The sequence below is a fragment of the Paenibacillus aestuarii genome (assembly GCF_027789125.1).
In the GTDB taxonomy this organism is placed as follows: Bacteria; Bacillota; Bacilli; order Paenibacillales; family NBRC-103111; genus Paenibacillus_E; species Paenibacillus_E aestuarii.
On the sequence record NZ_JAQFVF010000045.1, the window covers coordinates 1 to 57,671 of the forward strand.

The following is a 57,671-nucleotide window of genomic DNA, read 5'->3' on the forward strand; positions in this document are numbered from 1 at the left end:
AGAGCAAGTTCGAGTTCGTCCTTTTTTCGCTTCAAGGTGCGCCTAGCAAAGCTTGCTAGTATTTCAGGATCATCTTCGCCATCTGCAATGGCACGGAGCATATCGCGAGAAGAGAGACCCATAATATCCGAGACAACAGAACCAAGTTTAATGTTAGCTCCTTCGAGTACCTTTTGAATGCGATTGTGCTGTCTGGATCTTTCTTCAATGATACTACGGCGATACCGGACTAGTTCTCGAAGTTCGCGTTGAGTCCGATTTGGAATGAAACTTGCTTTAAGTAGCCCATGGCGGAGAAGCTTGGCTATCCATTCCGAATCTTTGACGTCTGTTTTACGACCAGGTAATGCCTTCATATGTTGAGCATTAACCACTAGAAATTCAATACCTTCAGCTTCAAGCAAGTTGACGATTGGCTTCCAAAATACGCCTGTACTTTCCATTGCAACGTGAGAACAATCATGCTGTTTAATCCAGTCAATGAGTTGTAATAGATGTACCGTTTTCGTAGAAAACGTTTGAATCTCCTTTCCTTTAGACGTTAAAATACATGCTGTAATGTTATCTTTGTGAATATCCATCCCGCATGCACGTTCAATGACAACTTCCACTTAGAAACATTCCTCTCTACGGCTAATTCGGATAAGAGGCTGGTGCAACAACCAGAGTAGGATTAATCTCCCATGAGTGCTTCCCGAAAGGGAGCGACAATCTGTGATGCACCGTGATCGTTGGAGTCAGACTAACGGTTGGGCTCTAAGGCACCATAGCGCATCGACCTTCCTCTCCCAGCCATAGTAGAAGTATTGACGAATTGATTAACCCATTTTCATCATCTGTGGTGCAGCGCTTGTGCTGCATGTATGGCTAACGGGCAGATTTGCTGAACAGATGTGCAGTTTAATTGAAGGGTTTGAATTACTTTTTACGAATAAAGATGTAAAACGATTTAAGTGGAAATGGCTGTCGGTCGACAAGGACATTTTCTCATTAAGTGTCGCTTAAATAGTGGTTTTTTTCGGGACAAGGCGCCAACAGTGGGCAGAGGGGATAATAGAAGTATCGGCAATGCTTCAAATAATTCCATCCTTATTTGCTTTTGTCACGATTCGGTTTAATGTTCATCTATCGATTTATCAAGGGTTGCTAGATGTTCCTGGCATTGAAGAAGTAATTTAATTAGCAGCTAAAAGGAAATTAAAAGGCTTGGAAAAGCGGTCTCCTTAAAAGGATTTCACTATGATGCAACTCCTAGGATTTGAGCGCGCTCCAAGCACCATGAGAGGGATCTGCCGCGTCCAGTAAGACTTCGGATTTCAGTTGTAATCTCCAACTCAGTCAAGTTTTGGACTTTTTAGACGTTGGATGCATGGCCATAAATCGAAGGGAAACCCTAGAATAAGGTCATCAAACACGTCACGATATTCAGGAAAAACTTGATCCAGAAAAGACTGAAATTGTAGTTTTGCTTGGTTTACAAATGGATACTGATCAGGTAAAATGAATTTATTCATCAAATACGTAATTACGTAATTTCGTAAATTAAAAACATAAGGTGTGAAGGCGCGTTGAGCTGAGATTACGGTGCGGAGTTTGATGCCTTAAGGGGCAGTTGACGGAGCTGGAACCCGGCGGAGCATCCGGACGCTGCCCTAGACGGGCAAGCCGGCGCATTCAGCGCTTCCAAAGAAGCGGCGTCTACCAATCGGCTTAGAGTAAAAATATTCGTAACTGAAAAATTTTCATATAGAAAGGGGATGTTGGAAAAATGGATCGATATGATTCACTTGCGTTCATGCCGGGGCCGCGCAGCAGTTCATCAAAACACAGCAAAGGCATACCAATGAGTACGATGTACGCACCCGAACGAACATCCACTCGCGGGCATACCGTTCAACTCAATAACATGGAGATGCACTATGAGGAGTACGGAATCGGAAAGCCCCTGGTGCTCTTGCATGGGTTCGGCGGTTGTGCACAGAACTGGTATCCATTTACCGCCCAGTTCTCAGAACGCCATCGACTGATCGTCGTGGATTTGCGAGGCCATGGTTACTCTACCAATCCCGAAAACAAGTTCAGCCATCGGGAAGCGGCCAGTGACGTGTTCCTGTTGCTTGACAAGCTAGGGGTGGATCAATTCTCAGCTATGGGGATGAGTTCTGGCGGGATGACACTCCTTCACATGGCAACGAGCCAACCCAAGCGCATCGACTCGATGGTACTAATTAGTGCAACTTCCCATTTCCCCGATCAGGCAAGGGCCATAATGCGCCGAGCTTCGTTTGCCACCATGCCCCAACAAGTGCAAGAAATGTATCGAGAGTGCGCAAAACGCGGTGACGCACAGATTCGAGAACTCATTTCGCAGTTCAACGCCCTGGGCGACAACTACGACGATATGAATTTCACTGCACAAGGTTTATCAACTATTACAGCCCGCACACTCGTTATACATGGTGATCGCGACCGTTTTTTTTTCGTTGAAATTCCTTTGAACATCTACCGTTCTATACCGGATGCCGCTTTATGGATTATTCCTGGCGGCGATCACGTTCCTATTTATGATCCCACGGTTCCATTTACCTCAACAGCCCTTCGATTTCTTGATGGGCCAAACTAAACGCCAGATCCCACATCCGACTGACCCTACTCCAGGAATGAGCGTAGAGCCGATTAACGATGGCGGGGCCGGGAGTTTATACGGTTCAAGACCTGGTCGATTGGCCCTTGCCCCTGTAGGCGTCGGTACGGGCAAGCAAATCGGAACCGATACTTCGGAGACGCTACCACATTGCCGGTTTCTGCCGGGAAAAGGTGTTAGGCGCGAGAGCCGATTGGTCCAAGTTGCTGCGCATGATCGCAGACCTTCAACCAGACCCTACTTATATTCAGCTTTTTGACGGTAAATCGAAAGGGAGGTGGGGCGGGCGCTCCTGAAGTACCGCTGCACGGGAGAAACGTGCGGGGGTGTCGGCGCTTCTATGAAGCGCGGTGAATAAAAATTACCGAGAAAGCGAAGTAAAGCGTCCAGACACCGGATCCATGTAGGCAAATTTGTGTCATTAGACATGCGCAGCGTAATTTTACCATTGAAATTTTCAAAACAGTGATTTCAATGAATGAAAACAAAAAATGCTTCAACAGCTAAAAACCCAGTAAACCCGTCGTCAAATTAATGGCGATGGGTTTTCGATGGGAATGGGATAAAGTTCTTGTCATTTATTGTCGAGTGACAAGAATATAGTCCGATTAATCCAGATGTGCTGAATAGATGTGCAGTTTAATTGAAGGGTTTGAATTTCTTTTTGCGAATAAAGATGTAAAACGATTTAAGGGGAAATGGCTATTGACAATAAAAATAGTATTATCAGAGCCGAGTTATACAGATTCTTGTTTGGCAAATGGCAATCCGATTCAGCTAACGAGTCACGATAGTGCAATAAACTCACGGCAACACACGCCCATTGCATGCTCCCCTTTCGCTATACAGGCGAATTATAAATAACCTTCAATATACGGGAAGCATACAATTGACGATTAAGCCAGTGAACCTACAAGAACGTATTCAAACAGACCGATCCAATTTCGCGTACGCGGATCTTGAACAGTTCCGTGCCAGTTGTACGACGGATTAGTTCCTGGTATTCCGATACCGCCACATGTGGCAGAACAGCGAGAATGACGCCGGCGAAACCTCCGCCGTGTACTCTGCAAGCACCGTCGCCCAACCGGTCGATGAAACGTTCAGTGATGGCGAGTGTAAGCGCAATCCCCTGTTCACGTGACACTGACTCTTGGTAGATGTTCTGCAGCCATTTCCACGAGGAATTACCTGAAGCGGTAATATACTTTAACACGTTTTGCCACTCGCCCGCTTTAATTGCTTCTACTTGCCGCTCGACACGGTCATTCTCATCCAGGTAATGGAGAGCCCGCAGCACCGCACGATCTCCGGTAGTTTCGCGGAGTTCCGTGAGCCGGCCGTAGATCATCTCAGCCGTCAAATCGCGGCATACCTCTACACCGAACGCTTGTGCCACTGCCCGCATCTCGTTCGGAATCGATGCATAATCCTTCGTCAGGTCAGCGTGGTTACCGCCGGTGCTGACAATGACAAGGCTGTAACCAGCTGTTTCAAAGGTACCCGCAATACGTTCGATCTGAGGCTCTGCCGGTTCCTTAAAGTCGATTGTGATCATACCGCCGTGCGAACAGGCCATCTGGTCTAGCATTCCTGATGGCTTGTTCCAATAAAGATTTTCGGCATACTTGCCAATGCGCGACATCATGACCGCATCCATCTCTCCGTTGTTATAAAAAGTACTTAGAATCTGGCAGATCAGAATTTCGAAAGATGCAGAGGAACTGAGTCCTGACGCCGGAAGGACGTTACTGCTAACGTTAGCATTGAATCCGCCGATTCGGTACCCGTGCTGCTGGAAACCGTGTGCAATACCGCGGATCAAAGCAGCCGTTCCGCCCTCGCCTGATTGAGGTTCTAGATCATCTAGATTGATGACTGACATGCCTGGATACCCTTCGGAAATTACGGAAATAACCCCGGTGTCCACGGCTGCTGCAGCCCCAATCGTATCTAGCTGAATACTAGCCGCCAGCACCTTTCCATTGTTATGGTCCGTGTGATTGCCGCCTATCTCGGTTCGACCCGGAGCACTGAAATACTTCAGTGACTCAGTATTTCCATATTGCGCGCTGTATCCTTCCTTACATCTCCGGTACCTTTCGATCTGTCGCTCTCGTTCTTCGTTGCCGTACATCCGGTCCAGTAGCTGTTGTGCTTGAGCCGAATTAAAATGCTGCTCGAATTGATCGTTCATCTTGAATATTCCTCCTGGCTCTAATTGTTTGAGTAGTAGTTATCATGTCCATTGTACCGAAAGGCAGCGCTTACAGATAGCATTTTTATGAAAGAAATCGTGCGCCACCACTAGGGAGGAATATTGATATTGATCAAGCCCTGCTCTCGTCCTCGAGATTGGTTTTGTAATTGGAACTATTTTAAAAAAAATATCTATTTTGTTAATAGGGGAGGACGTTGAAGTGGCTCCAAAACATATCGTTTCTGCGGCGACAATTGTAGTTAATGAGCGTAACGAAATATTATTAATAAAAGGACCTAAAAGAGGATGGGAAATGCCAGGAGGGCAGGTTGAAGAAGGTGAATCTTTGAAAGATGCGGCGATAAGGGAAACAAAGGAAGAGAGCGGTATAGATATAGAAGTCACGAAGTTTTGTGGTATTTTTCAAAATGTAGATGCTTGTATTTGTAACACTTTATTTTTAGGCAGACCAGTCGGAGGAGAATTAACAACAACCTCTGAGTCTTTAGAAGTAGGATATTTCCCGATCGAAACAGCATTAGATATGGTAAATTGGGGGAACTTCAAGCAAAGAATTGAGCTATGCTTGAATGAAGAACTTCATCCTTTTTATATTGAATTTTCCATTCCGCTTAAGGATTGTTAGGACGCCATAAGGCTTATTCGTCGGACAGCGTTAACCTAGCTGGGAACTATAGCTCAACAATTCTTTACGGCAGCCGACCTCAAATCGGTTGCCGTTTTTCGTTAAAGTAATTGGCAGGTTTCTTACAATAATCACCATTACAATTAACTAGATTGACCGAAGAGTACGTGAAGGAGATTGCCGGTTTTTCTTTTTACTTCATTCGATTATAATTAATTTAATTATTATTCCAAATAGAATTAGGAGTTTCTCATGGGACTGGGAGAACGGATTGGTAGAGGAAACACTGCTGATATTTATGTATTAGGATCGGATCAGGTCCTTAAAGTATTTCACGACCCGAAACTGCTGGACCTGGAGCGGGAGATCAGCTCTGTTATTGAAGAGTTGGTTGTAGATGTCCCAACATTTTATGGTACCGTTGAAACTGTCGGTCTTACAGGACTTGCTTATGAGAAGGTCTTGGGGCCTTCCATGCTGGAGATTCTGATGAGTAAACCGGAACATACTGCAGAATACGGTCGTCAGCTGGCTGAGCTTCACGCCAAGTTGCACAGAATCAAGGCAACCGGACGTTTGCAATCCATTAAAAGCCGACTGGCTTATATGATCAGTGGCATTCGTCACGGCGGCTTGGAGCCGTTTCGAGAGGCGATCATAAGCCATCTGTCAGAGCTTCCCGGGGGTGATCAACTTTGCCATGGCGACTTCCATCCTGGCAATGTGCTGTTAAGTCAGCGGGGTCCTGTAGTCATCGACTGGATGACCGCAGTATGTGGTCCAGCACAAGCCGATGCAGCGAGGACAATCTTGATACTTCGTCATGCGGTCTTACCGGCAGAGCTTCCCGAGGTTGTTATCCAAACGTTTGCTCAGCTTCGAACCGTATTGCTGCAAACGTACGAGGAAACATATCTAGATCTGACCGGCTACAGCCGGGAGGAGCTAGCTAGGTGGGAGCTTCCGCTAATGGCGGCGCGCATAGGTGAGAGCGTTCCGGAGGAGGAGCAACGCACTCTGCTCGCTATAATACAGCGGCAGCTCAGCTAGGTTACAATCACATTGAAAGTTAAATTAACGGGCACTATAGCTCAAAATTATGTAGGATTCGTTAAGTTATATAAGAGATAGGGATTTTCTTTTCGGTAGAACGTGATTTTATGGTAGATGCCCTAAAAACAATTGTTATTTCAGAATTACGTGAAAAAGGATTTAAAGGTACTTTTCCACGCTTTCGACGAATTTCAGATAAATAAATTGATATATTAACATTTCAATTCGATAAATATGGAGGGGGGGGTCAGATTAGAAATAGCAGTTCGTTCATTTGAAGGCAATTGAGGAAGGGGCAAATCAATCCAATTATTGATTTATGTCAAGATCTCTGGGAGCAAAGTCCGGTTGAATTAATTCAATCTTGCTTAGAGATGGATGGAGGGCCAATTAGTATTGAGTAGCTTCGGAATGGTGAATTATTAAATAGGGATTTTTCGAAAACAATCTATAATTTAAATAGCTTTAAGCTCAATACAGAGTTAAAAGAGATCGAAAACAATGGAATTTTAATCATAGCTAATGAGTTAATACACTTATAGTATGTTTTAATGACTAAGCTAACGGTGAACGTTAGTTTAATAAAGACAGCGGCAGTCTAAGACTTTATTTTTCAAGTCTAAGTCCGCCGCTGTTCCCATTTATAAAGTCAGTCTAATACTTATTTTTCGAAGTCTGGCGTGCTTTTATATCCGTTTTCAACGATGTCTAATTCTCCTGTTTCCGGGTCGATCACAAGTCCATGTACTGGAATATCTTTGGGAATCAGTGGGTGGTTTCGGATCACCTCGACGCTTTGGCGAACGCTTTCCGCAACCGAATCAAATCCGCGTAGCCAATCCTTGATTTTAATACCAGCATAATCAAGTGTTTCGATCGTTTGCACGGAAATACCCCGCTCGATCATCTTCTTGGTAGTAGCAGTTGCGTTTACGTGGGTCATGCCGCAGTCGTGGTGTCCAACAACGCAAACCTCATGGGCGTTCAGATCATATATGGCAACAATGATGCTTCTCATAATGCTGCCGAAGGGATGGGAAACTACCGCACCGGCTGTTTTTAAAATCTTTGCATCCCCATTCCGCAGATTCATCGCTTTTGGCAGCAACTCCGTTAGCCTGGTGTCCATGCAGGAGACAACGACAACTTTCTTGTTGGGAAGCTTTGATGTTTGATATCTCACATATTCCTTGTTTTCAACGAACCTTCTGTTATGATCAATCGTTTCATCTAAGAACATATAATCCACTCCTTTGCAACTATATAGTATAAACTATTTATAGGATGGCAGTAAAGAAGCAAAACGCAAGGTTAAGGCGATACATACGATATACAATTAATTGGTTCAGATGTATTCGAGAGGGTGACTCAGATCGGGCTTGTACCGATTATTTAGTTCGAAAGAAGATAAAAAGAACAGAAATTATTCATTATTCAGAACAAGTTTTAGATACATTTCGATGTAAGTGGAACGTTATCTTATAGAAGGAAATAAAAGCTCCTCATCGAACGGATAAAATTTTGTAACGTGACACGATAGCGCGGCGACGGAACCTATCCATCGCTTGTATAGTTTAACTCCGCTTCGCGCAACAAACGAGAAGTTGTCTACATTAGCAAAACTTGCTAAAATGTACGCCAACATCACGAATTACCAAATTACCTATTAAATCATTTCCGACTATGAATGGTTCATTTGCACCATCTGATGAGGAACTAAATAGGGATGAGGAGCTCGAGGAAAGACTAACTGATTATAGTGTTGCATCTAATGCAATTTATATGGCCTTTGCATGGTCAGTAGCTGAAGAGGCGCACGAACATGTTCGCAAGTTAGCAATTAAGCATGACGTTGGTTTTTTCAATGTCAGTAGTGATAATAGTGAAATTATTCTTCCAGATGGTTTAAAGATTGAGTAACAATCTTGAAATTACGGGGACGCTTGTTGAGCGTCATGATTTGCGGCGGCTCATTTTCGTTTGTTGAACTAAAAGGCAGTTTACTTTACTAAAAAATACTTATAGGATTTCTTGCAATTTTCTTCGTTTATGGAAATCTAAAAAGTAAATAGTGCCCATAATAGAGAGAAGGAGTGAAGATAGTGCAGAACTATTTTATTGTCCAGCCAGAGGACCCCAATTCCCAGGATGCTAAAAGTCTTATGGAGTTATTATCAGACACCCTAAAGTCCATAACTGGTGATAGCGGGAAAAAATCCTTTAACGTGACAGATATTACTGTTCCTCGTTCGTTATTTGTTATTGCACGCAATCAACAAGGGGAACCTATTGGTTGTGGAGCGATTCGTCCAATTGACACGAGTATAGCAGAATTAAAGAGAATGTATGCCAAATCGAAATCTAATGGGGTGGGCTCTGCTATTCTGTCCTATCTAGAGGAACAATCTCTGAACTTCGGATATTCTCAAATATGGCTAGAAACACGTTTAGTAAATCAAAAAGCAGTTTCGTTTTATAAGAATAAGGGCTATATTCGTATCGACAATTATGGTAAATATTTAAACCGAGAAGAGTGTATTTGTCTAGGTAAGTTATTAAACTAAGGAGAACGTTAGTTCTATGAGCCATCTGCTTTAAATAATTTGTCAGAAGCACTTCAAAACTAATTTGTAATTCAGTCAATTGGGTCATTAAAACCAGTTCAGAACTATATTTGAAATTGTTTTTTTATGAAAGGCCAGCAAACCCTTGAGTTTGCTGGCTTTTTTGCAGTAAAAAACCAATTTGTCACCAAACACCCGGAATCTGAGTACGCCGGTGCATTATTTCGCTTTGAAGAGTACTTTTTGCAATCTGATGTGTACCCAAATGGATAAAGAGGCATGTTAGGAGCAGTTACCAAAAATTATTAAAAAGTAAGAAAACCCACTTCCTTTGGAGCGGGTTTTTAGACCTTTTAGAATATTCCCAAATCTACCATCACATTATGAAGAATGAAGATTGTATCACAAATGAAGTTCTTCAATCCGTCGAGAAACATTGTAAAGAAGCTGCAACTACGTAGCAGCAAAAGTAATCTAGTATTAAGGCTGTATGTTTGATTGTTTTAAAACATAGTTGACTGATGGGGATAGTTGTATTATTCTGATGTCACGAGGAATATATTGCCATTTTACTTCAATGTGTAACTTTCATCTTTGGCTATACCGCAAGTGAGGCTATGAAGATGCGAAAATAAGGAGTGGATATGCAAATGTCTAATGTCGTTAGAACGAACCAGCTTCCGACGGGTGTGCAGCTTCCCAAACAAAGCAAGTGGGCAAGTTTGATTAGCAAAGAAGACTGGTGGACAGTGTGGATTGGGTTATTCGTAGTGGTCTTTGCAGTAGTGCTATGGGCGGCAGGTGGTTCGCTGAAAACATTCTCGCCATCCTTTAAAACTTGGTCGAATTGGACCGCCTTGTGGGCCACATTAGGCGATAACGCACTAAAGATAATTGATCTCTATGTGCTTTTACTGGTTCTATTCACCGTAGCAGCGGTAGTACTGAAAACGAGAGTCGGTCATTTTATTGGAGGATTCACCGCGTTATTTTTGCTGAGCTTGATTATCAACTTGTTTAGCTCGTGGACAATTGCAAGCAAGTACGGAATTGAGGCGCCTCTGGTGGCACTGGCCATTGGTCTGATTGTGGGGAACGTCATTCAGATTCCAGTTTGGATCGATTCGGCTTTACGTACAGAGTTATATGTGAAAGTTGGGATCATTTTATTGGGCGCGACATTGCCTTTTACGTTAATTGCCAAAGCGGGTCCTGTTGCTTTTCTGCAGGCGTCGATCATTGCAGTGATTACTTTTCTCGTTATTTTCGGCGTAGCTAAAGCGTTTGGTCTGGATAATCGTTTTGCTGCGACCCTCGGCACCGGCGGCTCCGTTTGCGGTGTTTCCGCTTCTATTGCCATTGGCAGTTCAATTCAAACCAAAAAGGAACATGTTTCTGTCACCATTTCCTTGGTTGTTATTTATGCCGTTGTCTTCATTTTTCTCCTAACCGCTCTAATTAAGGCTTTCGGTATCGAGCCCGGACCTGCCGGTGCTTGGATCGGCACGTCGGAATTTGCTGACGCGGCGGGGATCACGGCGGCCAGTTCTTTTGGAGACCACGCATTGAATACATTTACGCTTGTGAAGGTAGTAGGCCGCGATATGTTTATCGGCTTGTGGTGCTTTATTTTAGCATTTATTTCGATTACTTTTTGGGAGAAGCGTAGTGAAGGACCGAAAGCGGGAGCGAAACAAATTATCACAAGATTCCCTAAGTTTGTCCTCGGTTTCTTCGTTGCTTCTATTCTCCTTACCATCATTATTTCTAACGTATCCGCTGCTTCACAGACGGTTATTAACTCCGATGTTATTGCGCCGATCAAAGCCATTCGCACCTGGGCCTTTACGTTTACATTCCTATCCATCGGCTTAACGACGCGCTTTCGCGAGTTGACCAAGGTTGGCTGGAGGCCAGTTGTCGCATTTGGTGCCGGGGCCATAGTCAACGTTATCCTAGGATATCTATTGTCTGTCGTTATCTTTAAAAGCTTCTGGTCGGGGTTATAAGCGATGAGTCCCGGGAATAAGACGCTCAATGATACTTGCGTGCAGCGAGTAAAAGTGGTTTTCTCCAACCCGTTCATCAGGCATGAGCCTGCGAAGCGAATGAAACCGTTTTTACTGTGGAATAGATGGAAATTAAAGTTGGCGGATAAAGCTGATGAGATGAATGACAGGGCATCAAACAGGGAGAACGTTCTTGCCGCGATTGAATCCTTAAGATTGGCGCACCGTGAGTGGGACCACTATCTCATCGGAGATCGTCTGGTGTTGGAGACAACAATGTTGGAATTTGACAGAGTTGCCCGCTTATTAGAGGAGAATGGACTTCGCCAATGTGATTATGAGCTTCTCGTCGAGTATGAGCGAAAATGGGGAATGCTCTAAGCTCTATGTGTAAAAACAGATCGATTCGAAATAGATATCGGTCTGTTTTTCTTTATTAGTCATATTCGGATTCGTCGATTGGGTTGCTGGTGCCGCCCCTAAAGGCAAAAGAGAAGTGGAAAGATAGTCAAAGAAGGCAGCCGTGCCAGGGGAGTGATCGACTACATTTATTCAACCATTATAAATTTCATTCTCTGTGGTGCAGCAAAGGATGCATGGATGGCTAAGTTTTGTAAAGACAATAAATAATGACTTATTTGGGATGAGGTGATGGTATGAGGGTTTATATTTTGACCCATAAAATAAGTGTATAGTTAAAAAGGATGAAAGAAGGCTAAGTGATCGGAAGTTCTCTCTTATGAAAAATAAACTAGCATTGCAACGTAAAGGCACTCTTCAATATTTTGCTGAATGCGCGAAGGCTGCGGAAAACCTTCGGAGGATGTCCCCTCACATCATTTTTGTCGCAGGATGCGAATTTGAAAAATTACGATTCTTGCCTACGCTCAAAAAAACTAAGCAGTCATTGAAATTATTGATACTGGGGTCGAAATGAATGAAAAGCAGCTTTTACTATTAGGGAATCCATTATATTCGACGAAAACGAAAGGAACAGGTCTCGGACTAATGGTTAATTACCGAATCATTGAGACTTTGGGGGACAATTCACGTTAAGAGCAAAGTCGGGATAGGTACTAAATTCAGCGTCCTCATTTCAACGGTAGCAGGGAGTGATGAAGAATTGAAGAAAAGCTATATCAATGCACTTGGAGGAGCATCAACTTCTCTTATTATTTAGCAGAAGTAGTTCAATATTTAGCTTAGCTAAGTCTCTACTGCCACCGTTTTGACTTCTGTAAGTAGCCTCTGAATCTATCTACTATAATTTTACAAAAGAAACCGCATCCTCAATCTCTGTTTTCCAATTACAGAAAAAGGGAATAAGAAAGTTTAGAAGAATATTTTACAAATGGTATAAAATGCTTGGTTTGAGATTCAGTGGTCCACGAAAGGAATGTAGAGATTGAGAAGAACATTAGTTATAAGTGATATTCATGGTTGTTATGACGAGTTTAATAACTTATTGGCATTGGTAGATTATAAAAAGAACGAGGACTTACTGTTACTTCTTGGTGATTACGTAGATAGGGGAGCACGAAGTAAAGATGTTGTTGAGAAAGTTCTGCAACTGGTTCAGGGAGGAAATGTTATTGCGATTCGAGGAAACCATGACCAGCGATTCATTGACGTTATGACTAGCGAAGATGAAACCGTTAAAATGAAATTTTTCCAACATGGTGGACTTACGACATTAGAAAGCTATTGTGGTATATCTCTAATGGGTATGTCAGATGAAGAAAAATTACATTATGGAAAAGAATACATAAACAAGAACTTCAAGCATCATATATCTTTTTTGAATAACCTTCCATTTTACTACGAAGATAAAGAGCATATTTATGTCCATGCAGGTTTGAATCCATCCTTTGAAAATTGGCAAGAACAATCAGAATATGATTTTATGTACATCAAAGAACATTTCCTCATAAACCCTACTGTAGTTGATAAGATCGTGCTATTTGGACATACCAAAGTCATAGAGTTACATGACAAGTCCGATATATGGTTTGGTGGGGATAAAATTGGTATTGATGGCGGTTGTGCTTATGGGCATCAGTTGAATTGCCTGGAAATAAGGGAAGGCAACTATAAAACTTACTTCGCATTAGCTAACAATGCTAAATGAATAAAAAAGAAGGTTCTGATCATTCAGCTAACGGAACACGTTAGCTGAATAAAGATTCGAATGCAGGCGGCCAGACTGATCGCTTGCCTTTTTTACGTTGCGGGCAGGGAGATTAGCAGATATTGTGTTAAAGTGTGGATATTGAACGAATAAATTCCTAGAAGAGGAAGTCTTCTTGTGAAACTAAACCATCTCAATCTAACGGTTATTGATGTTAAAGCTGCAGTTGATTTCTTGGAATTTGATGGGGAATGAAATGACCCAGCGCGTTCTGGGAACGGTTCAGCCTGTCGGCCAGGGGCTTGAGATTGTTATGTAATTTATAAATAACGGGAATAACCGCCTATTGACGGTTATTCCCGTTATTTATAAATTGAGTATTACGGATCGAGTTAAGATATGGATAGCTATGTATTCTTAATCACTTCAGTTTCTGGTTGATCTACTGACAGGGGAGCTGACTTATAACTCTGGCTTGCAGCGGAGATGCGTTACGCTAACTGGCAGGTTAACGTGGTGATCACCTTGAATTATTTAATTGCACATGTAGATAAGAAAAAGGAAGATTCAATGAATATAGAAAACGAAGTTCAAATGCTAATAGAAAATCGATTGCTTCGTACTGAACAAGAGATTGTTCGATTTGAAAAATGCAGTAGCAGCGATCTTGAAAGAAAACCAAGTTGAACATATTAAAATGGATGAAAATATTGCATAAAAGAATCATAAATCATACGTCTTCGTGTGAGCACTATTTCTATGTGATTTCTCGTCCAAATCAAGCTAATAAAGAAATTGTTCTTCAACAATTAAATGAGCTTTTAGAAAATTGGAATTTGAAGGGGAGAAGCTTATGATATTTAATGCAACAAGCTATTGGTATCCAACGGACAATAATCCATTTTCAGAAGATGGAGAATATGGAGATGCTTGGTCCTGTTTTATCTATGACAAAACAATAGATAATTACTCAATTAATTATCCAAGTACAAAAGTCTATGTGCTGAGAGTATCCCCTGATGCCGATGTGAACCACAGACGATTATTCAATTTTTTGAACTATGAACTTTCCTACGGACGAAATGTCATATTAAAATTATGCGACGGTATGGATGGACAGAAACTGATTGAAGCATTTTACGATCAGCAAAGTGAACAGAATCTAATAACGGCAGAACATAGATATTTGGTTCATAGCACCACTTTGGAGGCTTGGGAACACATACAGAAGCAAGGAGCTTTGTTGTCACCCAATATATTGAAGCAGAATGGCGTTACTGTATATGAAATTGGAATAAAGCCAATGTTGGAACCCAGAGATTATTCGGACTATATAATGCTGGATGTTTTAGACGGATGCGGTGAACTTGTAGTAAATTCACGCAATTTGGGACAGGTTTGTACAGACCCGAATGTTTCTTACACTCCGGGAGTCAGATTATATTTCAGCGTTGAAAAGTTACTTGACGCCGGGTTAGGCATAAGCGACGGAGTGCATCTGTTGAAAGTAAAAGACTCTCTTCCATTGGAAAAACTTCTTGTTGATGTGATTTCAGCGGACATGTTTCCTGACATAAATATTTGGACGCCAACGACATTTACGCAAAAAGCCAATGAGCTATTTTTATCAAGGATGGAAAGTTCCGAAGGTTCTCCAAATATATAAATTCCAGTAGAGTGCGTTAAAATGTTCTACTGGGCAGTGGTTGGCCTAAAACGGTTGAGACTCCGTTCATTAGGCGCTTACTCTTGTTAAGCTTTGCCAGCTCCTTCCTCTATTCATCTCCACTTAATAGCCCTTATGCTTTGCTAAATATTCATTTTAACTTGAAATTCGCGTTCCTTTTGCTTTTCCCAAGAAAGTTTCGACGGAAGTCATGCGAACAACAACGACAAGACTAAAAAAATGAACAAAACGTGTAAGGAGTAACCCCTTATGTGTGCGAGAATCGTGAACCAAAAAAATGACATCCAAAAGATAAGACCCCTCAAAGCAGTTCAATTAGAAATGATTGATTTATTTTATGAAGAGCACATTCGGATCTTGTCTTCTTAACATATGATGACAAGAATAGGGACTCCATTAAAAGGGATGTGCGAGATCATGAAAACTCAACAACGCATCACAAGAAAGCACGGCCGTGTGAAAGTAGGACAGAAAGCATCGTCGCCTACGATCGCCGCTCAAGCAACGGCTAGCCTAGGATCACCAGTACTCGTAGTACTCAAGGACGGTTCTGTCTATTATGGCGTTATGAAAGAAGTGCAGGTTAATCAAGTTATTCTTCAAGGATTTAAAGGCGACAAGAAGGTTCCACGGAATAAAGTTAGATCTAAAGCTCATATATCAAGTTTTGGTGGTTTAGGTAACATGCTTGGGCTTCTTGGTGGCGGAGGACTTGGAGGATTGTTTGGAGGGACTTCCATAGGCGGATTACTGGGTGGTTTTGGTCAAGGTGCTGCCAAAAATGCAGGCGGGTCAGGCGGTTTGTTTGGCAACATAGGCAGCTTTATGAAACTTGGAATGGGTGCCATTTCATTTATCATGCCTTTATTTAAAGGTTTTTCGATATAATTTTTTATATTTGGATTTTTTTATATCGTATTAGACTACAGTCGCTAATGATTTTATTTGTTACGGCCAACTACTTTATATTCCTAGTTTAGAGGTTTATTTTACAGACTAAAAATCCTATTCCATATTACTTCTTTAAAGACACAAAGGGTTATATGTTGCCAGAAACTGAACTCCTAAAGGAAGCACCTTATATCCCTGCCCATCGGAAAACAAGAAACGTTAGTGTCGTTGGCCGAACAAGCAGGGCTGGATCGCCAACAAACGGTAGATATGCTCGCTAGCAAACGTTTCGGGGATGCAGTTCGAGAAGATCAGTTGGCAGCCGTTAGATTAGGAGTGCGAGGTGTTCCTTACTTTCTGGTTGACGGGCGGCACGCTATTTCAGGAGCCCAGCCTGTTAGCGCGATTACTCAAGCGCTTCTGGCTGCTCGGAGAGAAAATAAAGATTCTCAAGATGATGTAGATGGGAGTATGTGCAGCGTCGGTATCTGTTAAGGTAGACATATCTCTGTCAGTTAGATCCAACACAAAATCCGTGGTCACATACAATATCAAGTTATAGACAGTTTAATAACGTTAAGCCGCTAAAACGTGCACCTGGTTACTCAATCCGATGCGCGTTTTTTTGTATTTTGGCTTGAATGCGGCGTATAAAACCAAACAACTTCTTGTATGTATCGTAGTTATTCTTGTCTTTCCGACATCATATAAGAAGTCTTCTTGTTGATGTCGGGTGACAAGAACTTTATCTCATTCCCGACGTGGGGCAGGGAAGAGGTGAGGTCATTAGTAATCTGGTCTTATTCGTTAACTAACGGGCAGGCTAACGGAATGGGACTGCAGTAGAAATAAAGGACAAAAAATTTGCTTGATTAACGACACTCGACACCAGTGGTATCCTGCAGGAGAACAGTAATACGTCATCTGACCTAGTTATTGTCTGAGTCACTCGGCGTTTCCGAATTTGTTGCGCGGTTCACCTAAGATGAATTGTTCGCACAAAATAATAGCGTCCAAGCAGCAGCCTCATCACGATCTATGTACAATGCACACGCTGTCCCCGAACCTGCTTCGATTTGATGATGGAACGGGATATCGTTTACACGATCACCTGTAATAAATAGAGAAAGATACTATGCCGAATACGAAAAAAAGAAGTCGACCATTTCGTTGATCGACCTCTTTTTATTCTATTGCGCGGTCAAAATTTGTGGACCTTCAGCCGTGATGGCGATCGTATGCTCGTATTGGGCGGCAAGCTTGTTGTCCGTCGTCCGTGCGGTCCAGCCGTCCGGATCGATAGTCATGAAATAGGTGCCTTCGGTGATCATGGGCTCAATCGTGAACACCATACCTTCCTTGATACGGAGGCCTTTTCCGGGCTTGCCAACATGCACATAGGTCGGCTCCTCGTGCAGGTCGCGGCCGATGCCATGGGCGAGAAGGTCGCGCACGACGCCGAAAGCGTGTGATTCCGCATGCTGCTGAATCGCGCTCGTCACGTCGCCGAGCCGATTGCCGGGCCGCGCCTGCTCGATGCCCAGGTCAAGACATTCCTTCGTGACGCGCATCAACTTCTCGGCCGTCGGCGAGATCTGCCCAACTGCATAGCTCCAAGCCGAATCGCCGAGCCAGCCGTCGAGCTCCGCGACCGTGTCGATCGTCACGATATCGCCTTCCTCAAGTGGCTTATTGCTAGGGAAGCCATGCGCGATCACTTCGTTGACGGAGGCACAGGTCGCATATGGATAGCCCTTGTAGCCTTTCTGGTATGGCTTTGCGCCGTACTTCAACATAATGTCCTCGAATATACGCTCAATCTCGTAGGTGGTAATACCCGGTTTGATAAGCGGGGCGATTGTACGATGGCATTCAGCCACCACTTGGCATGCTTTGCGGATAGCCTCAATTTCATGCTTGCTTTTTAAAATGACCATGTTCGTATCAGGACTCCTTCGTAATAGCTTGCATAGCGAGTCGGGCGATTCGATCGACGTCCAGGTCGGAAATGCCCGCATAATAGTGCAGCCCACAGCAACCGACCAGCACGGCAAGCATATGGTCGACGCTGTCGTCTTCGCACTGAGCGATCAATTGGAGTGGAACATACAGCCGTTCCATAAATTTTCTTTTGGCGTGGTGTCGATCCCTTTCAGGTAAGCCTGCATAATGTTCCGCCGCCATTTTGTAGACGAGATATGCGCGGGCGTCCGACTGCCATAGCTGGAGCAGCGCTTTACAATATGTCAATAACTGCCAGTCATCCGGGGGGCTGCCGCTGATGTTCGCCCATTTTACGCTAACTTGCTCGCATCGCTCGAAGCCGCTTCTTAACACATCTTCTATTAATAAATGCCGGTTGGGGTAATAATGGTATACTGTGCCGTAGCCAAGCCCTGCCTCGCGGGCGACGTCGCGAATATCAAAGCTGCCGCCCGTGCGAAAGTAGGAGCGAGCGGCGACATCCAGGATCTGTTCTCTGCGCTGCATACGTATGAGCTCATTTTGTTCTTTGGTACGGGGGCACATGGGCGCTGAAACCTCCTTAATAAAGACCTGCAAATATGTCGATATAAAGATGATAACGCATAGGGAGGAGAAACGCAAAAGATTGTTGGTATTCGATGTGCTCCTATTTAATATTTTTTAATTTAACAGGCATATTAACGTGTAATCGTGTGAAAAATGATGAAAAAGTGAGAATACAAGAGCAAGTGCAATCTGAGTTTGTATAGGAGGTTAAAAATGATAGAACAAATTGCGGTTGTGGCAAACGCTGCTTATCCGTTGGAAGGAATCTTGACGTTACCAGGTTCTCATACTGAAAAATTCCCGGCAGTTGTATTTGTACACGGTTCCGGTGCCCTAGATAAAGATGAAACCGTAGGTGCAAACAAGCTTTTTCGAGACCTTGCGGATGGACTTGCAATTCAAGGGATTGCATCGCTTCGGTATGATAAACGAACCTTCGCTCATGGCAAGCAAATGGTTCAAGAACTCGGCGGTAAACTTTCCGTCAAAGAAGAGATCATAGAGGACGCGATTGCGGCTGTCGAAATGCTAAAAAAAGATCCCCGTATGGAAACAAATCGCATTTTCATAATTGGGCACAGCTTGGGTGGGACGCTTGCTCCCAGAATCGATGCCGAAGGCTGAGACGTGGCAGGATTAATAATCTTAGCCGGCACCTCTCGAACGCTTGAAGAAGTCATCCTAAACAAAAATGAAGATTCGATAAAGCAGCTTGAAGCATCTCAGCAAGAGATAGCCCTAAAGCATGTACAAGAACTTCAATACAAGTTTGATGGCATATCCGGCATGACGGTTGATATGGCGCAGCAGACCATTTTGTTTGGTTCTGTTTACGCTTGGTATTTTAAAGAAATGAATCAACATCCCATTAAGGATTATGTATCGCGAAGCAAAAAACCGATTTTCGCCTTACAGGGTGATAAAGATGTACAGGTTTCCATCGAAAAAGATTTCAATCGATACCGTGAAATATTAAAAGACCACCCCGATGTTACATTTAAGCTCTATCCTGGTTTGAACCATATGTTTATGAAAGCAGTGTTTGGTACGTTGAAAGACATTTGGGATGAATATAATATTCCACAATCCGTGGACAGGAATGTTTTAGACGATATTGCAAAATGGATATTATCGAAATAAGCTAAATCAAGTTTGAGTGATTACACCTCCATGCATTGTATACGACGGGGAATTATAGTTGAATACGACGCGGCGGCCGAATAAATATCGGTAGCCGCTTTATTTTATTTTTTACTTATATTTCTTAGCATATTTTTGATAACGCAACGATGCAGAATGAAACGGACTAGCGTAATTTCGAACGCTAGTCCGTTTCTGTTTGTTCATTATTCTCCTTTTTGAGCTGCTTGCTTCTCGACATGGGATTTTGACTACATATATATTTATTCTTGGAATGAAGCAACTAAACACTTCACTGAAAGCAATTGAGAACTTGATGTCATAAATAGACATCCTCTAAAATTTATTCGAGTTACAATAAGTGGACAATGGAGGTCCCAAGCAGAAGGGGTTCTTTATTCTTTCAACTTTCAACAAAATATCAGTTTATCGTGATTCTTCAACCTTTTTGCATATCAACGCAAGCATTCTTTCATTTCATGAAACTAACAGATGTTATATTATTTTGTAATACAGCTAATACGGAAGGAACGGGTTTTTATGCTATCTCAATTCCTATAAGGGATTTAAATTGGTTGATGTTCATCCATGAATAGTAAGTCCCATCACACAATGCAAACGTGTGCATGAATTTGAATACATAGAATATCAAATGCACCCTACTAAATGTAAGTAAAGCCTAATTCAGACTAACTTCACCAAATTAGAAGGGGGCCAAGAAGCTATATGTTTGATTCTTTATTCGCAAAAGTTTACTTTGCGATTTCAGGATTTAAAAAAAATGTTAAGAATCTTTCTGGGAATGATGGCATCCTAGAGAACGAAGCTGTAGCGATGACCAGAATTAATACTGATGACTTTGTGCTGTTCCTCCGAGTGGTTTCTTCTTTTTTTCAAGAAGGTCTTAGTGAAGAAGATATTCAAGCAGCCGTTGATTCTATCCGTGGATTTAATATCAATGAATTCTCAAAGATGACTTATACTTTGTATCATAACGATGAGCTTGTTGGTCTGACTATGGTTACAGTTATTGAGCAATCAAATCATCTTGCTCTATATTTTTTGACAGAAGAGAAGGTAGCGAATCTGCTACAAGAAGCAATAGCGATGTTTCAACTACCTGGAAATGAGATGCTACAATAGCGACATAAACGATCGGAGGATATTACTGTTAGGTACAGAGCAGTCTGCGTCGGCCTCGGTCATTCGATCGCGTTACTAAAACTTGTGATAATGTGAAGAATCTGAAAGGGACTAGAGGGATATGGAAGGCCCAAGTAACTCCGCGACGATCTTGGAATGCAGCGTCTTATGGACTGGGTAAGTGGCGTTTTGTAGGTGAGCGACTGTTTTTATGCATGGGTGGACAGGTATCCAATCGCTGTTACCTAAACAGGAGTATATTGTAAAGCAATGTATCTCTGTTGGCAGAAGGAGGTAGACGTTCGTGACATCCCAAATTCGGATAGAGGACGTTCGTAAAATGGTCGGTAAACAAATTATGGCACTGAAAAGAGACGGAACAAGCGTGTCAGGCAAATTGGTCAGAATTAGCGGAAACACATTGATTGTATCTCCACAAAAAGGTAAAAAAGTTCAGGTTAAAGCGATCATTCCATTGGTATTGTTTGATCTCTTAGCCATCGGCACTGAACCTTTTGCATTCGGTGGTTTTGGCGGGTTTCCGTTTGACGGCGGCTTTGGCGGCTTCGGTGGTCCAGGATTCTGGTGGTAAAATGAAGAGCTGCACCGAAGGATATATTTCGGCGCAGCCCTTTTTTTAACTTTATTATTATCTGTCAGGTGACAAGAACATTATCCCATTCCCGACGGGGGCATAGAAGAGGGTAGGTCATTTGTCATCTGGAATTATTCGTTAAACTCCCTCGGAATGATTCAGTTTCCTCACTCAAGCTCATGAATTCGCAGGATTTCACCCTATAGTAAGTGTGAAATAAGCAGCGAAGGAAGAGCTGGTAGCTGGGAGAGATCGAAAAGGGCATTAGCAAACAAAGGTGGGGGGGGCCTCACCCATAATGTTCCATATGCGCACGTCTCCACGTCGCCTTAGCGATTCTCGCTCCCATGTCTCAACGGGTCTAAGCCCTTTCATTCCTTCGTCACATCTAAACTAAGGGGTGGAGGTCGGTCTTTCTAACGGAACGGGTCTGAGCCCTTTTGCGTAACGCCTCCCGATACCCCGTGCTTCTTTTCATCCTGCGAATTCTTGAGCCGGTGAGGTATGTCTGTTTTTTTAAGCTGCTTGTGGGAAAACTCGAGATGAATCGTAGTTTTCGTTGCTTTTAGCTAAACCCACTAGCAGACGTGCCACCTTACCACATAATTTCATGATCGATTTCATCTTCTTTAGCTTCTTTTCCTCAACATTGCTGCGGTGTAAAGCCCGAACATCCGGATTCGTCATAATCATGCACATTGTCATGAGGTAGAGGAAATGACGCAGACGTGGACGGCCCCGCTTGCTAAGGACCATTGTTCCTCGCCACTTCCCAGAACTCGCTTCAGCTAGGTTTAACCCGGCATGCCGAAGCAGAGCGTTTCCATGCGTATACCCACTTAGATCACCAGCCTCACCAAGTATTCCAGCTAGACTTGTGGCATTGATGCCTCGTATTTCAAGTAGTTTTTGAGCATAAGGAATACGTTCAAGAATGAGATTCACCTCTTGCTCAATCTGTTTAAGCTGACTCTGCGCCAGGTCATATTCTTGGAGCAATTGCCCAAGGTGAAGCTTGTAAGCATGTAGTGCTTGGGTGGTGCCAACACTGGATTTTGCTAGTGAAATGAGCAAATTGGCGCGCTTAACGCCAGCATGACGCTTCACATATTGCTTCCAACCGCCTAGAACCTGCTCCGTGTTTAAACGACTGATATCTCTCGGTAAAGGGAAGAGTCTGAGTGTTGCGATTGCACTGGTACAGGTAAGGATTTTAAAGACCTGACGCAGCTCAGGGAAAACAATGTCTACCCAGCGATGAATCTGATTCACTGCACTGTTGAGACGTTTTGTGACGGTTTCACGGTTAGCCATGAGAATACGTAGTTCCTCGTATGCTTCTGAGTGAAAACGAACAGGGGAGTAGTACCCGTTTTTGATCATCTCTGCAATGACAAGCGCGTCCTTACGATCGCTTTTAGACGGTGTATTATCCCGGTTTTCTTTATTCTTTTTAACGAGATGAGGATTAACTAGAACGGCTTCAATGTCTTGCTCGACAAGCCAACGTGCAAGGCTAAACCAGTAGTGACCGGTTGGTTCCATGCCAACCATAACGTGGCTTAGTTTGTAGGATTTGAGAAGATCCTTGATCCAGCGCTCGAATAGCTTGAACCCCTCAAGATGATTACCGAATTCGAGGGGTGTTCCCAGAGCAATCCCTCGAAAGCTGACGGCGCGGGCGACATGGACTTCCTGGGCGATGTCTACGCCAACGACCAGATGATGAACGGAAATGTTTTCTATGAGTTGATTTTGTTTGTCTTGTGCCTTAAACTTCATGATAGAGCGACCTCCTAGATGGGCTTTTTGAGGCTTTTGACCTCGTGCGTAACCCCATCGTACTGAGGCGCTCGTTTTTGTTCAAACACCAAATTTTTCGTTTTACAGGAATTCTAACGGGAGTTTATTTGAGGAAAGGTTAGCAAATCATAATCCGGCGTGAAGAGAGCCAGAAGTTCGCGGATTACTTGGTAACAAAGTATCCTTGGGAATAGAGGATTGCCTTACCGAGGGAGTTTAATTACCGCTTCTTAAGGGAGGCGGTTTTCTTTTGTTCGAAAATCAAACTTTACAATAACAGAGCTGTCGGAAAAAACGTAAGCATTCGCCATCCGGAATGGCGGTTGCTAGGCTATCGGATTACCGCCAATAGCCTAATGCCTTCTGTACTTTGACGAGGGATTAAATTTTTAATTTATGCTAATAAAGCGTTAGCTCTCTTTATAAACACTGGGATCGAAAGAGCGATAAAGCCGTTTGCCCAGCTTTTCTGAGCGGGCGATAATGGAAATGGTTCGGGTAGTGTTAAAATCAATGATAGGCACGGCTGTTAAGGATACAACCGACAGATTCTCGGTAACTATTTTAGGAAGTATTGTAATGCCTGCCCCTGCCGCAACATACCCCAGAATAAAATCGCCAAAGGATACCTCGGTAGAAACCTTTGGTTCAATACCTAACATAAGGAGCCTTTGCGTAATGCATTGACGAACGTCACACGACTCTGGATAGAAAACAAATGATTCATCTTTTATATCGGCTACGGTGACACATTGTTGTTCGCCGAGAGGATGGGATTTGGGAAGGATAGCTAAGTAGGACTCGGAAAACAAATCCTTACTCCAGAGGTGAGGGTCCGCAGACCTTTTGTCAATCAGTGCTGCGTCAAGCTTTCCGGCCTTCAGCCAAGACAAGAGCTCCGTAGAAGTATTGCATACCATTACATCCGTATTGACCTCCAGAGTCGGTATTTTTCTCCGAAGAAAGTAAGTGGCAATACTCGGCAGGGCTCCAAGCCAAATTTTTTGGGTCGTTTTAAAATCCTGTAGCTCTTTATAAATCAGTTCCAAATCCATAAGTACTGGTTGAATGCGTTCCAATAGCATAGCCCCAGCTTTAGTCAATTCAACCCCCTGAGTCGAGCGATAAAACAAAGTAACCCCATACGTCTCTTCAAGTTTTCGAATTTGTTTGCTGACCGCCGGTTGGGAAAGATTCAACCATTCACTTGTTTTTGAAAGACTCTTGTTTTGCGCGGTCAGTACAAAGCTTTTAAGCCATTGAATATCCAAAGTATCACACCCATATTAAAACTTTTTGTTATATCCATCTACCATAATGGAAATTCCATACTTATTCAAGTAGTGATAAATTGTTGATGTGACTTTATAACTTATAGTAAGGAGAGGGCTATTTATGAAAGTAAGCATTATAGGAACCGGACGTATGGGTAAGGCTTTGATTGAGGCCACAGCACCTCATATCCAAAATGTAATATGGGGATCGCGTTCTATTGAGAAGGTCCAGGGCTTGATTAAGGACTTGAGATCTGAGGCTTTACCTGGATCTTATGATCAGGCACTTGCCGCTGATGTAATTTTTCACACGCTTTGGTTTCGTGATCTACTGCCATGGGCAAAACATAATGAAGAAGCATTGAAAGGTAAAATACTTGTGGATATTTGCAATCCGTTCACTTCGGATTTTTCCGATTTCACTACAGGATGGGGAGCTTCTGCCGCAGAGGAAATTCAACAAGCTTTACCGGATACCAAGGTCGTGGGAGCTTTTAAAAATACATTTTGGATGGTATTTGATCGTCCCGTCCATCAAGGCATCAAAAGCGATGTATTTGTTACTTCAGATGATGAAGGGGCTAAGGAGATTGTCATGAAGCTTCTGCAATCTCTTCCATTTCGAATTTTGGATGCCGGAATGCTTAAAAACAACCGAACCATTGAACGTATGACTCTATTTTCAAGAGAGCTATCTCAACGCTACGGCCACTATCCCTATGTATCCTGGGGGCTATGGGGGAGCGATTATAAATAACTATATAATTATGTAAAGATACCTTATTTTAATAGCATCGCAATTTGTACCTTAATTCATATGTTGGAGAAGGACGAGCAGAAGAACCGTATCCTAAATTACGGCAAGTTCAGAACGATGCGGTACCTAAAGGGGGCTTTTGCTAAGGATAAGCAAAAGCCCCCTCTACCGTTTTTTGCGGAAGAATCCAGTTCAAAAAATGTTTCTGAACAGTCGGATCAAGCTCAATCTGTAGAAGGGAGGAGAGAAGCGGGGGTGGTGGGTCTTTACAAGACGCTTAAGACTCTGTTTTAGTACTTTTCGCCAGCTTCGTAATCGACTCAATGTCATGATCGGTTAATTGATTAAAAAAATATTTGCGAATTGCCATAGAAACAATCGGGCGGGCTTCATCCAATGCCAATTTTCCAGCGGAAGTGATGATGACTTGAACACCGCGATCTGAATCTAACGGTTTCCTCGTTACAGCCGCGTTTTTCCATTCTCGTTAGATGATGTGATAATCGACTCTTATCCCAGTCCATTGAGTCGGGTAATTCCTGTTGACGAAGGTTCCCGTTCCCCAAAAGACATAACCGATCTAATACTCCATCAACGGGACGCAAGACTTTCGGAGCAAACACTTAAGGCGCCGGTTCCATATCTAGAACTGATGCAACAGACTATGGATAAGGATACGGCTGATTTACGAAGGAGCAATTATTACAGTAAACAGAAGCGATTCGTCCATTCATTAGGTTTCATAGAAACCCTATACTGAAATGGTTAATGTAAGCGCTACAACAACCTCGAAATTAGTATTAGGGGGGAGTGGAATTTGAAGAACTGAACTAAACTTAGCAGTATCGCACTCTCATGGTTATTTGGTATCTGATCTTCGCCGTTCGAGTTATCATGAAAATCAAAAATTATGATATAGGAGGCAATTTGTGTCCAAAAACATGATCAATAAATTCCTTCTGAGGTTGATGATCTTTATTTTTGTGTTAGCATTGGGACTGCCGGTCGGAAATCGGATTGACGCAGATACAGCCGGCGTATACGAGGCCGAGGCGGTAGGAAATACGCTCTCCGGCAACGCCGTAGTTAGCGGTTGTGGAGCGTGCTCGGGTGGGCAAAAGGTAGGAGGTCTTTACCAAGGAGCTTCTTTGCAGTTTAACCATGTTACTGTTCAAACAAGCGGAATTTATAAGGTAACGGTGTACTATACTTCCGGTGACCCTCGTTCGGCAAATATCAGCGTCAACGGCGGGGAAAAGAACTACTACAATTTTCCGGCAACCACCGATTGGAATACAGTCGGAAGCTACGACGTGACATTAAATTTGAACGCTGGCAGCAATACGATTTTGATCGACGATAACAATTGGTACGCGCCGGATATCGACCGAATAGTCATAGGTGAACTACAGAATAATACGTCAAATGGCGTCTACGAAGCTGAAGCAGCAGGAAACACGCTCCTCGGCAACGCCTCTGTAAGCGAGTGTGGAGCATGTTCGGACGGGCATAAGGTAGGAGGACTTTATCAAGGCTCTTCTTTGCAGTTAAACCATGTTACCGTTCAAACAAGCGGAAGTTATAAAGTAACGGTGTACTATATTTCCGGGGATCCTCGTTCGGCTAATATTAGCGTCAACGGCGGGGGGAAGAACTACGTCAATTTTCCGGCAACCGTCGATTGGAATACGGTCGGGAGCTACGACGTGACATTGAATTTGAACGCCGGCAGCAATACGATTTTGATCGACGACAACAACTGGTACGCGCCGGATATCGACCGAATTGTCGTAGGAGGACTACAGAATATTCCGTCAAATGGCGTCTACGAAGCCGAAACAGCAGGAAACACGCTCCTCGGCAACGCCTCCGTAACCGGTTGTGGAGCGTGTTCGGGGGGGCAAAAGGTAGGAGCCCTTTACCAAGGCTCTTCTTTGCAGTTTAACCATGTTACTGTTCAAACGAGCGGAAGTTATAAGGTAACGGTGTACTATATTTCCGGAGATCCTCGCTCGGCTAATATCAGTGTCAATGGCGTGGCAAAGAACTACGTCAATTTTCCGGCAACTCCCGATTGGAATACAGTTGGAAGCTACGACGTGATAGTGGATTTGAACGCTGGCAGCAATACGATTTTGATCGACGATAGCAACTGGTACGCGCCCGATATCGACCGAATTGTCGTGCAGGCTATAAACGGTACTATAGACCCTGGAGCTGATGAAGGAGCAATCGGAATTCCTCTTAGTCCTGTCAACTATAAGACAATAACCGTTACCCCGTACACTTCAGGTATGAAGGTATCTAACGGGCAATACACCGTCACCTATCATTCGGGGACCGGGTTTGCCGATTATCAATGGAATAATGGCCAGCAGTTCATGGGCGCATATGGAAAAATCAAGATGAACGGTGAGGAATTGAAAACGATTGATTATCCTTCCCATTCGGTGTCTTTGGAGCAGATAGTTCCCCTTAATGATCATTTCGGTACGGGAATCGAAGTTGTCTTCACGCATACGGAGGAAGGTAAACCGACACTTCGTCAGGTTTATGATTTCTACGAAGGCAAGTCTTACTTCCTCGCTCGGCTTGATGCGGTCAGCGGGCAGCCATTCAGCACCAATTATATGGCGCCGGTCGCTGTTAATCGGGCTGGCGGCGTGACGACTGGCCAAACTGCCGACAACCGTATCTTGAATGTTCCTTTTGATAACGACATGTGGATTCGCTATGCAGCTAAGACTTTAAACCAAACCGATACCAGTTATGAAGTCACGGCGATCTATGACAATGCATCACGTCAGGGGCTGATTATCGGGTCTGTCACGCATGACAACTGGAAAACGGGCATTGATTGGAGCGGCTTGTTTAATCAGCTCAATCAGTTGACCATATATGGAGGAGCATCCTCCAATATTACCCACGATTCCCAGCCGCATGGCAGCCTGACTGGAACTCAGGTTTCTTCTCCGACCATCTTAATCGGCGGTTTTGCGGATTATCGCGAAGGCTTGGAAGCGTATGGGCGCGCAAATGCCGTTATTACGCCAACAAGAAGTTTGGACAGCGCATTGCCGCAAGGCGTGCCAGTTGGTTGGAATAGCTGGGGAGGCATCGGATATACATTAACCTACCAGAACATCGTAGATACTTCGAACTATTTTAAAACTCATCTGCCGACCTTTAATCATAATGGTGCCGTCTATATCAACACGGATGCTCACGGGGCTCAATTGACAGAGGAACAATTGGAGCAGGCAGTTTCTGTCATTCATGCCAACGGCCAGCAAGCAGGCGTTTACTGGGCACCGTTCACTTACTGGGGAGAAGATTTGAATCAGCCGGTAGAAGGAACAAATGACCAGTATAAATACAAAGATATCGTGCTTAAGGATAATTCCGGTAATCCGCTGCCTAAACTAGACGGTGCCTTTGCGATCGATCCGACACACCCCGGCGCGAAGCAGATGTTCGCTTATTATGTGAACCGCTTCAAACAAATCGGTTATTCTTATGTGAAACTGGATTTTCTTTCGCATGGAGCATTGGAAGGCACGCATGCGGATCCGAACGTTACAACGGGTATTCAAGCTTATAATGTAGGTATGCGATATATCAGTGATGTATTGGATGGCAAGCTATTCGTAAGCGAGTCGATTGCACCCCTCTTTCCGGCTCAATACGCGAATAGCAGACGCATTGCTACCGATACATTCGGTTCGATTCACGATTCCGAATACGAGCTTAACGCGTTAACTTACGGTTGGTGGCAAAATGCGACGATTTACAATTTTACGGACCCGGATCATGTCGCGCTCACTCATGCTGGCTCCTTAACGGAAGCGCGCAGTCGCTTGAATTCGGCGGTCATTTCCGGTACGGTACTTTTGGATGGGGACGATGTCAATAACCCGGTTGCGCAAGATTACATGGCGCAATTGTATTCGAATCCCAAAGTCATTGAGCTCGCCACAAAAGGAAAGGCGTTTAGACCGGTGGAAGGAAATACAGGGGCAAATGCGACGGATACGTTCGTGAAGCAGGACGGCAACGATTATTATTTGGCTGTCTTTAATTATAGCGGCAACTCTTCCACTGCGAAGACGATAGATCTTGCCCGTGCCGGACTGCCCGCCGAAACTGCTTACAGCGTCGAAGATTTGTGGACGGGGCAAGTTTCCGCCACAAGCGGAACGTTTCAGCTCGCGCTTCAGCCGGCCGAATCCAAACTATTCAAGCTCACGCAGGAGGTCCCGCTGATGACTACGGCTGTAGTTGCACCGTCACAGCCTGATGGACTGAACGGATGGTACATCAATCCGGTTACGGTAAGCCTGAGCGCTACTGACAATCTGTCGGGTGTAGCTAAGACGGAGTACAGCCTTGACGGAGGCAAAGAATGGAAAAATTATACAGGGGCAATAATCTTTAACCAAGATAACAAGTATATGATGAGCTATCGGTCGACTGATAAAGCCGGCAATGTGGAAGCGCCCCAAACCCTCAGCTTCAATCTGGATATGATTGCGCCTGCAATCACAATCAACGGATTAGTGGGTGGTACTTACAGCGATTCGGTAGATATGACACCAACCATTTTGTTGAGCGACGACTTGTCAGGGATTGACAGCAGCAAGAGTACGGTTACGTTGGATACGTATGGGGTGGAGCAAGACAAACCAATCCCCCTCTATACGTTGCCGCTTGGATCGCATTCGTTCATCGTAACAGCGAGCGATCAGGCTGGGAATGTGGGCAATAAAACGATAACTTTCCAAACCACAACAGATGTTGAGTCCCTACAAACATTAGTTTCCCGGTTTACGAATGCTGGATGGATCGATAATGCAGGTATCTCCAACAGTTTAAAAAGCAAATTGACTGCTAACAATTTAGTTGAATTCGTGAATGAATTGAAAGCACAAAGCGGAAAACATATTTCAACTCAAGCCGCTTATTACTTGCTTCGGGATGTCCAATATTTATTATCACAAAAGTGAGCTAGGATCTCCGTTCATGAAATAACCTCCAGAACCGGCAACTACGGTTTGGAGGTTATTTTCAACCTCACTGGGAGCACGATAGCACAAACGGGAAAAATCCAGCGGTCACCCGTAATCCTGCCAAGCCAAATTTTCAAAAAAGAGCGCCAGGCCAATGCCTGACGCTCTTGCTTTTTGCCAAACCCTATTGTTTACCGCGCTACCAAGCTATCCTCACCGGATTTCTTGATCTGTTTGCTTCGCAGCTGACCGCAAGCCGCATCGCTATTCGTCCCATGCTCCGGGCGGACGCTGACAGAGATGCTCTGCTTTTTCAACGTACCATAAAAGGCGTGTATCGTCTCGGTTTTGCATGGGAAGACGAAAGCTTAAGCCATTCTGTCCAATTATTATAACCAGAAGGGCAGAGCATATTGGGTTGCACTTGATGAGAGCGGAAAGGTTCTTGGCGGCTGCGGGATCGCTGAATACGGCTTGACTGAGGAACATATATGCGAGTTGCAGAAGATGTACTTGCTTAAGGAAGCAAGAGGGACAGGAGTCGCGGTTGAGAGTTGGTAAAAACCGCACTACAGTTTGCAAAGCAGGTACTTCAATTCAATTTAGTGGAGACAAGGGCTGGCTTTGAGACCGCTATTTTTACAGAAGACGAACAGGACCTCACAGCAAATGACATTAGGTCCGAGTTCCTAAAATTTACAGTCAGTTGGTCTTCTTCAATATTTTTTCCACCAATTTCATATTCATGAAAAAAGATACTTATGGTACTATGTTTTAAGAAAAATGCCAAAACTTTGGAAGGACTAAATCGTAATTCCAAAGTGCGGGGGAGCTTTATGACGTAGCCGCGTCTTGGGGTGAATCGCATTGACGAGGGGATGTATCCTCATTCCTAACCCGACAACTAACCTCGCAGGCTTATTAAAAGGAGGAGTAGCATGAAACAACATCTTAAGAAAACGATCTTCGCTCTAGTAACAGGGCTTGCTATCACTAGCCTTGGAACCCCTGCATTTGCCTCTACTTATCAGGCAAAACCCCAAGATACTTTATGGAAAATTGCAATAGCTAACAAAATTCCTTTAGCTTTGGTTCTAAAAGCAAATCCAAATATTAATCCGTTGAATCTGCGACCAGGGGATCTTGTGAATCTACCAGATCTGCGCTACACCGTAATGGATGGAGATACATTCTGGATCATATCCAAGAAGTTGCAGCTTCCTTTAGATCAGCTTTTGGCAGCCAATCCTAAAGTCGATCCAAAGAATTTATACGCTGGTTTAGTCTTGACGCTGCCTTCAGCATTAACAGGGAAGAGTGTTCGTGTATCTTCCACCTCTGCATCCTCTAACTCCATTTTGATTGAAGGACAAGCTCAACCATTTAAAAAGAAGATTTCGGTGAAGGCCACCGCGTACTCCAGTCATCCCTCTGAAAATGGTTGGGGACCTATTGATTACTATGGAAATCCTCTTAAATTGGGAACTATAGCTGTAGATCCATCTATCATTCCAATGGGATCCAAGGTTTTGATTACCGGCTATGATGACATTGACAAGGATTTGCCTAGTGACGGTTTGATTGCTTACGCAACCGATCAAGGAAGCGCAATAAAAGGGAATCGTATTGATATTTTCCTTCCTGGAAGTGTAGAAAAGGTATCGCGTTTCGGCTTTCAAGACGTTAATGTATATATCCTGGAACAATAAAATGAAATAAATGGTATTCGGGGGCTATACCTGCATGATTTCGGTGGAATGCTCGGTGACGAATGATTTCTACATAGAATTGTTTTTCATTTCTTTGATCTTTTATGGGATAAGACGTATTCCGTAGCCATAGGATGTATCATTATATTTGCTCCATGGATGTTCACATAAGTAAGGCAAGAAAGGCAAAGTCAAAAGTTCAGATGAGAAAAAATGAAAGTAAACGGGTACGGTATGGATGATAAGAGATGTCCAATGACACAAAAGTACCTACATAAACCGATGCTAAAAGCTTGAGAAATCAAGCTTATAATTTTTTATGTAGGGAAATTTGTGTCATAGAAAAATACACAATTCCCCTACATTGTAGTCTTGTGACACAAAACCACCTAAATTATAGACTTTCGTCGTATTAATGTGTTTGATTAATGAACGAACCATGACCGGATCATTCATCGCAGCAGCTTTATATCAAGCTCCAAGTAATGGGCGGCTAGCACAGGAGAATCAGTACTTGATCTTTCCCGCATGGTTTAATTTAACATCTACCCTAATGTTTAGGGAACTAGGAGTTAGTCTAAAGTCCCCTCGATTATGCCATTTTTTCCACTCCTGGTTATTCTTTTGGTATAGGGTGTGCTCTAACTGCATCAAATCCAATCCATTTTTAAGCCCTTCTTCGTAGGTATCTTTAATTTCTTTCTGAACTTCCTCGGCGACCCTTAGCTCCAGAAGTGCTTCGGGTATCGGTTGTAAAACTTCACTGATATATCCTGAAATTTTTATGTCCATATTAAAAGCAACATGTTCCTGTCCCGACTGAGCAATAATTGTTATTTTCGGCTTTTCCAAGGACACGGATGCTTGAGGCTTACCTTCAGAACGGATCAGAAGTGGACTTCGATTGGTCTTAGGCTCAACCCACCTAAGTCCTTGAACACTTTTCCATCCGAACCATTTTTGGAAATTTCCATTCTGAAATACAAAGATACCGTCAATCTTCAGCAAAGGCTGTTGCTGTTTGTTACTTCTCCAAGTATGATTGGAGATTGACAACGAAGGTAATAATGCTGAATTTCCAGGTTCCCGTGTCTCCGAAATAAACTCTCTCAATGTCAAAGGTGCGATGAGAGATTGTTGTTTGTATACTTCAAGAGGTTGATTCAGCACGGACATCAATGGAGAAAGGCTAAAAAAAGGGGTGATCTCAAACAATTCATCGATGCGTTGTTTAGTTCCAAACACCCAAGGTGTGTAACGGAACTCATAATAGCGATTCAGGAGTTCCCTAACATCCTTCATACCTGATTTCATGATGCCTTCACCTATTACTACGGTGTTAAGCTGGCCATATGCAGTTCGCATTTGCGAGGTTTTATACAGATCATTGAATGCTCCAATCAGAGTCTCCCCTGTACCTACCCCCACCCAAACCGGCATTGGTTGTGTCGGTTTGCTTGCTTCTGATTTCGCTACAGAGGAAAAGTCAAGCATTTGTACGTACGCGCGGTATTGGTTATTTTCAAGATCAAACCCAATCGAGGTGACATAGTTGATTTCCTGTATATCTTTAATATCCCAGCACCCGGATAGCAACGGCACTAGCAGCCAAATAATAGCGATTTTCCCTATGCTGCGCATTAGGATTCCTCCTGTTGCCGGGTACTGTCTTTGGTCTGCAAAATTTCCGCTCGCCGGGTTTTCATGTACCAGGGCTTACGAATCAGCGCCATGACAGCATCCTTCCAGCGTATCGGGGATAAAGGTGCAAGGTACGGTACCCCAAAGGATTTGAGCGAAGAGAGATATACGACAATGGCGATGACCGATAGATTAAATCCGAAAATACCGAGTGTAGACCCGCATAGCATGACAAAGAGTCGGATGATACTGACAGTACCCACCAGGGACTGATTGACCAAAGTAAAACTGGAGACGGCAGTGATAGCTGCAATAACGAGAAAGGTAGTGGACGCAAGACCGGCCCGAATAGCCGCATCACCGACGACAATACCTCCGACAACGGCAACCGTCTGCCCAACTGCTTTTGGCAGACGCTCACCGGCTTCCCTGAACAATTCAAACAGAGCTATCATTAAGAATCCTTCCAAAGGCGCAGGCATAGGCAGTCCAATACGTGAAAGAGAGATTGTGGCCACGAAGGGATAAGGAAGTTGCTCCAAGTTGAAAGAGGCAAGTGCTACCCAGAAACCGGGAAGCAGTAAAGAGATCACAAGACCGGCGAAGCGAAACAGCAGTCCGAACGAGCTCATATAGAATGGAATATAGAAGTCTTCTGGCGTCTTCAGCAGCAGCGTTAAGTTCGCCGGCCCGATGACGGCAGTTGGTGCCCCCTCAACGATCACGATAAACCTGCCTCTTGCAAGACAGTCCACTACAAAATCGGGACGAGTGGTATAATGCAGCAGTGGAAATAGCGAGCGAGAAGAATCCGAAAGTATTTCTTCCAATTGACTACTGCTGAACAGCAAATCCATATTAATATGCTGCAACCGTGATCTGACTTCGTCTACGATCTCGGTTTTCGTAATATCCTCAACATAGAGAAGAGCAACCTTACTGCGGCTTCGTTTCCCTATGGTAAACTGTTCATAGCATAAAGAGTTGCTGCGCAGCCGTTTTCGAACCAATGCTACATTGGTACTAAGTTCTTCTACAAACGCGTCTTTAGGGCCTTTAATAGATATCTCGGTATTCGATTCTTCGGGCTGACGTTGAGGGGGGGATGCGGTATCGGCTGTGTATATGACATTCAAGTGTTCAAAGTATAGAACGAGTTCGCCAGAAAACACACGATCAATGATTTCTTCTTTTTGATGAATGCGGTCTAATTTGAGTTTTTTATCCAGATCCATACTGAAATTATTATTAATTAAGTCCGTCAAACGAGGAATCAAATATTCGTTCATCGGTTTTGTGTCCGTTAGCCCTTCGCAATAAAAAAGCAATACGCTTTGCAAATGCTCCATGTCACCCAACTCGTATGTTTCCATTTTGATGTCCGCTGATTTTCTAAATAGATGACAAATCTCTTCCGCCGTCCATTCCTTATTTTCAGAAGACGGAGTGAAAGATTCCGATACAACTCGGACATTTTCTTCTTTTGTAATAAATCTCCGAAACCAATTAGATTTCATTCCTATCCACCTTCTTATTGGAGAATAACACCAATAAAAATAAAGTAACCACTACTGAAATGGCACCCCACAGGGATGCGGGCAAGTAGAACCCCTTTAAGAACGCGGTATACTGCATATCACTGATGGGTAATCCTACAATGGTTACGATAACGATGCTGAGAAGCAATAATAATACAACAGAATTCTTCTTTTGCTTGGTAATTGTCATCAGTTCGATGAGTAAATACATCGATATAGCTATACGGACAAAGGCTCCTGATAGCCATTGATAAATAGATAAAAAGTCCACATGGCGAATGTACTTCCCAATCGTGACAAGCCGCCATTCTTCATATGCAGGGTATCGTAATTCACCAGCCTCAAAGGGTCCAAATTCGGCGATTGCTCCCGTTACGGGTCCCAATATCAATAGGACTAAAAAGCAAGCAAGCAAATAAAGCTTCCAGAGAGGGATTTTCGTTTTGATCTGGTGCTGGAAGAGTAGAATGATCATCAGTTCGACCACCCCTCCGCCAACATACAAACTCCCATTGATCATTGGTCCTATTCCATTTTCAAAAACAGGTGTTAATAAGGAGTAATTTTTTTTGGGAAGATTAGAGCTCATGACAAAGTCTCCAAAAATGATGACAAAAGGTAACAAAATACCTGATGCAATCGCAATGGTCTGTACTCCGTATTGTGCAGCAAAACAGGAGAGCAGCACCAAGGAAATGGAAAGGGCCCAGTGAGGAGTGCGAGGCAAATAAGAAGAATGTGCCCAGCTTGTCGTGTCCTTTAACGTCATCACTATAATCAAGAAGAGGTATATAATGAAAAAACATCGATATGCTCCACAGATCACTTTTCCATAATGTTGTGTCAACCAAGGAAAAAGATGCTGTTGGTGTGTTTTCCGCATAATGAAGTATAAAAGGGTTGTCCACACTAAGTAGGGCAGTATTGAAAACAATACACTTACCCAAGCATCCCGCTTTGCCTCATGGAGAAGGGGGGGGATGACCATTACGTGATTCATTAATCCTACGGCCAATATGATGACCGAAAACGCAGCATGGATGCCGATGAGATCATTACCTAATTTGTTCTGCACTAATATCCCCCAATTATCCAAACCTCTTCAGGGAATTATTCCCAGGTACCAATGGGTTTAATCAAAAAGGTATTAAAAAACGCTCGGCTTACATTTAGTATTGGAGAACTTTAAAACTCGAGTGTTAGTGGCGTTTTTGTCTCATCCAGAAAGACGATTTAGAAAATTGTAAATTAAAGTAACCGGCATGTATTTGAAATGGGGACGATTATAAATGTTCAAAGACTGTTCACTAATCTGGAGGTTTCTATAGAGGAAGGAGAGCATACCCTATCGTTTGCATTTTTTATGGGTAAGTGGAAACAAAGCCGGCTAATATTGGGAACTTTGTGTCAAATATGTAGGCAGATTTGTGTCATAGAAAAATGCACAAATTTCCCTACATTTTAGTCATGTGACACAAATCTCCCAACATTCTAGACACCGCCCTCTAGACAGGTTGAAGACGCGATCAATTTTCAGCAAGCAGGCGTTAAACTAACTGGCAGTTTAACGTGGAAAAATGAAGAGGCTCCATGTCATTGGGAGCCCCTTAAGGCTGGTTGAATTAACAGGCAGGATTATAGAGCTGCAAGTCGTACTATTAATTTAGGATCATTACACAAAAGGGGCTGATTGAAATAAACATCAATCGATTAGATCATCTGGTTTTGACTGTCACAAATATTGATAAGACATGTGATTTTTATTCCCGAGTTTTAGGAATGAAGGTTATTACCTTTGGAGAGGGGAGAAAGGCACTGCATTTTGGACAACAGAAGATAAACCTGCATGAAGTAGGCAAAGAATTTGAACCAAAAGCAAAATCGCCTATGTCTGGAACCGCTGATTTATGTTTTTTAACGGATATTCAAATGCCCGATGTGATACATCATTTAGGTGATTGTAAAGTAATTATTGAAGATGGTCCTGTAATAAGAACAGGAGCATTAGGATCGATAACATCTGTTTATGTAAGAGATCCGGATGGGAATCTGATAGAGATTTCTAATTATAACTAAACTAACGGGACGCGATAGCGCAGCGATGAAACTAAACCCATCGCTTGTTTTAGTTTCTATAGTATTTTCGCTCAACTTCATCACCGATAAGGTTGATTGCGTCGAAAGAAATGAGGGGATTACAATAAAGCATGCCATTTCGATAGGAGTGATATTGGTTATCACTTTCTGCGGGCTCGCAGCGTGCTCCGGCAAGACAGAGAAGTCAAAGGCGCCGAGTGCACAGCACATCAGTTCGATAACCGAGGGCGGTGCGGCGGCCGTACCAGGGTTTGCCCCGGCTACACTTGCGCCGACTCCGGGTGGGCCTGCACAAGCATCTGATAGGGCGGCTCGTGCTACACTACCGGATGCAGCAACGTCGGTGGATGCAGCAACGTCAGCGGATGCTACCGTAAAAACGGCGCTCATGCACAAATATGAGCAAGCCGTGCCGCGTTCCTGGGGAGAATCGGTGCCAGGCGTCAAGCGGCGGCTCGCCACGGTTGATCGTGTTGTTGCACTGACGTTCGACGCTTGTGGCGGTCCCGGAGGCAGTGGATACGATAAGGTGCTGATCGATTACTTGACGGAGGAGAAGATCCCTGCCACTCTATTCATCAACAGCCGCTGGATCGACGCTAACCCGGATATTTTTCAGTCGTTGGCGGCAAATCCGCTGTTTGAAATCGAGAATCATGGCAAACAACACAAGCCGCTCTCAGTAAACGGCAAGTCGGCCTACGGAGTTAAGGGTACGGGATCCGTGGGCGAGGTCGTGGACGAAGCGCTATACAACAAACGAATGATCGAGGAGCTGACCGGCCGAAAAACGAAGCTGTTTCGCAGCGGTACTGCTTTCTATGATGACGTGGCCGTTCGGGTGTTGGGCGACCTAGAGCTGCAACCCGTCGGTTTCGATGTGCTCGGCGATGCCGGAGCAACTTTCTCGGCCAAGCAGATCGAGCAGGCGCTCAGCCGGGTGAAGCCCGGCTCCATCGTGATCTTCCACATGAACCAACCGACCAAGGAAACCGCCGCCGGCATCAAGCTTGCCGTCCCAGAGCTCCGGCAAAAGGGGTACTCGTTCGTGAAATTGGAGGACTACTCCTTGGAATAGTCCTCGGTGCGCGGTCGGACACACTTCCAGCAAATCAGCATTGCTCCTCTGGTATTCATGTTTAAAAACTTTTGCGGGATGGCATAATTCAATAAATTACTACGCAGGGTTGCGCTAGCGGACACGATAGTGAAAAAGCAATGGGCAGACCGCAACGGTAGACAGCTGTCCATTGTTTCATAGAAGTGACTTTTATAGGTTATAACTATGAATATAATTCGTATTATATATTTGTGCAATAGTGTTTCCTGCCATATGATATATCATAAATACCTAATGAGGGGGAGTGATCAGATGTCATTTTATAACTTTATTGCAAACTCCATTGACGGTAAGTTTGCTGATCTATCTATTTACAGAGGGAAAGTGCTCCTTATTGTTAATACTGCTAGTAGATGTAGTTATTCTCGTCAATTTGCTGATCTACAAAAGCTTTACGAAAAGTACCGTAAGCAAGGGTTGGAAATACTAGCTTTTCCTTGTAACCAATTTAATGAGAAAGAGCCGGGGAATAATTCGGAAGTGTCGGCATACTGTAAGAGCAACTTTAGGTTGACGTTCCCGTTATTTGAGAAGGTAGAGGTCAGGGGTCAAAATGCTCATCCATTATTCAAATTTTTAACTGAACAAGCACCCTTTCGAGGTTTCGACACTCAAACTGCCAATGGCCAATGGATGCAGAATTTTCTGCAAGAAAAGTATCCTGATATATACGCTGGTGACGGAATTAAGTGGAATTTCACTAAGTTTTTGATCGATCGAAATGGGCACGTTCAAGCAAGATATGAAACAACGACGGAGCCAATAGATTTAGAAGAAGTAATTGAATCATTGCTATAAAAGCAACCAGTCACTGAACTAACGGGAGACGTTAGTTGAAAGATGTATATAACTTAGACTCGCGGCCCGTTGCTGTGGGTCTCTTTTTTTATTCATTTAATGAGCAGGAATGTTCTATAAATGGTTTAATTCTTATAAGATGATAATTTTTCTCTAAAGAGTGAGGATTTAATGAAAAAATCGAAATTAGAATTCAACATGCGTTTGAGGGACGGTTATCCAGGACCTATATATTTTGCAGATTTTATTATAGACGGACAATCCTTATACGATATGTATGCTAAGGAATTTGACTTTGTATCTTGCTTAGGGTGGGGAAGTGAGGAATTTCAGCAAGAACAAATTTCAAGGTTATTACTATTGAGTAAGCCAGATTTTTCAAATGGAAAGAATTCAATATATATTTGCCCTGCATGTGCTGATTTGGGATGTGGGTCCGTATCTTTATTTATAGAGAAGACCAAAGAAATAATAACTGGATGTTTAATGTGGTTTACTTGCTGCTTCTATTCTGGTTATCCCTTGTGCCGTTCACGACTGCCTGGATGAGTGAAAGTCATTTTGCAGCAACACCAACAGCGCTGTACGGTATTGTTTTACTTCTCGCGGCGCTCTCATACTGGCTGCTTCAGCGCTTATGAACCAGTATTCCAGCGATTCCTCATTTGTTCTGACGATGGGCAGAGACTTGAAGGGAAAATGATCTCCCTTGTTCTACTTGCTCGCGGTCTTGACCGCTTATGAGAGTCCTTGGATATCCGGCTTCTTTTTCGTACTTGTTGCCTTGATCTGGTTTTTACCGGATAAGCGAATCGAGCATATTTTAAGAGGCCATTAATGTTCCGTTTTCGTTCTATGACAATATAACAAAAAAATGGAAACGCTTTCGTATTATCGATATACACTCAGATGAGGTGATTGTTCCGTGCTGGCGCTGAAACTGAAGCATTCCCGCGTTTTTCGAAGTTTTTTGATTTCCTATGTGCTCATTTTGTTAATTCCGATGCTGACCGGCTACATTTCATATCTGGTTTCTTCGAACATCATTAAAACGAGCTCTCTGGAGGCCAGCGCAATGCTGCTGAGTCAAAGCAAGGACATTTTGGACCGCAGAATGGAAGAGGTCGAAAACATCACCAGACAGCTGTCGATGGATCAGGATCTGAATTATGTCATGAACGAGCGGGTGGACGGCGATCATTTCAATGTGTATGCCATATGGAAATCATGGCGGAACACGGCGGCATACAGCTTGACGAACAATTTTTTGGAAGACTTCTATATTTACTTGAATAACTATAATGTCATTTTTACACCGTCGGGCGTATATGTGCGGCCTGAGGACTATTACGACTTATTTCATTATGAGGGCATGAATCGAGACCAGTGGAAGCAGGAAATTTTGGGCAAGCTGCACCGTAGAGAAGTACTGCCATCACAACCGTTCAACAACAACGGTAAAAAGACGAACGTCATCACCTACCTGCAATCTTTGCCTTTCGAAAGCTTTCAGCATTCGCTCGGAACGGCTGTCATTTTGATCGATGAGAACGAAATCGCCAAAATGCTGGAGCATACCCTGACGCAATATAGCGGCTGGGCTTATATCAGCGATAAGGAGGGGCGAACGATCGCCCGTGTCGGCATCGAGGATGCGCAAATCAAGGCGCTGCATGTCCCGGACCCCATCGATGGCCGCACGACGCATACGTTGGTCGATGACAAGACGCTGCTCATTTCCTCGAAGTCGACTTTTAACGGCTGGAAGTATGTGATCGGCTTGCCCAAGAGCAATGTGATGAAGCAATCGGTGTTCATCGCTCAAGTGACATGGACGATTACGATTACTACACTGCTTTTTGGGATTGTCGCGGCTTTATTACTTGCTTATAAAAACAGTGCGCCCATCAACCGGATTGTAACGATTTTTCGGGAGCAGACTGGACAGGCCGGCTACAAGGCCAAGAACGAGTACGACTTTTTGCAAGGGAACATCTCTACGCTGCTTGCCAGTCAGAAATCGCTGGAGGACGAGCTGAAGCAGCAACAGCCGCTGTTGGAGGATGCTTTTTTGAAGCGACTGCTCAGGGGGGAGTTCGAGTCCTTGCAAGAAATTCGCACGCTGCTCGATTCCATGCCAAATATGAAAGTAAAAGATGCATCCGGCTATGTGGCAATCCTTCGGATTAACGGCTACAGCGGTCTGGTCAGCCAGGAAATTATTCATGAGCTGAATGCGGCGCGCTTGCTGATGAAAAAATTTCTTCAAGAGCTGGGCAGCGTGCTGCAAATCAATGTGACCGATATGGATTCGGAAAAAATGGCGATTCTGATCACGTACGATGAGGCGGACGCTTCCGTGGCGGCCGAAGAGATCGCTGCCGTGTTCGACCGGCTTCGCGAGCATGTGAGAGAGGAATACCGCATGCACATTACTATTGCGATCGGTAACGGCTTCCATGCGCTGTCAGACAGCAGCCGATCCTTCGAAGAGGCGAGACAGGCTCTGGATTATTCGGTGCTATTAGATGAAGCTCAAACCTGCTGGTACCGCTGCATCATCAAGGAATCGAGCTCGTATTATTACCCGATCGATCTCGAATTGCGGATGATGAATGCCGTCAAAATCGGCGAGCTTCCGGAGGTGCGCCGCATATTCGATGGGCTGCTGGAGCAAAACTTCGCCGAGCGGCAGCTGTCTGCGGACATGGTGATGCAGTTGTTCGGCGAGCTGAAGGGGACCTTTCACAAGCTGCTGCAGCATAATCCTTTTACCGATCAAGCGTTAGCGGAGGGCCTCAAGCCCCGTGTGGAGCAACTGCAGCTTTCGATGAGCCTGGAGCGCTTCCGCAAAGAAATTTTGGGTTTGCTGGAAGCGTTCTGCAGCAGGGTGCTTAGGAAGAAAGAGGACAGTACGGGCGAAATGATTCATAAAATCGTGAGCTTCCTGGAGCAGCATTATTCGGATGCCGATTTGAATCTGTACCGGGTGTCCGTTGCTGTGGAGCTCCCCGAGAAGTACATTTCTCAGCTGTTTAAGGAGCAGACCGGCGAGAATGTATCGGACTATTTGGAGAAAATCCGCATCAAGCAAGCGACGGACCTGCTGTTCAACAGCGAGCATACGATTGATGAAATCTCGCAGCTTGTCGGCTATAACAGTGCGCATGCGTTTCGCCGCGCTTTTAAACGAGTGTCGGGCGTATCGCCCAGCAGCTACCGGAAAACGGTGAATTAACCGCGCTTAATGCCGGCTTGGCGGGGCGGTGCAGGACAGTGAACGGGGGGAGGGGCGAAGAAGCAGCGCCGGTACGGTACCCTTTTGTCAGAAATGTACCTTTACATCAGCGAGGAAAAGTGATTTATTTGGCTTGATTTGGATTTGGGACTTACTGTGATGAGAAAAGGAGCTGTCAAGCATGCAACTTCGTTACCCACGCTACGCACGCAACTGGACGGAAGCGCTACCAATCGGAAACGGCCGATTGGGCGCCATGGTGTTCGGCGACCCGCAGGCCGAGCATTTGCAGCTAAATGAGGATACCCTTTGGTCGGGCACGGGGCCGCGGGATTGGAACAACCCGCAAGCAAAATCCGCGCTAACCGAAGTGCGCCGGCTGATCGCCGAAGGCCGGTATGAGGAAGCCGACCTCAAAAGCAAGGAGATGCTCGGCCCTTATAATCAATCCTACATGCCGCTGGGCGATCTGCGCCTGAAGTTCCGCCACGGAGGCGTGGTCAAGGATTACGAACGAAGCCTGGATTTGAAGGAGGCCGTTGCCAGAGTCCGGTACAGGATCGGCAATGTCGCATACACCCGCGAGATGTTCGCGTCTTTTCCCGATCAGCTGATCGTGATCCGGTTAGAGGCTAGCGCACCGGGGGCTCTAAGCTTCAGTGCTTCTCTGGACAGCCTTCATCCGTGCCGGACGAGCGCAGCGGCGGACCGTTTGACCCTGCGAGGCGTTTGTCCGGAGCACGTCGACCCGAATTATTACGCTACCGATCATCCTGTCGTGTACGGCGAACCGGAATCGACCGAGGCGATGCGGTTCGAAGGCCGTCTAAGCGTGCAAGCTGAGAACGGGACTGTCCGGATTGATCAGGACGGACTTCATGTGAGAGGCGCGCATGTGGTGACTCTTCTGTTCACCGCGGCAACGGGCTTTCAAGGCTTTGACAGGCCGCCTGCCGCTTCGGTGGAAAGCATAGCGGCCGTCAACGAGGCGCGCATCCAGGCGTCCATGGCTAAAACCTATGAACAATTGAAGCAGGCCCACCTTCAGGATTATAAGCCGTTATTCGAGCGCGTGGAGCTTCATCTCGGCCATTCCGAAGCGAAGGAGCTGCTGCCGACCGATGCTAGAATCGCTCAAGACGGAGCGAAGGATCCGGGGCTTGTGGAGCTGTTGTTCCAGTATGGCCGATATTTGATGATTGCCAGCTCACGTCCAGGGACGCAGCCCGCCAATTTGCAGGGCATCTGGAACCGGGAGGTGCGGCCGCCGTGGAGCAGCAATTGGACGATGAACATTAATGCACAGATGAATTATTGGCCGGCAGAGACATGCCAGCTGTCCGAATGCCACGAACCGCTGATTGACTATATTCACAATCTTGCCGTCAATGGCCGGAAGACCGCCGAAATCAACTACGGCTGCCGGGGATGGACGGCGCATCACAACGGCGATATCTGGTGTCAAACCGCGCCTGTCGGGGATTACGGACATGGCGATCCGGTGTGGGCGATGTGGCCGATGTCGGCCGCATGGCTGTGCCAGCACGCATGGGAGCGCTACGCGTTCAGCAAGGATGAACGTTATTTGCGTGAGCGGGCGTATCCGGTAATGAAGGAAGCAGCGCTCTTTTATCTGGATTGGCTGCATCCCGACGGGGACGGGCGCCTGATCACATCGCCTTCCACTTCACCGGAACATAAGTTCGTTATGGCAAGCGGTCAAAAGGCTGCGGTCAGCGCGGCCTCGACGATGGATCTGTCGTTGATCTGGGAGCTGTTCACGAGCTGCGTCGAAGCCGCAGATATCCTTGAAGAAGACGTGCCGCTTCGGGCCGAGCTGGCCTCGGCGCTCGAGCGGTTAAAGCCGCTGCAAATCGGCAAGCGGGGCCAGCTGCAGGAATGGTCGGAGGATTGGGACGACGAGGACGTTCATCACCGTCATGTTTCGCACCTGTTCGGCGTCTTCCCCGGACGGCAATTGACGAAGAAGGCTGCGCCTCAGCTGTTCGAGGCTGCCCGGCAATCGCTGGAGCAGCGCGGAGACGGAGGGACGGGCTGGAGTTTGGCTTGGAAGATCGGGCTGTGGGCCCGATTCCAGGACGGCAATCGGGCGCTACGGCTCATCTCCAACCTGCTTCAGTTGGTGGAGGATGACGGAACGAACTATCATCGCGGCGGTGTGTACGCCAACCTGTTCGATGCACACCCGCCGTTCCAAATCGACGGCAATTTCGGCTTCACCGCAGGTGTGGCGGAGATGCTGCTGCAATCGCATGCTGACGGGATCAGCTTGCTTCCTGCATTGCCGGATGCTTGGCCGTCAGGCTCGGTGCGGGGGCTGAGGGCCCGCGGCGCGTTCGGCGTCAGCCTGACTTGGGAGCATCAGCGCGTACAGGCGGCGGAGGTGGACTCGCGAGCGGGTGGAAGCTGCCGCGTTCGCGCAGCGGAAACATTGCTCTCGATCGAATCGGAAGGGCGCAGCGTTCCCTTCGAATCGGCTGAGGACGGTGAGGTCACCTTTGAGACGAAAGCGGGCCAGACGTACCAGCTGCGCTATCGGTAATGGATGAAAGGCCAGGCGGCGGAGTCTATTCGGCTCCGCCGCTTTTTTTCAGCCGTGTACCTGCCTGTATCAAATGTACCTTGCACATTTACGGCAACTGTACGCCCCTTAGCGAGGTGTACCTTTACGAAATAAGCGGAAATGTGGTCTTGTAGAGATATGGAAAGCGCTATCAAAATGGGAGGGATGGATCTGGATACAGCAACCGTCAGGGAGACACGCGCTCCTGCTGAAGCCGTTAGGAAGAGATCGAAATTGTGGTCGGAGGCCAGCAAAAGCATCCGCAAGCATTGGCAGTTTTACCTGCTCATCATACCTGCCGTGCTTTACTTTATTGTTTTCAAATATATCCCAATGCTGAATGCTGTAATCGCTTTCAAGGACTACAGCGTCGTCAAAGGGATCTGGGGAAGCCCGTGGGCCGGCCTCAAGCACTTTCGTCTATTTTTCAACAATCCGCAATTTTGGGTGCTGATGAAAAATACGCTGTTCCTCAGCCTGTATCAGATCGCCATCGGATTTCCAATTCCGATCCTGCTTGCTTTGGCGCTGAACGAAATACGCAACGGCATTTTCAAAAGAGCGGTTCAGCTCGTCACGTATGCCCCTTATTTCATCTCGACGGTCGTCATGGTTTCGATGATTATGCTGCTGCTTTCTCCGAGACTCGGCGTTGTCAATATCTTGCTGCAAAGCTTAGGGCTGGACTCGATCAACTTCCTTGGCGTGCCCAGCATGTTCCGAAACGTCTATGTATGGTCGGACGTCTGGCAGGGAGCCGGCTACTCGGCCGTCATCTACTTGGCTGCGCTGGCCGGTGTGGACCCGTCGCTTTACGAGGCGGCCAAAATGGATGGAGCTTCCCGCTTTCAAAAAATCGTTCACATCGATATCCCCGGCATTATGCCGACGGCTGTCATCATATTAATCTTGAGCGTAGGGAACATCATGTCCATCGGCTTCGAGAAAATTTATTTGCTGCAAAATCCGCTGAACCTGGAAACGTCTGAAATTATAGCCACCTATGTATACAAGATCGGTTTGTTGAACGCCAACTTCAGCTTCGCCACCGCAGTCGGATTGTTCAATTCCATCATCAACCTGATTCTGCTGCTGCTTGTGAACACGCTCGCAAAAAAAGTTTCCAAGACAAGTCTGTGGTAAAGGAAAGGAGGAGTCGCTATGTCCGGATATGGACGACGCACCATCCGTGAAACGAACGGAGACCGGCTGTTCCTGGCGGCGGTATACACGTTTTTGCTTATCGCGCTGGTCGTCGTGCTTTACCCGCTGGTCTTCATCGTCAGTTCGTCCTTAAGCAGTCCGCTCGCCGTTTCGGCCGGGAAGGTCTGGCTGTGGCCGGTGGATTTGACGCTCGACGGGTATAGGGTGGTCCTAAGCAATCCACAAGTGATCAAGGGCTATGGGAACTCGCTGCTGTATGCCTTCCTAGGCACGCTGATCAGTGTGACGCTAACAGTTGTTCTGGCCTATCCGCTGTCGAGAAGAACGTTCTTCGGCCGCAATGTGCTGATGATTTTCATTACGTTCACAATGCTGTTCTCCGGCGGTCTGATCCCTACGTATTTAGTTGTAAAGCAGCTGGGCATGCTGGATACCCGCTGGGCGCTGCTCATCCCGCAGGCGATCTGGGTATGGCAGATCATTATTGCCAGAACGTTCTTTCAATCGTCCATTCCTGAAGAGCTGGCGGAAGCGAGCGAGATGGACGGCTGCACCGATCTGCGCTTCCTGTGGAGCGTCGTACTGCCGCTCTCCAAGCCGATTATTGCTGTGCTGTGCCTCATGTATGCGATCGGCCAATGGAACGCTTATTTCGATGCGCTCATCTATTTGAAGTCGCAAAGCTTGTATCCGCTGCAATTGATTTTGCGCAGCATTCTGATTCTGAATTCGGCGGCCTCGGGCAATATCGATGCGGCGGAGCAGCTAAGAAGGCAGCAGTTTGCCGATTTGACCAAATACTCGCTCATCGTTGTGGCCAGCCTGCCTGTCCTTGTCATTTATCCGTTCGTGCAGCGGTATTTCGTGAAAGGGATGCTGATCGGCTCCGTCAAAGGATGACAAATCGAAACGATAAGGGAGGTGATGCGGGCAATCACCATCGTTAGGAATCGCCGGTTCCGAACGTTAATCTAGCAGGGTTACCTTTTAACAATGTGAAAATGAAAGGGAGAGGGCGCTTATGAAAAAATCAGTTTCGTTCATATTATCAATGCTGCTTATGCTCAGCCTCGTTCTAGCGGCTTGTTCATCCCAAACGGCCGGTGATAACAACGGGGCACCAGCACCAACTGCGGATGCCAAGGCTTCAGCAGACGGGGCCGGAGGCGGAGGCGCGCCGGTAACGATCAAAATTTTTGCCCAACAGGATGCGAACACGGACTTGGCGACGAACAGCTTCTCCAAGATGGCGGAACAGAAATTCAATATTAAGTTCGAATGGCAGACGGTTCCGTTCGACGGAGCAGCCGAAAAAAGGCAAATTTCTCTAGCCAGCGGAGATTACCCGGACCTGTATATGCTGATTCCTTGGGTTGACAACTTCTCGCAGACGGACATCCTTCGCTACTCGCAGCAGGGCGTCATTCTTCCGCTAGATGATCTGATCAATCAATATGCGCCTAACGTGAAGGCGGCTCTGGACAAGTATCCTTATTTCAAAGCGATGAACACCGCGCCGGACGGCAAAATTTACGGATTGACGCAATTAATCGAATGCTACCACTGCTCCTTTCCGAACAAAATGTGGATCAATTCCAGCTGGCTGAAAAAGCTGAACCTGCAGATGCCTACAACGCTGGATCAGTATAAACAAGTATTGGAGGCCTTCAAAACGAAGGATCCGAACGGCAACGGCAAGGCGGACGAAGTGCCGCTCAGCGGTTCGATTGAAGATTACGGCGTGCACATTATCCCGTATTTCATGAACGGCTTCATTTACGACGACGACAAAACCTATCTTTTGCTGAACAACGGCAAAGTGGATGTTGCGGCCAATAAAGCCGAATGGAAGCAAGGCCTGCAGTTCGTGAAATCGATGTATGACGAAGGGCTTATCGACAAAGGCGCATTCACGCAAAATGCCACCGCACTCAAAAAGATCGGTGACAATGCCGATGCGCAAATTTTAGGCTCCAGCGCCGCCATGCATCCATACATCTTCGTCACAGGAGGGTCGGATAACTCCAAAACGTACGATCCTGTTCCTCCCCTTACCGGTCCGAACGCAGGCTACGCGACATACAACTACCCGAGCGATCCGGGAGCGACCTTCGTACTGACGAACAAAGCGAGCAAGGAAGCGCAGATCGCCGCCATCAAATTAGTCGACTATATGTTCACGCAGGAAGGCCAAATCCGCGGCCATTTCGGCGAAGAGGGCAAGGATTGGAGAAAGCCGAAGGACGGCGATGTTGCCGTTGAAAAAAGCGCGACTCCGCTGCTGGCTACGATTCCGACGCCGACCGGCGAGAAACCGCACAATTCCGCTTGGGGCGCAATGGCGCAATACTTCCAGCCTAAGTCGTTCCGCGACAGCTGGGTTGCCGCTACAGACCTGTATGATACGACCGGTTATGAGCGCAGATTGCAGGAGGCGACCCATCTCTACGACGGCAAGCAGCCGAAAGAGGTGTTCCCGCATTGGGCGATCTGGATCGATCCTTCGACTGCGGACGAAGCGGCGATGCTGAAGACGAACATTAAAAATTACATCGATCAGAACGCGCTGCAGTTCGTGACGGGTGCCAAGGATTTGAACAAGGATTGGGATGCCTATGTGGCCGGCTTGGATAAGCTGAATTTGAAGCGTTACCTGGACATCATGCAGCAATCCTACGATAAAGCGTTTAAAAAATAACGGTTTGCCGGGCAGGGAGAGTGGAGAGTCTTGAAAAGCAGCGAACAAGCTAAGCGGCATCCGATCGTCTGCGACAAGCCGGCGCCGGACTTTTTCGAGGGCGCGTTAATGGGGAACGGCGGTATTGGAGCCGTAGTGACGACGCGTCCGGATGCAGTTGTTATTCATTTCGGTCATAACAACGTTTGGGACATCCGGATTGCTGAGGATAACCAAGAGAAGATCGGCACGTTTGAAGAGGTGTTCCGGCAGCTGCAGCGGATTCCGAAAGAGCTGGATTCGTTTAGCGAGGATGCCTGGTACCGCAAGTATTGCGAGATGACACAGGAAAATTACAGGAAGCCGTACCCCCGCCCTATGCCGTGCGGCTCCCTGCTGCTCGGCTATGACAGGCGCAAAGCGGAGGTGCTCGGTCATAAGCTTTTTATCGATCAAGGTCTTTGCGAGGTCTATTTCAAAGTCGGAGACGACGAAGCGACCCTGCAATTGTTTATCGAGCCTGAGCGGGACGTGATGTGGCTGAACCTCGTTAACGCCAGTGGAGAGTTCGGCGCTTTTTTCGACAGAGTGAAGCTCATTCCTGACCCGGATACGCCGGAGTCTTTACCGGCGGCGGAAACAGCGGTCTATCGCGAGCGGCGCCAGCTGTTCTTCAGGCAAACGCTTCCGCGCTCGCAGGACGGCGATGTCCCTCAGGATGGCGACAAAGCTTTTCGGCTGGATGTACGTGTCTCCGGAGAGATCGCGGAAGCACCCGCCAAGGGCGGCGTTCAAGCCGCTCTCCTCTTGGAGTCGAGATCGTTCCTTGCCTGCGTGGAGCTGACGGAAGGTCTTGATGAATCCGTCCTCTACGGAATCAGGGAGCTGGCCGCTCCCTCCGAAGAGGCGTTCGCGCAAGCATTCACGTTATGCAGTCAACATTGGACAACGTACTGGGACTGCTCCGGCGTAAGCCTGGAGGACGAATTTTTGGAGCGCATCTGGTATTGGAATTTATATTTCTACCATTGCTCCGTGAAGCCGGATGCAATTTGCCCAGGGCTATTCGCGAACTGGAGCTATCGCTCCATCGGATCGGAGTGGCACGGCGATTACCATATGAACTACAATACGCAGCAGCCTTTCTGGCTGGCGTTCTCCAGCAATCACGTCGACAAGCATCTGGCTTATGTCAATATGGTTCACCACATTTTACCGGTCAGTCGTAAGTGGGCGCGCAAATATTACGGCCTTCGGGGCGCTTACTATCCGCACTCCGCTTATCCGGTCGAGATGAACATCATGCCCTATCCGGTGCCGCATTGGGGCTGGGAAATTTGCGAAACGCCGTGGACCGTGCAAAGCTTGTGGTGGCATTATCTGTATACGATGGACCGGGACTTTTTGGCGGATCGCGCGTTTGAGCCGATGAAAGAGGCCGTCCTGTTTATGGTCGACTACATGATGAGACCGGATGCTCACGGTGAGCAATGGGGGGACGGGCGTTATCACATTTTCCCGACGGTCGTGCCTGAGCTGTATGAATTGACGCCGGGCTTTACGAAAAATGCCGATTGTCTCGTTGATCTCACACTGACGAAGTTTTTGTTCAGGGCTTTTCAGTCGGCCTGTGCGGCGCTGGGCAATGAGCTTGAAGAAGAGACGCTGCTGGCTCAAATGAACGAGATTGAACGGAGCTTCCCCGACTATCCGACGGCCCATTCGCAGCGGGGAACCGTGTTCGTCTCGGTGACGGGCGAGGATGCGGAGGTCGTCTACAACACGCCTAACGGCATTATGACCATATTCCCGGGGGAGGATCATGGCTTGCATTCCCCAGAGGATCAGTATGAAATAGCGGTCAACTCATATTTGAATCACCGCAACGAAGGAGGCAACGAACTCGTATTCTACCATCTGGCCGGAGCGCGTCTGGGCAAGCTTGATCTCGAGCGGTTCAAACGGCAAATCGCCTACTGTCAGCTGCCCAACGGCACGTGTACCGATCGCGTCCTGCTTTCCGGCGGCCGGTACAACGATACGTTAAGCTTTGACTTTATGAGCCGAGTTGGCGTATGGTTCGAGAATTTCGCGCTGCCGGTGGTCATTAACGAGTGCTTGCTTCAAAGCTATAACGGCATTCTCCGGTTTTTCCCGAACTGGCCGACGGATCGGAAGGCTGAATTCGCCACGCTCAGAGCGGTCGGCGCGTTCCTGGTGAGCGCCGCATACGCAGACGGTGAGGCGCAGTGGGTGGAAATCAGGAGTGAAGCAGGCTCCGCGCTCCGGTTTTACAACCCGTGGGAGCAAGGCGCCCTGTGCATCACATCGGCGGGGAAGAGCACAATCCGTGAACGAGTAGGACACGTGCCCACCTTGCCCGGCGAAACAATCCGTCTAGTGAAAGCTCCCGTATAGGGGAAAGGCCGCCCCGGCCGAGTCTGAAGTTATGAACACTAACGTATAGGCCTAAGCACAAAAGAACCGTCAGGAGGATATTTCCTGACGGTTTTTCCAATTATTTTTCGCCAAAAATTGGATGATTCTACTAATCAATGAATCCGGTCTCTTTCTCTATTCTCGCATTTAATAGAAAAAAAGGATAGACATCCCGAAGAATGCTAGAGCTACTGGCCTAGCCTTGCTTCCGTCATAAAAATGGACGAGCCGCCTCTGTGGTTTGACTCTATCAACACCCTCAGTCGTGTAATAGTATGAAATTATAAAAATGAAAGTGAGGTGAGATATCCATGGGAATAAGAAGCGATATTGTTACTCTTTTTTTCAATAATGTAGCAGCAGAGATAACCGATTTCCGAATCATAGGTAGCGCAGATCCATGCACGTCGTTAATTAAAGTAGGGTTAAGGGTTTCTAACGCCAGAATTTGTCTGTTAAGAAATGGCTTTGTAATAGAGGAGAGAACGCAGAACATGCTTCGTTTCGTACGTATTTCGTAATTATCCGGCCCATCCTCATGGAAACTCGTGGAAATATTATAATGATATAGAGCTAGATAATTTATAAGGAGGTTATCGCATGGGAGTTAGATGTGATAGCTGTACCTGGACGAGATATGAAGGCATGTGACTCCAATGTCGATCAAACGAGACAAATGGATGCAATATCGTATCCTGAACGAAATGTCCTCGCTCGCTGCTCGTTTGCCTGAAACTCGGCTGCTGAACCTGAACGGGTTAGCAAAGCTGATGTTACAATATCAAAGCCTTGTTCTGAAGCCGCGCGATGGGAGATTCGGACGGGACATACTGTTCATTACCCGTTACGGGGCGAACTCATATCGTATTCATAACGAAAAGAAAACGGTCACCATGAAAGACACCGAGCAACTGTTCAAATGGATCGGTAAAAAAACCAAAGGACGTGGATATATTGTCCAACGACGCCTACAGCTTGCTCAAATTCAACACAAGCCGTTCGACATCCGGATCATGGTGCAACGAAGGAAAGGCACTTCATCCACTTGGAAAGTGACAGGTTCATACGCGAAAGTAGCGGCGCAAGGATATCTTATCACGAATGTCCCTAGTAACATCATTCCTGTTCCTGAGGCTCTGAAATTGGCCCGCATCGGGGATCGTAGCTTGATCGTCAAAATCAAACAGATCACGCTATTGGCTGCCGAACGGCTTGGGGAGCGGTACCCTAAGCTTAGGCAAGTCGGGTTCGATATAGGCATCGATAGGAACCGACGAATTTGGATCATCGAAGGCAATTATTGGCCGGATTTGCTCCCTTTCCGATCCTTGAAAGATTCCTCGATGTATCGCAGAATACTATGGTATCAGAAACATTAAAGCAGCGGACCAGTTTCGGGTTCGCTGCTTTTTGCTTGCAAAGGGCAGATTACTTCAACGATTTTAGATATAATTTAAGGAAGCTTAATGTATTTATTAGTCATTTTGAATGTGGGTGGAGATTTCAGAATGGAATGGAGTTGGCTATGTAATCTTGTTCGTTTTTGCCCAATGGACCTGGTCGACATTTTTGGTTGCAACAACGAACTACGCTTTGTATGCATCGAAGAGCAATCAGAATTCTATAAAAAATGGCTCAAAAGTTTAGGTTAGAAGATTTACATTCAACTAACGGACACGATAGTTGAACAAGAGTTAGGCTAGCTGCTAACAGAAAAGGTTCATTCCCTTAGGGAATGGGAAGGTTTGTTTAAGACCTAAGCCATTTCCCCAAACAATCTTCGCATCACGCGTCAGAGAATTGTGGATTTGCTACACCAAGGCTCACCTCCACCATGTAAATCCACAACCGCATGAGATTGTGGATTTTGCTTTGTCTTTACATCCACTTATACGATTGTAGATTCCGCGATAAGGAAAGCATTTCCTAATACTCTTCAAGTATAATCTAGGTAGTACGAATCACAGTCATTTTCTCCGTCGATCCATAAACTACCCCGATTGGAGCTTGAGGTCTCATGGAAGAAGATCATTTTAGAAAAACGATCGGCGAATTTTTGAAAACGCGCCGGTCCAGCCTGTCGCCCTCGCAGTTTGGATTGCCTGAAGGGCATACGCGCCGGAGGACGCCCGGACTACGCCGGGAGGAAGTTGCGCAGCTTGCGGACGTAAGTACGACATGGTACACATGGCTAGAACAGGGACGAAAGGTTTCCGCATCCTCTGAGGTGCTGAAGCGACTTGCTGAAGCTTTGCAGTTAACAATAGCGGAGCGCGAATATTTGTATTTGCTGGCGGGAAAATATATTTCCCCTTTGCGCGACTTGTCGGAGTTTCAAGTGACACCAGCCTTTATGCACCTGGTAACGGCAACGCCCTATCCTTTTCTGGCGATCGGCCCAGAAAACCGGCTTATCGCATGGAATGCTGCGGCCTGTACCATTTTAACGGATTTCTCCTTATTATTGCCAGAAGAGATGCAAGTGCTGTGGCTGCTTTTTATGCATCCGGCATTTCGCACGAAAATCATCAACTGGGAGCAGTCAACCAAGGCGACGCTATCGTTCTTTAGAAAGATATATGATCGTTTCGCCGATCAGCCCTGGTACAGTGAGCTTGTAGAGGCGCTAATGAAGCGAAGTGAAGAATTTGCCAAGTGGTGGCCGCTGCACGAAGTAGCAAGCAAGAATAGGCTCCAACTGGAGATCGTGCATCCTACTATGGGCATACTGTATTTTGAAATTCTTACATTTACCCAAATGAACGATTTGGAAAACTTGATGTGCTGCATTTACATGCCTGTGCCGGGTACGCAAACAGCCGAAAGGCTCGCGGAATGGCATCAAGTCAATTCTACTGATACCCGCATCTGAGTATTTGACACTAATGTGGGTTTTGTTTTTTCTATTGCATGACCTGTTAGTTTTTATACTAGTTAAAAATATGATCTGGCTCGCTCCTTCTTCGGCTAGTAATATGGTAACCGAAGCTGTAAGCAAAACATTAGGGAGGCAATAACGATGTCAACATCAATAACAAGCCGCGCAGTGCTGCGCAATGGTATAGAGATGCCATGGCTCGGCCTCGGTGTGTGGCAAATGAGCGAAGGCGGACAAATTGAGGGAGCGGTCCGCTCCGCCGTAGATGCGGGGTACCGGAGCTTTGACACCGCGGCCGCTTACCGGAATGAGGAAGGCCTCGGTAAAGCGATCCGTGAATGCGGAGTCAGGCGGGAAGAGTTATTTGTGACGACGAAAGTTTGGAACAACGATCAGGGCTACAATGCAACGTTGGCCGCTTTCCAGGAAAGCCGCAAAAGGATTGGCCTGGATTATATCGATCTGTATTTGATTCATTGGCCGGTTAAAGCTAAATATAAAGAAACATGGAAGGCGCTTGAAAAACTGTACGAAGACGGGGCTGTTCGCGCTATCGGCGTCAGTAATTTTCAAATTCATCACCTAGAAGACATCATGACGGACTGCAACATTGCTCCGTTTGTCAATCAAGTGGAATATCATCCATTGCTTGCTCAGCAGCAACTGAGGAAATTTTGCCAAGAGCACCGGATTCAGCTTGAAGCTTGGAGCCCTTTGATGCAAGGGCGATTAGACGAGCCTGTGCTGATGGAGATCGCAGCACGTTATGGCAAGTCGCCTGCCCAGATCATACTCCGATGGGACTTGCAGAATCTCGTGGTTACGATACCCAAATCAGCGAATCCTGCTCGAATTCTGGAGAATGCGAATATCTTCGATTTTAGCTTATCGTCAAAGGATATGGCGAAACTGGACGCTCTGGACCGCTCTCACCGATTCGGACCTGATCCGGATAACTTCTCGTTTAATTTCTGACTTGGCGACTGACTTCGTCTGTCCGAGGTTAAGCCAAACCAAACGATTTATTACCCGTGCAGAGTTTGCAACCATTATCGTTCGTGGGCTTGGTCTGAAATTAGAGAGCGGAGCTACGCCCTTCTTTGACGTAAAGGCATCGGATTGGTCTTGCAACGCGATTGCACGGCCCATTCGTATAGCGTAATCAATTTATAAAATAAAGTACCTAGAGGCGAATTGTGGATTTGCTGTACCACGCTTCAGTGAAATTCCATGAATTAGGGCACCCAGCAATGGGTGCCCTAAAAATTCGCCTCAAAGATGATATGCTGAACCTTATCATAAATGAAAGCATGGCTCGCTATGGAGACGGTAGTGTGATGTTTTCATTATGAGGCTGGCAAATGGAAACGTTTGACGGCCTCTTAAGCTATATTAGGGGGATGGGCATGTGCATGGGTTTACCCGCAAAGCCAATAGTTGACATGGTCTTTGTGGTGGCTACACGGAACGATGTGGAGATTGCCATTGAAAGACTAGCTACCCTGGGATATATACATGAAGGCGATTTAGAAATAACAGGCCGGGAAGCTTTCATTCCGCCTTGTGGAGTACCTTGGCATCATCTTTACGTTTGTGCTATTGATAACGTGGAATATAGCAGGGGGAAGATATTATCACTTTTCTAATAGATACACATTCAGTTATTGAGATTGAATTGGATCGCTACGATGAAAAAATAGCTCCGATAATTAATTTGTATACAATTGAGAATTTGATTAAAGGACTCAGTAAAACGAATCAGATTAAAATAGCTGTAGCTTTGGATTTAGCTGACACGTTAGTGGAAAGTTAAGGGAGCAGTTAGCCGCCGGCAGCAGCTCCCTTTTCATTAAACTAAAGGGAGAAATTAGTGGGGAGAAAGGTAATGATGAGAAGAGTATTGATTGAAATTTAAAGCTTATTGCAGCCGTAGGGGCAGTTGGTATAATGCTTTGTCTGTTAAGGTTAATAGTAGGGACATTGTTTTTTGATGACCCTACAATAACTTACTGCGAATTTCTTTTGTATGTTGGAAAGTATTTTGCTATTTCAATTCTTCTGCACATAATATCAGTGTGGTTTATTAAGAAACATTTGAATTAATTTCATACTTTCGAACAAAGCCCAACAAACCCGATCGTAGTGAAATCAAGAATATACTGCTCATATTATGGCAAAATAATAAAAACAATAAGGAGAGATTCCCTTGAAAAGAACGATAGCTGATTCCATCGTGGAATCCCTTTTGAACGCCGGCGTAAAGCGCATTTACGGCATTATCGGCGATTCGCTTAATGCCTTGCTCGATGCGATCCGTCGTTCTGGAAAAATAGAATGGATCCATGTCCGCCACGAAGAGGTTGCAGCGTTCGCGGCTGGCGCGGATGCCACCCTCGGCGGAGGAATCGCCGTTTGTGCGGGTAGCAGCGGACCTGGTAATTTACATCTCATTAACGGTTTGTACGATTGCCATCGAAACCGGGTGCCAGTACTTGCGATTGCCGCTCATATTCCGAGTAGTGAAATTGGTAGCGGCTTTTTTCAAGAGACACGTCCGGACATGTTGTTTCAGGAATGCAGCTTCTTTTGTGAAGTCGTAACCGGACCGAGGCAAATACCTCGAGCGGTTACGATGGCGATGCAAACCGCGACGGCAAGGTCGGGAGTGTCTGTCTTAGTTCTTCCTGGTGATGTAGCCGCTTTCGAATACGACGAAAGCCCGGTTCCAGAACGCGTCATCCATTCCACCCGGCCAATTGTCTGCCCTTCTAAAGTCGAATTGAAGACGCTTGCCGACTACTTAGACAAAGGCAAGAGGATCACTTTGCTGTGCGGTGCTGGCTGCTCGGGAGCTCATGCTTCGCTCATGAAGCTATGCGAGAAACTGCAATCCCCGATGGTCATAGCGCTGCGAGGTAAAGAATATCTGGAATATGACAACCCGTATTCCGTTGGATTAACCGGCCTCATCGGATATTCATCAGGATACCACGCCATGATGGAATGCGATGTCTTACTCATGCTGGGTACCGATTTTCCATACCGGCAATTTTATCCGCAAGAAGCGACCATCCTTCAGGTTGATTTGGATTCCTCCCGACTAGGCCGGCGAACGCCGCTTGCATACGGGGTGTGCGGAGACATAAAAACGACGGTCGACATGCTGTTACCCCTTTTAATGGAACCGCACTCCCCTGATCACCTGCAGCACTTTGCAGCACACTATGCCAAAGTCCGTGAGGAACTGGACAACCTTGCAGCTCCTGGTCGAGCTCCTATTCATCCACAATTCCTCATGAAGGTAATCAGCGATCTAGCAGATGAGGATGCCGTTTTTACTTGCGATGTTGGGACGCCGACTGTGTGGGCTGCCCGATACTTGAGCATGAATGGAAAAAGAAGGCTACTTGGCTCGTTTAACCACGGAACAATGGCGAACGCCATGCCCCAGGCGATTGGGGCTCAGGTTGCGCAACCGGGTCGACAGGTCATATCGCTGTCTGGGGACGGGGGACTCACTATGCTGCTCGGAGATCTATTGACCCTTCGCCAGCAAAAGCTCCCGATCAAGATCGTTGTCTTTAATAATGGCGCGCTTGGATTCGTGGAATTGGAAATGAAAGCAGCTGGCTTTTTAGAATTCGGAACGGAACTCGACAATTCAAACTTTGCGGCACTTGCTCAAGCCCTGGGAATCGAAGGAATTCGCGTCGAGG

General features: G+C 45.8%; 46 protein-coding genes, 1 pseudogene and 1 riboswitch (1 of these 48 running past the window's edge). Of the genes and pseudogenes, 36 read left to right on the forward strand and 11 right to left on the reverse strand.

Annotation, left to right across the window (positions count from 1 at the left end):
• Positions 1-611 (reverse strand): IS110 family RNA-guided transposase (locus tag O9139_RS19185; RefSeq protein WP_270881084.1); only part of this gene is annotated, 611 nt, incomplete at its 3' end.
• 1,157 nt (positions 612-1,768) lie between these two features.
• On the opposite strand from O9139_RS19185, the gene O9139_RS19190 reads away from it, so the two are divergent.
• Positions 1,769-2,623 carry an alpha/beta fold hydrolase gene (locus O9139_RS19190; protein WP_270881085.1) on the forward strand — a complete coding sequence of 285 codons (855 nt, stop codon included), beginning with the start codon at positions 1,769-1,771 and terminating at the stop codon, positions 2,621-2,623.
• A gap of 931 nt (positions 2,624-3,554) precedes the next feature.
• Here the strand turns inward: O9139_RS19190 and O9139_RS19195 are convergent.
• A complete protein-coding gene (locus O9139_RS19195; RefSeq protein WP_270881086.1) occupies positions 3,555-4,841 on the reverse strand; it encodes a galactokinase in 1,287 nt (428 codons plus the stop codon).
• Positions 4,842-5,064: 223 nt separating this feature from the next.
• Here O9139_RS19195 and O9139_RS19200 point away from each other — a divergent pair, with 223 nt between their 5' ends.
• Together O9139_RS19200 and O9139_RS19205 are read left to right on the forward strand one after the other, a co-directional pair.
• The gene (locus tag O9139_RS19200; protein ID WP_270881087.1) at positions 5,065-5,490 is read left to right on the forward strand and encodes an NUDIX hydrolase; all 426 of its coding nucleotides are present in this window, start codon (positions 5,065-5,067) and stop codon (positions 5,488-5,490) included.
• A 252-nt stretch (positions 5,491-5,742) separates the two neighbouring features.
• A complete protein-coding gene (locus tag O9139_RS19205; protein ID WP_270881088.1) occupies positions 5,743-6,540 on the forward strand; it encodes a phosphotransferase family protein in 798 nt (265 codons plus the stop codon).
• Positions 6,541-7,204: 664 nt separating this feature from the next.
• On the opposite strand, the gene O9139_RS19210 is transcribed toward O9139_RS19205, so the two are convergent.
• Positions 7,205-7,783, reverse strand: a complete 579-nt coding sequence (locus O9139_RS19210) for a beta-class carbonic anhydrase (RefSeq protein ID WP_270881089.1) — start codon at positions 7,781-7,783, stop codon at positions 7,205-7,207.
• A 443-nt stretch (positions 7,784-8,226) separates the two neighbouring features.
• Here O9139_RS19210 and O9139_RS19215 point away from each other — a divergent pair, with 443 nt between their 5' ends.
• The 10 genes from O9139_RS19215 (at position 8,227) to O9139_RS33375 (ending at position 16,317) form a co-directional block, all read left to right on the forward strand.
• Positions 8,227-8,463: a hypothetical protein gene (locus O9139_RS19215; protein WP_270881090.1), complete on the forward strand. Its 237-nt coding sequence runs from the start codon at positions 8,227-8,229 to the stop codon at positions 8,461-8,463.
• 182 nt (positions 8,464-8,645) lie between these two features.
• A complete protein-coding gene (locus O9139_RS19220; protein ID WP_270881091.1) occupies positions 8,646-9,107 on the forward strand; it encodes a GNAT family N-acetyltransferase in 462 nt (153 codons plus the stop codon).
• Positions 9,108-9,757: 650 nt separating this feature from the next.
• Positions 9,758-11,116 carry a YeiH family protein gene (locus O9139_RS19225; protein ID WP_270881092.1) on the forward strand — a complete coding sequence of 453 codons (1,359 nt, stop codon included), beginning with the start codon at positions 9,758-9,760 and terminating at the stop codon, positions 11,114-11,116.
• 3 nt (positions 11,117-11,119) lie between these two features.
• A complete protein-coding gene (locus O9139_RS19230; protein ID WP_270881093.1) occupies positions 11,120-11,497 on the forward strand; it encodes a hypothetical protein in 378 nt (125 codons plus the stop codon).
• Between the two features lie 534 nt (positions 11,498-12,031).
• Positions 12,032-12,172 carry a hypothetical protein gene (locus tag O9139_RS33370; protein WP_408638370.1) on the forward strand — a complete coding sequence of 47 codons (141 nt, stop codon included), beginning with the start codon at positions 12,032-12,034 and terminating at the stop codon, positions 12,170-12,172.
• 349 nt (positions 12,173-12,521) lie between these two features.
• On the forward strand, positions 12,522-13,244 hold the full coding sequence (locus tag O9139_RS19235) for a metallophosphoesterase (protein WP_270881094.1): 723 nt from the start codon (positions 12,522-12,524) through the stop codon (positions 13,242-13,244).
• Positions 13,245-13,760: 516 nt separating this feature from the next.
• Positions 13,761-13,931, forward strand: coding sequence for a hypothetical protein (locus tag O9139_RS19240; RefSeq protein WP_270881095.1), 171 nt, complete (start codon positions 13,761-13,763; stop codon positions 13,929-13,931).
• Between the two features lie 166 nt (positions 13,932-14,097).
• Entirely contained in the window at positions 14,098-14,910 is an 813-nt protein-coding gene (locus tag O9139_RS19245; protein WP_270881096.1) for a hypothetical protein, read from the forward strand.
• 438 nt (positions 14,911-15,348) lie between these two features.
• On the forward strand, positions 15,349-15,819 hold the full coding sequence (locus O9139_RS19250; protein ID WP_270881097.1) for a hypothetical protein: 471 nt from the start codon (positions 15,349-15,351) through the stop codon (positions 15,817-15,819).
• A 204-nt stretch (positions 15,820-16,023) separates the two neighbouring features.
• On the forward strand, positions 16,024-16,317 hold the full coding sequence (locus tag O9139_RS33375; protein ID WP_408638371.1) for a DsbA family oxidoreductase: 294 nt from the start codon (positions 16,024-16,026) through the stop codon (positions 16,315-16,317).
• A gap of 695 nt (positions 16,318-17,012) precedes the next feature.
• On the opposite strand, the gene map is transcribed toward O9139_RS33375, so the two are convergent.
• Entirely contained in the window at positions 17,013-17,759 is a 747-nt protein-coding gene (gene map / locus O9139_RS19255; protein WP_270881098.1) for a type I methionyl aminopeptidase, read from the reverse strand.
• A 7-nt stretch (positions 17,760-17,766) separates the two neighbouring features.
• Positions 17,767-18,351, reverse strand: a complete 585-nt coding sequence (locus tag O9139_RS19260) for a TetR/AcrR family transcriptional regulator (RefSeq protein ID WP_270881099.1) — start codon at positions 18,349-18,351, stop codon at positions 17,767-17,769.
• A 216-nt stretch (positions 18,352-18,567) separates the two neighbouring features.
• Here O9139_RS19260 and O9139_RS19265 point away from each other — a divergent pair, with 216 nt between their 5' ends.
• From O9139_RS19265 to O9139_RS19280, 4 genes are all read left to right on the forward strand, one after another.
• Positions 18,568-18,978: an alpha/beta hydrolase family protein gene (locus O9139_RS19265; RefSeq protein WP_270881100.1), complete on the forward strand. Its 411-nt coding sequence runs from the start codon at positions 18,568-18,570 to the stop codon at positions 18,976-18,978.
• A gap of 3 nt (positions 18,979-18,981) precedes the next feature.
• Positions 18,982-19,494 carry a dienelactone hydrolase family protein gene (locus tag O9139_RS19270; RefSeq protein WP_270881101.1) on the forward strand — a complete coding sequence of 171 codons (513 nt, stop codon included), beginning with the start codon at positions 18,982-18,984 and terminating at the stop codon, positions 19,492-19,494.
• Between the two features lie 726 nt (positions 19,495-20,220).
• Entirely contained in the window at positions 20,221-20,637 is a 417-nt protein-coding gene (locus O9139_RS19275; RefSeq protein ID WP_270881102.1) for a hypothetical protein, read from the forward strand.
• A 304-nt stretch (positions 20,638-20,941) separates the two neighbouring features.
• Entirely contained in the window at positions 20,942-21,229 is a 288-nt protein-coding gene (locus O9139_RS19280; protein WP_270881103.1) for a hypothetical protein, read from the forward strand.
• Positions 21,230-21,748: 519 nt separating this feature from the next.
• Here O9139_RS19280 and O9139_RS19285 read toward each other — a convergent pair.
• Entirely contained in the window at positions 21,749-23,014 is a 1,266-nt protein-coding gene (locus O9139_RS19285) for an IS110 family RNA-guided transposase (RefSeq protein ID WP_270881104.1), read from the reverse strand.
• A 431-nt stretch (positions 23,015-23,445) separates the two neighbouring features.
• Positions 23,446-24,306 carry a LysR family transcriptional regulator gene (locus O9139_RS19290; protein WP_270881105.1) on the reverse strand — a complete coding sequence of 287 codons (861 nt, stop codon included), beginning with the start codon at positions 24,304-24,306 and terminating at the stop codon, positions 23,446-23,448.
• 124 nt (positions 24,307-24,430) lie between these two features.
• Between O9139_RS19290 and O9139_RS19295 the strand changes: the two genes are divergently transcribed.
• A complete protein-coding gene (locus tag O9139_RS19295; RefSeq protein WP_270881106.1) occupies positions 24,431-25,066 on the forward strand; it encodes an NADPH-dependent F420 reductase in 636 nt (211 codons plus the stop codon).
• A 929-nt stretch (positions 25,067-25,995) separates the two neighbouring features.
• The gene (locus tag O9139_RS19300; RefSeq protein WP_270881107.1) at positions 25,996-30,069 is read left to right on the forward strand and encodes an OmpL47-type beta-barrel domain-containing protein; all 4,074 of its coding nucleotides are present in this window, start codon (positions 25,996-25,998) and stop codon (positions 30,067-30,069) included.
• 194 nt (positions 30,070-30,263) lie between these two features.
• Here O9139_RS19300 and O9139_RS19305 read toward each other — a convergent pair.
• Positions 30,264-30,416, reverse strand: a pseudogene (locus O9139_RS19305) (23S rRNA (adenine(2503)-C(2))-methyltransferase RlmN); the annotation flags it as partial.
• 34 nt (positions 30,417-30,450) lie between these two features.
• Here O9139_RS19305 and O9139_RS33195 point away from each other — a divergent pair.
• A complete protein-coding gene (locus O9139_RS33195) occupies positions 30,451-30,633 on the forward strand; it encodes a GNAT family N-acetyltransferase (RefSeq protein WP_333742770.1) in 183 nt (60 codons plus the stop codon).
• A 213-nt stretch (positions 30,634-30,846) separates the two neighbouring features.
• Positions 30,847-31,008: riboswitch (cyclic di-AMP (ydaO/yuaA leader) on the forward strand.
• Between the two features lie 2 nt (positions 31,009-31,010).
• Complete coding sequence (locus O9139_RS19310) at positions 31,011-31,781, forward strand: LysM peptidoglycan-binding domain-containing protein (protein ID WP_270881108.1); 771 nt, start codon at positions 31,011-31,013, stop codon at positions 31,779-31,781.
• 507 nt (positions 31,782-32,288) lie between these two features.
• Here O9139_RS19310 and O9139_RS19315 read toward each other — a convergent pair.
• The 3 genes from O9139_RS19315 to O9139_RS19325 are packed head-to-tail and all read right to left on the reverse strand — an operon-like array spanning position 32,289 to position 36,035.
• Entirely contained in the window at positions 32,289-33,422 is a 1,134-nt protein-coding gene (locus O9139_RS19315; protein WP_270881109.1) for a Ger(x)C family spore germination protein, read from the reverse strand.
• The gene (locus tag O9139_RS19320; RefSeq protein WP_270881110.1) at positions 33,422-34,939 is read right to left on the reverse strand and encodes a spore germination protein; all 1,518 of its coding nucleotides are present in this window, start codon (positions 34,937-34,939) and stop codon (positions 33,422-33,424) included. The genes O9139_RS19315 and O9139_RS19320 overlap by 1 nt, the downstream gene beginning before the upstream one ends.
• On the reverse strand, positions 34,929-36,035 hold the full coding sequence (locus O9139_RS19325; RefSeq protein ID WP_270881111.1) for a GerAB/ArcD/ProY family transporter: 1,107 nt from the start codon (positions 36,033-36,035) through the stop codon (positions 34,929-34,931). Before O9139_RS19325 ends, O9139_RS19320 begins: the two co-directional genes overlap by 11 nt.
• Before the next feature lie 644 nt (positions 36,036-36,679).
• Between O9139_RS19325 and O9139_RS19330 the strand changes: the two genes are divergently transcribed.
• The 15 genes from O9139_RS19330 to poxB form a co-directional block, all read left to right on the forward strand.
• Positions 36,680-37,036 carry a VOC family protein gene (locus tag O9139_RS19330; protein WP_270881163.1) on the forward strand — a complete coding sequence of 119 codons (357 nt, stop codon included), beginning with the start codon at positions 36,680-36,682 and terminating at the stop codon, positions 37,034-37,036.
• Positions 37,037-37,190: 154 nt separating this feature from the next.
• Entirely contained in the window at positions 37,191-38,135 is a 945-nt protein-coding gene (locus O9139_RS19335) for a polysaccharide deacetylase family protein (RefSeq protein ID WP_270881112.1), read from the forward strand.
• A 294-nt stretch (positions 38,136-38,429) separates the two neighbouring features.
• Positions 38,430-38,975: a glutathione peroxidase gene (locus tag O9139_RS19340; protein ID WP_270881113.1), complete on the forward strand. Its 546-nt coding sequence runs from the start codon at positions 38,430-38,432 to the stop codon at positions 38,973-38,975.
• A gap of 171 nt (positions 38,976-39,146) precedes the next feature.
• Positions 39,147-39,524, forward strand: coding sequence for a hypothetical protein (locus tag O9139_RS19345; protein ID WP_270881114.1), 378 nt, complete (start codon positions 39,147-39,149; stop codon positions 39,522-39,524).
• A 376-nt stretch (positions 39,525-39,900) separates the two neighbouring features.
• Positions 39,901-42,213, forward strand: a complete 2,313-nt coding sequence (locus O9139_RS19350; RefSeq protein WP_270881115.1) for a helix-turn-helix domain-containing protein — start codon at positions 39,901-39,903, stop codon at positions 42,211-42,213.
• A 181-nt stretch (positions 42,214-42,394) separates the two neighbouring features.
• The gene (locus tag O9139_RS19355; protein WP_270881116.1) at positions 42,395-44,776 is read left to right on the forward strand and encodes a glycoside hydrolase family 95 protein; all 2,382 of its coding nucleotides are present in this window, start codon (positions 42,395-42,397) and stop codon (positions 44,774-44,776) included.
• 186 nt (positions 44,777-44,962) lie between these two features.
• Positions 44,963-45,940 (forward strand): ABC transporter permease, encoded by a 978-nt coding sequence (locus O9139_RS19360; RefSeq protein ID WP_270881117.1) that lies wholly within the window; start codon positions 44,963-44,965, stop codon positions 45,938-45,940.
• Positions 45,941-45,958: 18 nt separating this feature from the next.
• Positions 45,959-46,861: a carbohydrate ABC transporter permease gene (locus tag O9139_RS19365; protein WP_270881118.1), complete on the forward strand. Its 903-nt coding sequence runs from the start codon at positions 45,959-45,961 to the stop codon at positions 46,859-46,861.
• Between the two features lie 121 nt (positions 46,862-46,982).
• Positions 46,983-48,659: a type 2 periplasmic-binding domain-containing protein gene (locus O9139_RS19370; RefSeq protein ID WP_270881119.1), complete on the forward strand. Its 1,677-nt coding sequence runs from the start codon at positions 46,983-46,985 to the stop codon at positions 48,657-48,659.
• A gap of 30 nt (positions 48,660-48,689) precedes the next feature.
• A complete protein-coding gene (locus O9139_RS19375; RefSeq protein WP_270881120.1) occupies positions 48,690-51,056 on the forward strand; it encodes a glycosyl hydrolase family 95 catalytic domain-containing protein in 2,367 nt (788 codons plus the stop codon).
• Between the two features lie 701 nt (positions 51,057-51,757).
• Positions 51,758-52,456, forward strand: a complete 699-nt coding sequence (locus O9139_RS19380; RefSeq protein ID WP_270881121.1) for a YheC/YheD family protein — start codon at positions 51,758-51,760, stop codon at positions 52,454-52,456.
• 638 nt (positions 52,457-53,094) lie between these two features.
• Positions 53,095-53,949, forward strand: a complete 855-nt coding sequence (locus O9139_RS19385; RefSeq protein ID WP_270881122.1) for a helix-turn-helix transcriptional regulator — start codon at positions 53,095-53,097, stop codon at positions 53,947-53,949.
• A 147-nt stretch (positions 53,950-54,096) separates the two neighbouring features.
• On the forward strand, positions 54,097-54,930 hold the full coding sequence (locus tag O9139_RS19390; RefSeq protein ID WP_270881123.1) for an aldo/keto reductase: 834 nt from the start codon (positions 54,097-54,099) through the stop codon (positions 54,928-54,930).
• 386 nt (positions 54,931-55,316) lie between these two features.
• Complete coding sequence (locus tag O9139_RS19395; RefSeq protein WP_270881124.1) at positions 55,317-55,601, forward strand: GrpB family protein; 285 nt, start codon at positions 55,317-55,319, stop codon at positions 55,599-55,601.
• Between the two features lie 560 nt (positions 55,602-56,161).
• A protein-coding gene (gene poxB / locus O9139_RS19400; RefSeq protein ID WP_270881125.1) for a ubiquinone-dependent pyruvate dehydrogenase crosses the window boundary here: on the forward strand, positions 56,162-57,671 show its 5' portion. It continues 212 nt past the right edge of the window; only the first 1,510 of its 1,722 coding nucleotides appear in the window; the start codon lies at positions 56,162-56,164; its stop codon lies off the right edge, out of view.

What these genes read in the sequence shown, in the direction of transcription:
- O9139_RS19190 (WP_270881085.1), top strand. Translation starts at nt 1,769, where the DNA reads ATGGATCGATATGATTCACTTGCGTTCATGCCGGGGCCGCGCAGCAGT.
- O9139_RS19195 (WP_270881086.1), bottom strand. Translation starts at nt 4,841, where the DNA reads ATGAACGATCAATTCGAGCAGCATTTTAATTCGGCTCAAGCACAACAG.
- O9139_RS19205 (WP_270881088.1), top strand. Translation starts at nt 5,743, where the DNA reads ATGGGACTGGGAGAACGGATTGGTAGAGGAAACACTGCTGATATTTAT.
- O9139_RS19210 (WP_270881089.1), bottom strand. Translation starts at nt 7,783, where the DNA reads ATGTTCTTAGATGAAACGATTGATCATAACAGAAGGTTCGTTGAAAAC.
- O9139_RS19215 (WP_270881090.1), top strand. Translation starts at nt 8,227, where the DNA reads ATGAATGGTTCATTTGCACCATCTGATGAGGAACTAAATAGGGATGAG.
- O9139_RS19225 (WP_270881092.1), top strand. Translation starts at nt 9,758, where the DNA reads ATGTCTAATGTCGTTAGAACGAACCAGCTTCCGACGGGTGTGCAGCTT.
- O9139_RS19230 (WP_270881093.1), top strand. Translation starts at nt 11,120, where the DNA reads ATGAGTCCCGGGAATAAGACGCTCAATGATACTTGCGTGCAGCGAGTA.
- O9139_RS19245 (WP_270881096.1), top strand. Translation starts at nt 14,098, where the DNA reads ATGATATTTAATGCAACAAGCTATTGGTATCCAACGGACAATAATCCA.
- O9139_RS19250 (WP_270881097.1), top strand. Translation starts at nt 15,349, where the DNA reads ATGAAAACTCAACAACGCATCACAAGAAAGCACGGCCGTGTGAAAGTA.
- map (WP_270881098.1), bottom strand. Translation starts at nt 17,759, where the DNA reads ATGGTCATTTTAAAAAGCAAGCATGAAATTGAGGCTATCCGCAAAGCA.
- O9139_RS19260 (WP_270881099.1), bottom strand. Translation starts at nt 18,351, where the DNA reads ATGTGCCCCCGTACCAAAGAACAAAATGAGCTCATACGTATGCAGCGC.
- O9139_RS19265 (WP_270881100.1), top strand. Translation starts at nt 18,568, where the DNA reads ATGATAGAACAAATTGCGGTTGTGGCAAACGCTGCTTATCCGTTGGAA.
- O9139_RS19275 (WP_270881102.1), top strand. Translation starts at nt 20,221, where the DNA reads ATGTTTGATTCTTTATTCGCAAAAGTTTACTTTGCGATTTCAGGATTT.
- O9139_RS19285 (WP_270881104.1), bottom strand. Translation starts at nt 23,014, where the DNA reads ATGAAGTTTAAGGCACAAGACAAACAAAATCAACTCATAGAAAACATT.
- O9139_RS19295 (WP_270881106.1), top strand. Translation starts at nt 24,431, where the DNA reads ATGAAAGTAAGCATTATAGGAACCGGACGTATGGGTAAGGCTTTGATT.
- O9139_RS19310 (WP_270881108.1), top strand. Translation starts at nt 31,011, where the DNA reads ATGAAACAACATCTTAAGAAAACGATCTTCGCTCTAGTAACAGGGCTT.
- O9139_RS19315 (WP_270881109.1), bottom strand. Translation starts at nt 33,422, where the DNA reads ATGCGCAGCATAGGGAAAATCGCTATTATTTGGCTGCTAGTGCCGTTG.
- O9139_RS19320 (WP_270881110.1), bottom strand. Translation starts at nt 34,939, where the DNA reads ATGAAATCTAATTGGTTTCGGAGATTTATTACAAAAGAAGAAAATGTC.
- O9139_RS19340 (WP_270881113.1), top strand. Translation starts at nt 38,430, where the DNA reads ATGTCATTTTATAACTTTATTGCAAACTCCATTGACGGTAAGTTTGCT.
- O9139_RS19345 (WP_270881114.1), top strand. Translation starts at nt 39,147, where the DNA reads ATGAAAAAATCGAAATTAGAATTCAACATGCGTTTGAGGGACGGTTAT.
- O9139_RS19355 (WP_270881116.1), top strand. Translation starts at nt 42,395, where the DNA reads ATGCAACTTCGTTACCCACGCTACGCACGCAACTGGACGGAAGCGCTA.
- O9139_RS19360 (WP_270881117.1), top strand. Translation starts at nt 44,963, where the DNA reads ATGGATCTGGATACAGCAACCGTCAGGGAGACACGCGCTCCTGCTGAA.
- O9139_RS19365 (WP_270881118.1), top strand. Translation starts at nt 45,959, where the DNA reads ATGTCCGGATATGGACGACGCACCATCCGTGAAACGAACGGAGACCGG.
- O9139_RS19370 (WP_270881119.1), top strand. Translation starts at nt 46,983, where the DNA reads ATGAAAAAATCAGTTTCGTTCATATTATCAATGCTGCTTATGCTCAGC.
- O9139_RS19380 (WP_270881121.1), top strand. Translation starts at nt 51,758, where the DNA reads ATGCAATATCGTATCCTGAACGAAATGTCCTCGCTCGCTGCTCGTTTG.
- O9139_RS19385 (WP_270881122.1), top strand. Translation starts at nt 53,095, where the DNA reads ATGGAAGAAGATCATTTTAGAAAAACGATCGGCGAATTTTTGAAAACG.
- O9139_RS19390 (WP_270881123.1), top strand. Translation starts at nt 54,097, where the DNA reads ATGTCAACATCAATAACAAGCCGCGCAGTGCTGCGCAATGGTATAGAG.
- O9139_RS19395 (WP_270881124.1), top strand. Translation starts at nt 55,317, where the DNA reads ATGGAAACGTTTGACGGCCTCTTAAGCTATATTAGGGGGATGGGCATG.